This is a genomic window from Geovibrio ferrireducens, assembly GCF_026226615.1.
Lineage (GTDB): Bacteria > Chrysiogenota > Deferribacteres > Deferribacterales > Geovibrionaceae > Geovibrio > Geovibrio ferrireducens.
In genome coordinates, this window is record NZ_JAJAPB010000013.1 from 1 (window position 1) to 57,671 (window position 57,671).

Sequence of the window (57,671 nt, forward strand, 5' to 3'; positions counted from 1 at the left end):
TCCTGTCCCTTTTCTGTACACGCTCGCGCCGAACTCAGTTCGGCTTCGCTTCGCAGGCGCAACTCCGTCCATGGAATTGTATACGTCATCCCCAGGTGATCTTGCCGCCGTTAAACCCTATCACCGCCATAACAGGCAGATTAAGGAGCAGAAGACCGTTGTAGAGGTTGGAAACCCCTGTCCCGGCAGCCGAGATAGACGGATCGCTGAACCTCAGCCACATTTCCGCCATGCACATAAGAAACAGCAGGGCTGAGAAGGCTATCTTCGTAACAAAGACATTAGATGTCGCATAGTGATAGTTCACCCACCAGCTGAAAAAGCCGGAGGCTATTGTGGGGACGAGGGCAACACCGCCGGCCACCATGCAGTGAAAGGCTGTGGTCTCAAAGCTCGGCTCCCCGGTGAACAGGAACATAATCTGCATAAACACCGCAAAGCTGAGAAGACCCATGGGGAAATGTATGAACATAGGGTGCGGGTGGAGCTTTCGGTAAACATCCCTCAGCATCGCCTTAAGCTCATCGGATGAGGATGTCTGAATCTTCGCCACTGATTCCGTGAGCACATCAACGGGCTTTATTCTGGAAAAAACCTCATCAGTGTGCGGTGCTTTGTCCAGATCCTCAGTGAGATCCCGTCCGGCAAAGTGCCTCTTAACGTGCTGACCGTTTTTCCACAGTCTGCTCTCCGTAACATCATAAACGTGGCCTTTGTAGCCTATATACGCCCTGCGCCCTTCTTTACCGTCAAACTTGCTGAGTTCTTCCCTGTCCAAATCCGTACCTCCAAAAAAGCATATTCCGGGGCTTTACCTCAGATTTACCTTTTGGCAATTATCATTTAAACTATAAGAAAATATACCAGAATGCAGAATCAAGTTCCACCGCAATCGGTCTGCTTGACAAAAACATTCCGTACATCTACATTTTATTGAACACACAGCGGAGTCGCAATGAAAAAAATCAGTATTGACAATGCGGAAGGTCAGGTTCTCGCATACGACATCACAGAAGTTAGCCTGGAGAAGAAAATAAAGAACAGAGCATTCAAGCGCGGACATGTAATCTGTGCGGATGACATAGAGTATATGAAAAACCTCGGCCGCAGAAACATTTTTGTTATGGACGGCAATGACACGGATGTTCATGAGGATGACGCGGCAAAAATGGCCGCACCCCTCGCCGCAGGTGAAAATGTCACCTACGACAAAGAGACCAGCGAAGGAAAAGTTTCATTCTATGCGGAAATTGACGGAGTTTTCCATGTGGACAGGGAAAAACTGCTGGCAGTAAACAGCCTTGAGATCCCCTCCATGCCCACCCTGCATGACGGTTTTCCCGTGAAGAAAGGCGCTCAGGTGGCAGCTTTCAGGATAATCCCCCTTGTCTGCACTGAGGAGCTTATGAACTCTGTCAGAAGCATTCTCGACAAACCTATATTAAGCGTTAATCCATACAAAATAAAAACAGCCTGCATTCTGGTAACAGGGAACGAGGTTTACGAAGGGCGCATAAAGGAAGGCTTCATACCCAAGCTTTCCGCTAAGCTCAATGCAATGGGCGTTGAAGTTGTCGCAACCGCTGTCGCCCCCGATGACAGAGAGCACATAACCGGTGAGCTTAAAAAAATGCTTGAGCTCACCGACCTTGTGCTCACCACAGGCGGAACCAGCGTTGACCCTGATGATGTCACTACAGATGCCATAAAGGACGCAGGAGTGCAGATAATCTGCAAGGGCAACCCCATACAGCCGGGGAACAACTGCTCCATAGGCTACATAGGAGAAAAAACCGTGGTCTGTGTGCCTGCTGCGGCTCTGTTTTTCCATGCAACAGCGCTGGACATCTATCTGCCGAAAATACTGGCACAAGAAAAAATAACTAAAGAGTTCATAGCAAATTCCGGTCACGGCGGCCTGTGCCACTTCTGCGAGAAGTGCCATTATCCCGTCTGTCCGTTCGGGAGGGGCGGCTTATGATAAGCTGGCAGGAAGCAAAATCCATACTTAACAGCCTTGTAACAACGTACGGAACAGAAAAAGTTTCGGTAAGGGAAAGCTGGGGCAGAACTCTGGCGGAAGATATAACAGTGCCCAGAGACTACCCGGATGTACATAAATCCGCAGTGGACGGCTATGCCTTCAGGCACGGCCGTAAAACCTACAGGCTCACGGGGGAAGTAGCCGCCGGAGAAAAAAGCGGCCCGTCCGTAGAGGCTGATGAAACCATATTTGTTATGACCGGAGGAACTGTCCCCCACGGTGCGGACACTGTTGCCCGTGTTGAAGACTGTGAAGATAACGACGGAATTATCACCATCCCCGGAACTATCCCCGCGGGAGATTCCGTCAACCTCGCCGGAGAAGAGGCCAGAAAAGGCGAAGCCGTAATCAGAAAAGGCGCAGTCATTGACAAGGGGCTGTACCCTGCCCTGTTTTATCTGGGCAAGGCTGAGGTTGAGGTATATAAAAAACCCCGTGTGGCCGCATTTGTCACCGGTGATGAAATCCTTGAAGTGGAAGAAAAATTCACCGAGGGAATGGTTTTTGACACCAACAGGCGCATTCTGGAAAGCTGCCTGAACTCCGTAGGCATAACCCCTGACTTCTTCGGCCCCATCGGGGACACGGAAGCGGAAGTGGCAAACGCTTTCAAGGAAATGTGCAGGGATCACGACATAATCATATCCTCCGGCGGCGTTTCCATGGGGAAATATGACTTCGTGAAAAAAGTGTTCAAAGAGCATGACTTCGAACTTTTTATAGAGAGAACACGCATCAAACCCGGCAGCCCGCTCATGGTGGCCAAAAGAGATAACAAGCTCTTCCTCGGCATGCCCGGCTACCCGGCGGCGTTTCTCACAAACTTTGTTTTCTACGCTGTGCCTCTTTTCAGGAAGGCTCTCGGCGTGACTGACTTTGAAAACAAGATCCATAAGGCAATCCTGAAAACCGAGATGAAGGCAAGAAAGGGGCGCATGGATGTTGACAGGGCTGTCGTAACTGTTGAGAACGGACGCTACTGCGCCGCCGATCCCGGTTCGCAGCTCACCTCCCACTTCATCAACTTTGCGGCGGTAAACGCCCTTGTGCTTATTGATGAAGACAAAAATTCGCTCCCCGCAGGTTCGGAAGCGGACATGATACTTATTCCGTAAAAACAGTGCCGCCTCCCGAAAAGGCGGCATTTTTATTTCAATTATCATAGAACAACAGCGACTTATTGCTTTTTTTGCTGTAAAATCAGGTATGACCATTTATCCTAGAGGGGCGGGGCAGTATAATTATGGCGGCGTATGATTTTGTTCTGAATGGGGATTTGCGTATTCTGAATATATCCGGAAAAGCAGAATCTTTTCTCGGATACGACATTTCGGATCTAAGGGGAAAAGCTTTCATAGAGCTCATAAAACTGGACTATCAGGAAAGGACGGCTTCCGCCCTTGGGCATGGCGAACAGGACTTCTGTTTTATCCTTGATGCAGGCAGTCTGTGGCATTTCATTGAGTTCGAGCCTGTCCCCCTGCCCGACGGCACAACGGGAATCAGCATATCAAACCTTAACCCGCTCGCCTCTGACAGCGGCAAAACATTCAGCAGTTTTGCCGGCTTCATTGAAAATATGTTCGACATTTACTACACAGCAGATATTTACGGCAATATAACCGCTATCTCCCCTTCCGTTTTCATATATTCCGGCTTCACCCCGGAGGAGCTCGTAGGAAAAAACCTCGGCAACGAGCTGTATGTTAACCCCGCAATGAGGGAAACATTCAAAGAGCTGATAGGAATCAACGGAAAAGTCTCAGCTTTTGACGCTCCTCTGTTCAGGAAGGACGGCAGCGTTTGGTGGGTTTCCACTTACGCGCACTTTATCAAAAACAGCAAGGGGGAAGTCATAGGCGTTGAAGGGATAGCCAGAGACATCACCGACCATAAGGAAGGGCTGGAAAAGCTGTTGAGAGGGATAGAAACCAGATATAAAACCCTCTTTGAATCGGCAACAGATGCCATCTTCATTGTGGATCTGCGCACCAAGCGGATTGTGGATGCTAATGCCGCAGCACGGAACATGACGGGCTACAGCCTCGATGAGCTCCGCACACTCATCCCCGAACAGGTTCACCCGCGCTATGAGTTTGAAAAAGTCCATAACTACATAATACGCAAGCGGGAAGAGTTCGGTCTCAAGGAAACGGTGAGGCTCGACTTCCTCAATAAACACGGCGAAATAATCCCTACAGAGATAACGGCATCCGTCATTACGGAGGACGGCAGGAAGTTTTCCATTGATGTGGCAAGGGATATTTCCCAAAGGCTTGCCACAGAAAAAAAACAGCGCGAACAGGAGCAGATGCTTGTTCATCAGTCCAAGCTGGCGGCTATGGGGGAAATGATTTCAAATATAGCCCATCAGTGGCGCCAGCCGTTAAGCAAAATGACAGGCATACTCACCAACCTTGAAATGGGCATAAAACAGGGCAATCTGGATAAAAACGAGGCAGAAGACCTTATCCGCGAAGCTTTTTCCACCCTCAAGTTCATGTCGCACACGATTGATGATTTCAAAAACTTCTTCAGCCCGTCAAAACCTGTCGAGGAGTTTTGTATCAATGCCGCCCTCAATGAGGTGCTGTCCATAATTGAGCCTAATCTCAGGTTCCACGGCATAAGGGTGATAATAAAGGCGCAGGAAAATATTTTTCTGACAACCCACAGGAATGAATTCTGTCAGGTTCTGCTGAACATAATCCAGAACGCGAAGGACATTTTATCCATCAGAAAAACGCCTGAACCCAAAATAGAAATACGGATAACAGCCGGAAGGGGGAAAACTGTGATCCGTGTGGCAGACAACGGCGGCGGCATAGAGCACTCAGCAATGGGGCGGATATTTGAGCCCTACTTCACCACCAGACCGGACGGTCAGGGTATAGGGCTGTATATGTCTAAGATAATTATAGAGAAGAATATTAAAGGGACAATAACTGCCAGAAACACCTTTGAAGGGGCGGAGTTTACCATTGTATTGTAAAAACAGCCCTATCCTTAAGGTTTCAGAGCTTATTCAAAGGGTCTGAACAGAGACTGCCGCGTCGCTCCCGCTCCTCGCAGTGACGCCGGAAACAACAACGCTTCCGTGATAGGACTGCCAGGCTGATGACAAACACATTAGCATGCTCTGTTCATATATAAAATCCCCCTCCGGTTCCCCTTTGCAAAGGGGGAAGTCATTGCATATAAAAGCAAAACGACCCCATCAGCAATCTGGACAGCCCCACATTATGGGGCTGACTGCTAAACTACAGATCCGCTATTTTTAACACTATCTTGCCGAAATGTTTGTCCTCTTCCATAGTTCTGTGGGCTTCGGCGACTTCTTCTATGGGGAAAACCTTGTAGATTATGGGCACAATGCTTCCGTCAGCGAATTTGGGAAGAGCTCTTCCGGTGAACTCTCTGACTATCTCCCCTTTTTCGGAAACTGGTCTGGAACGGAGGACAGAGCCGATAATCTGCTGGCGCTTAACCATCATCAGGGCAAGGTTAAGTTCAGCCTTGATTCCGCTTGTGACGCCGATTATCACAAGTCTGCCTGCGTAAGCCAGTGAGTTCATGTTGGGAGAAAGATATTTTGCGCCGACATGGTCAAGAATAAGGTTAACGCCCTTCTTGTTGGTAAATTCCTTCACCATCTCGGAAAAGTCTGACACTTCACGGAAGTTCACTGTCATTGCCGCGCCGAGTTCCTTAACCTTCGCTTCCTTATCAGGCGCAACTGTCACTATATATTTTGATTTGGGAGTGAGTGCATTTGAAAGCTGTATGGCCGCAGTGTTGACACCGCCGCCGCCGCCGTGGAAGATCGCCGTTTCCCCATCCTGAAACCCGCCGATCATAAATACATTCAGAAATGCGGTAATATATGACTCGCACACGCATGCGGCCTGTTCAAAGCTCATGTTCGCAGGGACAGGCATAAGGTGCTCTGCATAGGCCACAGCATATTCAGCGTAACCGCCGCCGCCCACAAGGGTCATCACCCTGTCGCCCTTCTTCCAGCCTGTAACTTTTGAGCCGAGTTCTTCGATTACACCTGCAACCTCAAGTCCGAGAATTTCAGAATCTCCGGGAGGGGGCGGGTATTTGCCTTCTCTCTGCACAAGGTCAGGTCTGTTTATGGAAGTGGCAGCAACTTTTATCAATACTTCGTTCTCTTTCGGTAACGGCTTTTCCGCCTCTCCCACCTTAAGAACGTCAACTCCTCCGAATCCGCTCATTAATACGGCTTTCATGATAGTCTCCTCCGGCATTTATTTAAATTATCGTTTGATTTTTAGCATATGCAGGAAATTTTATAAACAGAAATCTGTTGAATCAAGGTACGATTTATTCTGATATGGTGAGCACAAGTCTTTTATTTGCCAGACTGTCATCACTGCCGACGGGGTCATTGCCGTCACGAACCCATACGCTTATATAGTACGAACCGCTGCTGCCTGCGGGCGGTGTTCCGGTTATGCTCACATTATCCCCCGCTGTCCATGAGGATTCACTTTCGTTAAAGCAGTCCGAGGACATTTTTACACTGCTGCCGAAAGCGGAAAATTCAAGAGCACCGGAGGCCTTAAGCGCCAGAGCATCCAGACACCACCTGTATCTGCCGCCGCTCTCCAGCGGAACCCCTCCGTCCGCGAAAAACTTCGCGCTGTAGCTCCGCCCTGTCCGTGCCTGAGGAAGCTCGTTATTCAGTATCCTGAGCCTTGAAGCACTGCATCCGCTGCGCGCCTGAAGCTCACCGAGGGTGACCCACTCACTTATATCGTCATAGCCTTCTGCCCGTGTTCCGTCAGCAGCCCAGTCGTCCGCAGCATCACCCTGAACATATATGCGGATGATCCCCGCCTCATCGGCTCCGGTCTGTATGTTGGCGTTTGCTCCGCCGCTCACCGTGACAAAGGCAATATTTTTTACCTGAGTGTATTCCGTGCAGCCGAAGTTTCGGCACTGGCGGATCTCAAGGCGGGCAGTCTTCTTCCGGCATACGGCATCACCCGATGTCAGTGCTTCATCATATATATAAACAACAGGCCTGCCGCCGAAATCCGATGAATAAGGAACGGCAGGTGCAAACCCCTCCTGCGCGGGAAGCACCCCGTTAAACCCGGAGTATGAAAAAAGTGAGTTTTTGGCCGAAACAAGGCGGGCGGAATCGGTCTCCGCAGTTTTCTTCTTAACGGCAAGGGCGAGGAGACTGCTCCCCGATGCAAGGGCAAAGCCTATTATAACCAATACTATAGCAAGCTCAATAAGAGTGAACCCCTTCGTTCCTGAACGCATTGGCAACTAGACTCCCGTAACGTTAATTGACTGATACTGTTTAATTTTATAATAATTCTTATCTCCTGTCATCCTGTATGAGGCTTTTATGCGTTCCCCTCTCTGCCCTGAAAAGGGCTTTTCGTTGATTGAGCTGGTTTTTGTCCTTGTCATAATCGGTTTTCTCGCCTCGTTCGGCTACGGAATGATGAAAAATGCCAGAAACTATTCTGCTAAAAGGACTACGGATGCGGCTCTCAGAGAGGTCCTTATGAAAGCATCGGCAGTGATCGCATCGTCAGGAAAAATCCCGCCGGCATCTTATTTTAACGGCTTAACGGACGGCTACGGCAGAAGCATTCTGACCGCTGCGGCAGACGAGGCTGATCTGTGTTCAGGCTTCGGCGGAATAAATATTTCCATATGCCTCAATGCGGACTGCTCCGAGAAAGAATCAGGCGGAACGGCTGCGGTTTTTGCCGCCAGTGCCGGAGAGGACGGCAGGTTTACCGCAAATACGGAGAACGGTTCAGTCACAATCTACCCCCGGTCAGTGCAGCATGATGATGTAATCCTTTGGACAGGCTTCGCTGAGGCTATGGCACAGGCCGGATGCGGAAACGGCTCACTTAAAATTGTCACTCCCGCGCTCCCTCCGGTGAACGGAGGTAGCCTTTACACAGCAGAAATACAGTCAGTGCCCCCTGCGGAAAAGTGGTGTGCGGAATCAGACGGTGAAACAGCCGCAATCCTGAATATTTCAGCAGGGTGTGCAGATAATGCAAGTTTCATCAGCGGCACATCCATGCTTATCTCAGCCAGTACCCCTTCATTCACCGATTCTTCCATCCGCAGAATAACAGTTTATGCCGAACGGGGCGGAACAGTGTCAACCGCCTCATATGCTGTGCCTTTTTATCCGGATGATACGGCAGGGGGGACAAAACCCGGCATAAGGCTGGATTCGGATGATATATACCGGAGGGATCAGGCTGGTGCGGAGACGGACGCAATAGAGCTGATAACAGATGAAAAGGGCGGCGTAGACGGCTTCGCCCTGGCAGGAGGCTCCTCATCCGGCTCTGTGTGCCTGTGGATCAATAAGGTATTCGATTATAAAACTACTTTCAGAATGTATTACGAAGCGGAAACACACTATAAAGACAATGATGTACAAAGCCTCGGCTCACCATTCGGCGGTTACGGTCTTGCGGTTTTCCCATCCGAGTATGAGACAAAGCAGTTGAAATGCGGCTTGCCCGGCACTACCGGGCTAGGTTACGGAGGGCTGAGCTTCGGAGGTGCGGGCTTCATTCTGGAAACAGACCTTTACCCTGACAGAAACTTCGACTTCAATCTTTACCCTTCCCCTAACCATCTCGCTTTTGTGCCGTGTATTTACCCCACCGGAGGCTCAAAAGTCTGCCTCGGCGCCCATCTGCACACTGCCCTTCCCTCATGCCCCTCCGGCGGCTGCGCTGAGCCTGCTTCCTCATCCCCGAACTGGTTTGAGGATGAAAAAAAGCACCCGATGCGCCTTGAGCTTCACTCCGGCTACTCCGACGGCACATGCTCGCAAAAATCCTCCGGCGGCGGCTACATACTTGCCAAGGCATGGACAGACTGCTCATCCTGCTCGGATCTCTCCTTCAATTACACAGGGAGCAGCCCCGATGCGGAGTACTGCCTAGAATCGGAAGATAAAATGAACAGCATCCACATAGGCTTCACCTTCGGCAGCACGGCAGGCTCGGAAATCACTTTCGATAAAATTCTCTTCTCTGCGGACTGAAAAAGCATAGTTTACTGCCTCTGTTTTCCGCTTTTTCCGGAAAAATTATTATTAATCCTCTTGCACAGCAAAAATGAGCAGTATATGATGAAATATTGCGCTGTTTTTTTGCGGAGGAACCATATGAAAAAAACGCTGCTCCTTGTTTTCCTGTTTTTTTCCGCCATTCAGATCCATGCCGGCATAACCGTGTCGGAAAAACTTACAGACGGCCAGTCTGTAAGCTATTTCCAGAACGGACTTATCGCATCCTTCTCTGACGGGAAACTGGACACGCTGATTGATATCAGGAAGAAGACGGTCTACACAGTGGACTACGAAAGTGAAATGATAATGCACGGAACCTTTGATGACATGAGGGAAATGCAGAAGCTGGCCGCTGCACAGATACAGGATGTCACCAAGGATGACTATTACAAAAAGCAGAATGAGGAAATCAAAAAGCTTAAGGTTAAAACCGAGCTCAAGGGCAAGGGCTCTTACGCGGGCTACCCCTGCGAGAGAGTGCTTTTATCTCTGCCGAACATGAACATTTCCACAGAGATATGTTACTCAAAACAGCTTCTTGACGAGATAGCCGGAGAGGTTGACATAGCCGCTTTTCTAAGCATTGTCAATAACACACCCCCATTCTACATGAGCCCGGAAGAGGTTGTGGAAAGTGAAATCACCGCTTATGCCTCAAAGGGTTTCAGCCTGTATGAGAAAACCCGCCTGCCTGATTTCAGCGGCGGCACTAAGGAAGATGTGACTGTAGTCACAGCAGTAACAAAGGGCAACATTCCGGCCGACAGATTTCAGCTTCCCAAAGGGCTTACCATGGTGAAGATGAAAGACCTGATGACCCAGATAATCAACCAGCAGTAGCTCAGACAAAAAAACGGGCAATTCCCTCACAGGAAGTGCCCGTTTCATGATTCTATGATGTTCCCCAAAGGAAGCTTCCGGACTAGCCGTTCTGTTTCCTTTTCAGAGTGATGCCATGAGAACCTAATTCATCCAGAAGGAGCTTCTCAACAACAGCAACCTTGTCCTGAAGTTCAGGGCTCAGCTCTAAGTTGCCTTCCAGAGATTTGGGGATTATGCCCAGAAGCTTCACACTTTCGGGCACTTTCCCGCGCACTTCGCTGATAAGCAGAACTTCCTGCAAACCTATCTGGTGAGGAGACATCTTGGCGGGAATCCTGTTCAGCCTGATGTCATCAAGGCCGTAGGTACGTATCTCCCCCGGTTCGCCGTCTGTATCGAGAGTGTCTATAATGATAATATGCTCGGCTTCTTCCAGCTTGTGAGTAGCGAAAATACCCATGGTTCCCCCATCATAGAGTTCCACGTTTTCGGATGCCTCGAAATTTTTCTCCATGTGCTGGATCATGTGCACTCCGAAGCCTTCGTCGCCAAGCAAAATGTTTCCTGCACCGAATACAAGTACGTTCATATGTGCTCCGTATAAATCATTGCGCAGCGAAGCGCAACAGAAAAAAAGGGGGCAGGTCTGCACCTTGCCCCGCTTTGTTTGTATTATCTTACTTTTACGCTTGTAAGCTCTTTTCCTTCGGGGTCGATTGAGTGCACAGCGCACGCAATGCAGGGGTCGAAGGAGTGTATTGTTCTGATAACTTCAAGGGGCTGGTGAGCGTCCGCAACGGGGTTGCCCACAAGGCTCGCCTCATAGGGTCCTGCCTGTCCTTTCTCATCTCTGGGGCCTGCGTTCCATGTAGAAGGAACAACCGCCTGATAGTTAGCGATTTTCTTGTCTTTAATGACTATCCAGTGTGAAAGTGTTCCTCTGGGTGCTTCGTGGAAGCCCACGCCTCTGTACTCGCCCATGGGCATTTCAACATGGTTAGCATATGCAGTTTCGCCTTTTGCAAGGTTGTCTATGAGCATATCAAGGTATTTGAGCGATTTGTCAGCCATTACAACTGAGCGGATTGCTCTTGTGACGTGTCTTCCCATAGTTGACTCAAGGTCGCCTACTGTTATGCCGAGAGTTTTAACTGTTGAGTTGACAAGATCAACAACCTCTTTGTCCTTGTTGTAGTAAGAAGCGAGGATCTGCGCAACGGGACCAACCTGAATGGGTTTGTCAACGAGTCTGGGCGCTTTTGACCATGAGTATTTGCCGTTCTCATCGAAGTCAGTGTACATGGGTTCGGTAACGCCCTCATAGGGGTGTTTGGGAGTTCCGTTCTGATACCATGCGTGAGCGACTGACTCTGTTACGTTGTCAATGAGGTATGCATCTTTATGGTCTTTAAGGACTCTCATTTTGTTAAATTCGCTGTTGAAAACTATACCGCCGTTCATGTCGAACTGAGTCATTTTTTCATCCACGGGGAATTCAGGTACAGCAAGGTAGTTGTTAACGCCTTTGCCGTATTTGAACCAGTCTTTGTACATAGAGCCGATAGCCACAACATCAGGGAAGAGAACTTTTTTCACGAAGTCTCTTGTTTCAGTCATGAGCGCGCGGAGCTGAGCGAATTTCTCCATGTTGAGTGTTGCCATGTTATCCACGTTAACCGCAGTTGCAACACCGCCGAGGCAGAGGTTCTGTATGTGGGGGTTTTTACCGCCGAGGATAGCCACAGCCTGAGCCGCTTTTCTCTGGTAGTCAAGGGCTTTAAGGTAGTGAGCAACAGCCAGAAGGTTTACTTCGGGGCTGAGTTTCATTGCGGGGTGTCCCCAGTAGCCTGAACCGAAGATACCGAGTTTTCCGGTAGCTACGAAGCTTTTGAGTTTTTCTTTAACAGCGGCAAATTCAGTTACGCTGTTGCCGGGCCAGTCAGAGAGGCTCTGAGCGATGGCAGCGGTTTTCTTGGGGTCTGCTGAAAGTGCGGAAACAATGTCAACCCAGTCAAGGGCTGAAAGGTGATAGAAATGCACTATGTGATCCTGTACGGAGTGCTGAGCTATCATCATGTTTCTGATAAGCTGGCCGTTAACGGGAACGTCAACGTTCATAGCCGCTTCAAGTGAGCGGATTGAGCTTATGGCGTGTACAGTGGTGCAGACACCGCAGAATCTCTGAGTGAAAACCCACGCATCTCTGGGGTCACGCCCCAGAAGGATTTTTTCGATACCTCTCCACATCTGTGCAGAGGACCATGCCTTAGTAACCTGGCCGCCGTCAACCTCTACGTCTATTCTGAGGTGTCCTTCTATACGGGTAATAGGGTCAATCGTTATTCTTTTTCCCATTATTTAATCTCCTGAAAATTTATGCGCTCTTCTTGTGCCCTTCAAGGTTGGGCATGATGGGGAACATCTTCACCAGCACCATGTAGCCGAGGATTTCAAAAGCCACGAGACCGAGGGTTATGAAAAACTCAGGCAGTGAGGGGAAGTATGACCATCCCTTATCTGGGTTGAAGCCGATAATATAAACACTGAACCTGTACCATGAACCGCCGACGCAGAGCATGACAGCGGAAACAAATACCCATCTGGGCGACATTCTGAAATGCTTCCATGTGAGCATGTACGCACCGCCCGCGATAAGCAGGGTTTCAGCGAGGAACATCTTCGAGTAGTAGTCCCCTGAGAAAGCCGTTGAAAGGTGTCCTCTGTAGTAAAGGTCAGCAAAGCGGATTATCAGCCATGCAGCAGTGAGGTAGGGAACAACTTTCGCGATTATCCTTACTTCCTTCTCAAAGGGTCTGCCGAACGCCACTGAAGACAGGGTGGATTCGAAAATGATCACTGAGTAGCCTATGTACATTGCGTTTATGAGGAAAAGAACAGGAAGGAAACCTGTCTGCCATATGGGGTTCAGCTTGGAACCGGCGATAATCATCATAGAGCCCAGTGAGGACTGGTGCATTGTAGGCAGCGTGATACCCAGAACGATGAAGAAGATAAGCACTTTATCAAGTTTCGGGTAAATTTTTCTGGCATATTCCTTGAGTTTCGGGAAACGGGGATTTGTGGAGTGCACAAACCTTTCCAGAATCGCAGGAAGAAGCTCAATGGCAAGAACCACGTTATATGCCATAACGCAGACAGCGACCTCAAACATTACCGAGTTTACCTGCCAGCGTGAAGGCATGAAGAAGCTGTAAGCGTTCCAGTACCTTCCAAGGTCCACCATAACGGAGAAGCCCGCAAGAGCGTAACCGAAGAGTGATGTAACGATCGCGGAACGGATAAGGGGGTGGTATTTCCAGCCGTTCATGATGTAAATCACGATAGCAAGGGCATAACCGCCGCAGGCAAGAGCCGTACCTGTTGCAACGTCATATGCAATCCAGATACCCCAGGGGAAACCGTCCGAAAGGTTACTCACCGCGCCGATACCCATTACATAACGGAGACCGATGCAGTAGAAGCCGATTACCGTGAAGGTAAGAAGCACCCAGAAAGACGGGGTGAGAATCTTCTCACGGTGTAGTGCCATATATTCATTACTTTTCGGAACCATGTTTATCCTCGTGTTTGGCATCGTGTCCGTGGCCGTGACCGTGGTGGTTTTTGCGGTTTTTAATCGCTACGAAAGCGAGGAAACCGTAAAGAGCCACAGGCGCTACGAAGCCTTTGTAAATAGTGTGCTGAATGTTCTCGGAGAAAGCCGCGTTCGAATCGAACTCAAGCTCTCTGAAGCCGAGGTTGCTGAAGCTTTCGCCGGCGATGTAGATAACGTTTGTTCCGCCGACTTCGAACTCTCCGTAAATCTCTTTCTGATATTTGCCGGGATTCTCAGCAAGTCTTTTTTTAGCTTCTGCGAGAAGGAAATCCCTTTTGCCGTAAATCACCGCTTTTGTGGGGCATACCTCGCAGCATGCGGGAATACCTTTATCCTTAAGGTTGGTGAACTTGCAGAGGTCGCACTTCACTATTTTCGGGAAAGCCTTGGGCCATTCAAACTTGGGAATGTTGAACGGGCAGGCAACCTGGCAGTAGCGGCAGCCGATGCATATATCTTTGTCGTAAAAAACGATTCCTCTGTCCTTTTCCTGCTGCATTGCTGCAACGGGGCAGGCGGAAACACATGAGGGCTTTATGCAGTGCATGCACTGATGCTTCACATAAGAGAAGTCGCCCTCACCGTCTTTATACAGTTTTATTATGTTTCTTGTCCTGTAGTCGAGGTCTTCGGGAGCGTCCCAAAGTCTGTCAGCGTCATTGGGTGCGGGAGCCGCGTCCATATCGTTGACATTTTTACAACTCGCTACGCATGCCTTACAGCCGACGCAGAGCGTGGCATCGTAAAGCATACCCACGGCTTCTTCATTTGCGGTGATGGGAGCAGAAGCTTCCGCCGCCAGCGGAGCGGCAGCAATGCCCGCGCCGCTGAGAGCCGCGAGTTTTATAAACTCACGCCTCGTCTTCTTCATCATTCTCCTCCTTGGGAAGGTTCGCAGCTACCATTGCGCTGGCACCTATCGCAGCGCCGCCTACAAGACCGACTATACCCGTAGTGAGCGGGTCAGCGCCTTTGCCCCTGCTTTCAGGGTTGGCATTGGGATAGAAATCGGGAGGAGTAGGGTTATGTACCTGAACTTTGTCGAAGATCGAAAGGTGGAACATAACATCGGGCTCGGTGCAGCCTATGCAGGGGTGACCGACTGAAACCGGCCATACGCCGACATCATTGAACCTCTGCACGGAGCAGTTAGCAAAAGTAGCGGGACCTTTGCAGCCGAGTTTGTAAAGGCAGTAGCCGAGTCTGTGACCTTCATCATCGAAGTTTTCTGCAAATCTGCCTGCATCGAAATGAGGTCTTCTTTCGCAGTGTTCATGTATTTTTCTGCCGTAGGCGAAAACAGGTCTTTTCTTATCGTCAAGCTCAGGAAGCTTGCCCAGTGTGAGGATGTAAAGAACAGTTGCAAGCAGGTTGTAGGGGCTGGGAGGACATCCGGGAACGTTTATTACCGGTTTGTCTTTAATAAGGCTGTCTGCGGAAACCGCCTGTGTGGGGTTGGGAGCCGCAGCCTGAACACCGCCGAAGGATGAACAGGTTCCGATATTGATGATTGCAGCAGCGCCTGCAGCAGCCTCAAGGAGAGAATCCTTAGCTGTTTTACCGGCGACTTTGCAGTAAATTCCGTTCTCAGCCAGGGGTACAGCGCCCTCTACGATGAGAATGTATTTACCTTTGTTCGCTTCCATTGAATCATGAAGCGATTTCTCCGCCTGATGTCCTGAACCCACCATGAGGGTTTCATGGTAGTCGAGTGAAATCATGTCGAGAATAAGCGCGGCAGGGGTCGGGTGGTCAGACCTTAAAAGAGACTCTGAACAACCTGTACACTCCTGAAAATGGAGCCAGATGACGGGCGGACGGTTATCGGACGTTGCCGCATCTGCTATTGCCGTATGCATTGAATAAGGAAGTCCCATCAAAGCCGTAACACCTACGCTGAATTTCAGCACGTCACGTCTTGAGACATTAGCCCCGAAAAGGCTGTTTCTGCTCATACTACACCTCTATTCTTTAAACCTAACCTAAAAAGTTAGCACTGTACAAATTACTAGTGCGTAACAAAATACCTAATAAAGAAATTAAAACGCGCTATACTTGCATACTAATTTTTTTGATGCAAGCCATAGACTAATCCTATAGCGCAACAAAATTGCGTTTTAATTTTTCAGGAATCACGGGGCGGCATAAGGCATTGTGAGTTATTTTGAGCATAAGATTTTTAGTTATGAGCAAAAAATATAAGGTATGATAAACTGAATGATCGTATAAAATCCTTTTCTCAAGGGGGAGCGGAGAGTTATTTTGAACTGACTGAACTAAAAATGATAATAGCAATTATCAACATATCTAAGTCATCTGACCATTTTTTATTTCATGAAAAACGATGTAAATTTCTTAAATAAAATTTATCAGCACCATTTCCTATAACGCGATTTCTTTAATATGAAACATTGGAAGGTAAAAAATAGGTCAACTAATTACCATTTCAATCATATTTTCCGCCCCCAAATGTAGCACAAAACTCCTGATATGTGCTACATTTAGGACATCGATCAATGGAATGACAACAAAGTTGACTTAAGGTTTAATGGAAGCCAGCGCCGCTTCCAGATACTTTACCTGAAGTGCGAGATACTCAAACAGGAAGGGGTATTCGCAGTCATGCCCGTTTTTGGCGCATTCGGAAATCTCCCTCGCTTTCTCTGCAATCCGCTTCAGGCGCAGGTTGCTGGCTGCTCCGTATACACTGTGGGCAACTGCCCCAATTCTGGCGTAATTCCGCTCAGTAAGCGCATGCTCAAGATTTTCGTACTGTTCTTTAAACTGCTCGATAAAATTGTCTAAAAGTATAATAACGTCTTCTTTTTTAAGCCTTAACCCGTCTATTACATCGGAAATAAGCTCAGAGCCCGCTCCCATTCCCGCAGTGGGATAGGCGCGTTTTTGTCTCATTGACTCAAGGCCGTCTGAGGATTCATCGAGATACTTATGCAAAAGCCCGTGGAGCTCCGAAAAATCCAGCGGTTTGGGAAGAAACTCGTCCATACCGTATTTACGGAAGTTCTCATCCACAAAAAGCCCTATATTCGCTGTGAAGGCTGCGATTGGGGTTCTCTCCATATTCTGTCTGGCCTCAAGCTTTCGTATCTCCGCAACGGCTTCACACCCGCTCATCACAGGCATGTTTTCATCTATCAGTATCAGGTCAAACTTGTCCGCAGTGAATGCCGTCACAGCCTCCTTACCGTTTTTCGCCCAGACATAATCCAGACCGTATGAACCCAGAATGAGCTCCACCAGCTTGGCTGTGGTCTCGTTATCATCAGCTATGAGGATTTTCCCCTTGAAAGCCCCCACAGGTCTTTGCTGCATTGAACTGAGCCTTGTGCCCCCGTAACCTTCGGGCAGAAGGAAATCATTTATATCAAGCGAGAAGAAGAAGCGGCTGCCCGCCCCCTGCTCACTCTCAAGCTCAAGCCTGCCACCCATCATATCAACAAGGCTGGAGGCTATGGCAAGCCCAAGCCCCGTGCCTCCGTGGGTTTTTGTTGATATATCCTTGCTGGTGTCAACATAAAAGCGGAAAATCCTCTTCTGGTTCTCCTTTGGGATGCCTATGCCGTTATCCGTCACCGTGAAGCAAACCTTTTTCTCATCCTCTCTGTAGTCAGCCCTGAGTTCAGCCCTTCCCCCCACAGGGGTAAATTTAAGTGCGTTGCTGATCAGATTGCAGAGTATCTGCTTAAGCCTCAGCGGATCTGAGACCATGTACACAGGCAAGGCATCATCCTTAACCAGCGTAAGCTCTATGTTTTTCTCCCTCGCCTTTGTCCTGAATGTGGAGATTACCGCCTTGAGCTCATATTCGAGTTTAAACGGCATATAACGTATCTCCATACGGCCGTTGTCAATTTTCGAATAGTCGAGAATATCGTTTATCACAGAAAGCAGTCCGGCGCCGTTCTCTCTTATCACTGCTATGAGCTCTTTCTTTTCCGGTGCGGTTTCCATCTGCCCCAGAATATCCAGAAAGCCGAGCATTCCGCCCAGCGGCGTTTTTATCTCATGGCTTATGTTCGCAAGGAAGTCAGACTTGGCTTTTTCCGCAAAAACAGCTGTGTTGACAGCGTTTTCCAGATCCGTTACATCATTGAGAGTGACCAGCATGTACGGCGGCTCCCCGAAGTTAAGCTTTGAGGCACGCACCTTGTAAACCCGCACTATTCCCTTCGGATCGCGCATTTTGCATTTCTCGTTTATTATAATATCCACACCGTCAAAGCAGCCATGTTCCAGATAGCCTTCCTGAGAGATGAAAAGCTCGCTGATACATCTGTGCTGCTTTTTAAAGCTGTTCAGATCATCAAAGCCGAAAAGATCAAAGAAGGTGCGGTTAATTTTCACTGCCCCCTCATTTTCTGAGCGCAGAATTACAATGCTCTCCTGATTGTCCAGAATTACCGATGTCAGTTCCTTCTCAAAATTAAGCTCCGCGGAGGTAGTGCGCACCAGAGTGGTAATAGCCTTGAGGGAGCGGTTCTCTATCCGCTTTTTCTCCATCTGCTTGCGCCTGAAAGCATCTTTGGATTCACTGAGGGTCATGAAGGTGGTGGTAACATTAAGCAGTTCGTTGCAGCGGTTCGCCTGAAAATATTCCCCATAAGTAAAAAAGCCCACGCTGCTCCCCATGGAAGCCAGCAGACGAAGCTCTATCTCCATTCCGTATTTGAGGAAAAACCTGCGCCCTGAGCATGTATAGACAAACACACCTTCAACCGGAACACCGCTCATGGCATCAAACTTCGCATATGCTCCGGTATCGGCGAAATCCAGATTGCCGAAACCGAAGCGCACAAGACTGCCTTTCTCGATATTTCCGGCAAAAAGCACTGAACCGTCATCATATTTCGCCACCGGGCTTCTGGCCACCTCTATCCCTCTGCGGAATGTGATGAGCGGAAACTCTATTCCGGCATCCGGCAGACCGTCCGTTACCTCATGCCCCAGATAGCGGCGGTATATATCAACAGCGGGTATGTCGTTTATGGTGTAAACCCTGCCCCCTTCGGAGGAGGTGACTGTCATCATCTCCCCCACAGGCTCCCAGCCGAAGAGATAATCTGTATGAAGTATGAGCTCCTCTCCGCTGAGAGCGGCGCATACCACACCTCTGGCGGCGAATTTATGATCAGTGAAAACAAAGGTTTCGGTGTATGAATAATCATCGGCGGCCTTTCCGCCTGCTATGAGAACATGAGGAGCAGTCTCAGCCAGACGGGCTATCAGTGCCTGACCGTCGCTGTGCAGACCGTCTGTGAAAATAATCAGCCCTTTTGTGCTGCTGTCTATTATATTTGCTTTTATCTCATCGGCAGCTTTGATCATGTCACTGCCTTCATAAAAGAAGGGTTTAACGTCCGAGAACTCGAAATCCGCCACAGAAACAACGACAGAACCTTCCAGTATTTCGCCTTCCAGCACCTCTCCGGCGCTTGTACAGCCGATTACACAGGAATTTTTTATTTTTCCTGCCTCAGCCGCTATAGCTGTTATCTGGCGCATGCTGCCGCTTCCGCCGAAAATCTGCACCAGCCTGCGTCCGTTCTCGTGCAGACTTATATCAGCAAGCTTTCTTTTAAGCTCTTCCGCGTTGCTGCAACTGAAATTAAAAACCTTCATGCACCATCCCCTCGTTAATCAGGCTTTTTGCCGCAGGCACAAGCACAAAAACATTGTAAAAGCTTGCTTCAAATGCAACAATATATAGATTATAATGTCTATTAATCATTAATACTAGGGATCTTGGATGGATTTTTTCTTTAACATTATTGCAGTAGATGACAACAAAATTAACCTCATGCTCATTGAGCACCTTGCGGGAGCCATCGGACACAGGGTCACAAGCTTTTCCAACCCGGAAGAGGCGCTGGCTTATGTTCAGACAAATGAAATAGATGTGGCGCTTGTGGATTATATGATGCCGAAGATGAACGGTATAGAACTGACTAAAATGATAAAAACAATCCAGCCTGATGTACCTATTATAATGATTACAGCCGTCAGTGACGACAATACAGTGAAGATCGGCGCTTTCGAGTCCGGGGCAACGGAATTCCTCACCAAACCCATAGACACCACAGAGTTTAAGGCGCGCCTTAACAACATCCTCACCATAAGAAAATACAGAAAAATGCTCAGCGAACGTGCGCTTCACCTCCAGTCCGAGGTGGAAAAGGCAACGGAAGTCATCCGCGCCAGAGAATTTGAAGCCCTCTCACTCCTCGGCCGCGTGGCGGAATACAGGGATGAGGAAACAGGGGAGCACATACTCCGCGTGGGGCATTATGCAAGAATCATAGCAGAGGGGATGGGATGCCCAGCGGAATTCTGCGAGCAGATACTGCACATTGCGCCCCTCCATGACATAGGCAAAATTGCCGTGAGCGACACTATACTGAACAAGCAGGGAAAACTTACGCCCGAAGAGTTTGAGACCATGAAAAAACATACAATCTTCGGGTGCGATATACTGAAAAATGCCGACTCTCCGTATATAAGAGGCGGTGCGGTCATAGCCAGATACCACCACGAAAAATATAACGGTTCAGGCTACCCGGACGGACTTGCGGGTGAGGAAATCCCCATCGAAGCGCGGGTTGTTGCCCTTGCTGATGTTTTTGATGCCCTCACATCGAAGCGTCCGTATAAACAGGCATGGCCTTTTGAGCAGGCCGTGGAATATATAATGAACGAAAGAGGCGCACACTTCGACCCCAAAGCTGTTGATGCCTTTCTGGAAGGGATCGACAGAGTTGTGGAGGTTTACAACAACCACAAGCATGTGTGAATGAGACTGCTTCACCCTGCGGGTTCGCAGTGACACTTATTGCGTTCAACATGGGTTGATACGGGTTAGGGGATATGAGTTCTGATGGTAAAAAAGGTTATGTATATATTGTCACAAATAAAACCTGCACAACACTCTATACCGGAGTCACAAGCAACTTTATTAAGATAATTTATGAACATAAAAACAAACTTCTAAACGGATTCAGCAAAAGATATAACCTCAGTATTCTTGTTTATTATGAATGTATTGAGACAATTGAAGCAGCCATCGCAAGAGAGAAACAAATAAAAGCCGGAAGCAGGCAAAAGAAAATCGATCTAATTCAAAGCATAAACCCTGACTGGAAAGATTTGTACGAGAGTATATGTGAATGAGACTACTTCACCCTGCGGGTTCTTACGCTATTGCGTCCGGCTTCTGAAACAGTCATTGCGAACCCTGAAAGGGTGAAGCAATCCACTCCTCAGCACTATTTTTTCATCAGTTCCGCTGTTACCCCAGCCCGGCCAGAACACCGCCCTTTGCAAAGAGAGAGTCCACCCTTTTCTCAACATCCTTATCCATAATAAGCGGCGGGGCATGGTGTGGTTTGATTCTCGCATCAATCACCAGTGAGCCGCGGCAGCCGAAGTGCTTGCTCACTGTTTCCGCCTCTATTCCGTAAACATCACTCGCCGGGTTTGACCTTGTAAAAGTAACCCAAAGCAGGTTCGCCATATTCCGTGCGGTAAAATCACTGTCATCCGCCACTATGATAAGCGGAAACCTGTTTATGGGGTGATCTGCACTGAAACTGCGCACAAAAGCATGCATCGCCTGATCTTCCATTCCCCTCGGAGCATCGGCTTTTCTCCCCTTTACAACCAGTACGCCCGGCATAGCGGCCTTTGGTTCGGAAAATCCGTCAGGGAGTCCGAGACCGCCTCTTATCTCGGCTGTCAGTTCCCTTATCTTCCCGCCGCATGCGGCTATTACGAGCTTGGAGCCCTCATTGAGGCCGCTGCCGGAATAGTCGAGGGTGTCAATAGTGGTCGATGTCTGAAAATGGAGATCCCGCCGCCAGTCAGCCCTTTCAAGCATATGCCTGAGAAATGCCTCAGTATCATGTATATCCAGTTCCTCGTTATCAAAGTAATTGGCGATAAACAGATATTTCGCCAGTGAAAGCTGCCCCTGCCCCAGCACCGCATTAGCCTGCGTGAGAAGCTCCTTCGGGCGGGGATTGTTTTCGTAAGGTGCGTAACGCTCACTCCCGATCGCAAAAAGCAGCGGATGTACGCCCGCCGCATCAACAGCATGCACTGCCTTTATTCCGGGCAATACCTCCGGTATCAGCCCGCCCGTGAGCTCATGGATAAATTCACCGAAGCTGGTGTCCTCCTGCGGGGGTCTGCCGACGGTGGTGAAGGGGTATATTGCGCCGTCACGGTGATACACCGCATCAACCTTCATAACCGGAAAATCGTGTTTCAGACTGTAATAACCTATATGATCGCCGAAGGGTCCCTCCGGCTTGGTTTCGTTTCCGTAAATATGCCCGGAGATGCAGAAGTCTGCCTCGGCCGGAACGGGAAGGCCGTTCGGAGTTCTGCCGTATGATATGCGTCTGCCGCCGAGAACCCCCGCAAAAGCAAGTTCCGGCATCCCCTCCGGCAAGGGCATTACGGCAGCCACGCTCAGAGCCGGAGCCCCGCCGATGAAAATATTCACAGGGAGAGGCTCGCCCCTCCGCAGAGCTTCCCTGTGATGCACACCTATTCCTCTGTGGATCTGATAATGCAGTCCGGCCTCGTTATCCTGATATTCGTTGCCGGAAATCTGCACCCTGTACATGCCCAAATTTGATGACCGGAACCCCCTTGCAGCGGGGTTTTCCGTATACACAAGCGGCAGAGTGACAAAAGCACCGCCGTCCATAGGCCATGAAACAAGCTGAGGAAGATCTTTAAGAGTGCATTTATTTTTAAGAACAGGAGAAAAACGCCTGCCTGCGGGAAGAAGCCTGTAAGCTCCGGCAAAGGCTTTCAGAAGAGAAGAAAAATCCATAACAGCCTCTTTGGGGCTGATTTTCATTCTGACCATAGCCTCTATAACTCTGAGGCTGTCACGGAAGATATACCTTGTTCTCTCTGTTGTGCCGAAGAGATTGCCGAGCATGGGAAAACGGCTCCCTCTCACATTTGTAAACAGAAGCGCAGGGCCGCCGGCCTCATACACCCGCCGCTGAACACAGCCTATTTCCAGATAAGGATCAAGCTCCGCATTCACCCTTACAAGCATCCCTTTTTTCTCAAGATCCGCCGCGCATTCAGAAAGATTTCTATATCCCATGCCATCACCGTGATTTTATTTCAGATATATATTTAACAACATTCAGCCTGTTTCAGTCAAAAAGTTTTTCCTCAGCAAAGCCGCAAAAGCATCCGCAGCGGCAGAAGGTTTTATGTCTCTGCGGTATATGTAGTTTGTTTCAACAAGGCTGAAGTCCTCCTCCATCTCCCTGAAAGGCACATTGTACCTGCGCATGATTTTCTCCGGCAGGCAGGTTATACCCAGCCCGGCGTTTACGCAGCCGAGTATGCCGTCCAGAGTGCTGAGCTCTATTATTTTTACATTCTGCTTGCCGGAGGAGAGAGCCCATTTTTCCGCCACATCCCTGTAGGAGCATCCTTTTTTGAACACAATCATCGCAGAGGGGGACTCTATCTCCTTCTTTGTCCCGCCGAGAACCGCCGGAATCTTGCATATATGCACTGATTCAATATTCTCGTTTCCGCCCACACTCCCGGTAAAAGCCCCGTCCAGCCTGTAACCGATAATATCATCCACCAGAGCGGAGGAGGCATCCGTTTTGATAGTCAGTTCCACCTGCGGATATTTTTTTTTGTAGGCAGCCATTGCAGTGGGGAGACACTCTGCAAATGTTGTGTCTGTCAGGCCTATGCGCACCTCCCCCTTCCACATAGGCTTTAGTTTAAACTCAGTGTTTATCTCCGCAGCAGCGGACATTATTTTTTTGGCGTACGGCAAAAGTCTTTTACCGTCAGATGTTATTTCCACCCCTCTGCTTTTGCGGTAAAACAGACTGACATTCAGCTCATCCTCAAGTTTCTTGAGCCTTGCGGTAACATTTGACTGCACCGTATTGAGTTTTTCCGCGGCAGATGAAATTGTACCTGTCCTGTAAACCTCCAAAAAGATTTTCAGTTCGTTTAAATCCATACATCACCATAAAATAAGCATATTTCGTGACATATGATATATCTATGGCGTAATATTTGTTATCACTTGTATTGATGTAAACCCATGATAATATCGTTAAAAATGAACTTTTAAATGAACCGCGCGGTATTTTTCACATATAAGAGAAGAGTGTCTGCGGGATGTAAAAAAACCGAAACAGTCAAAAACAGTTCAGCTAAATCAGTTGCCCGGACAGATAAACATTATGAAAGTTAGCAGAGCCCGTGCGGTATCACTGCGCAATCTAAGTTACCCCTGGGTTAAGTATATCCTCTTTATCCTGAAAATAAATTAAACATCCGATTTTTTTTATCCGGGAAGAAACCTGCTCATTTATTACAGACCGAAGGTAAAGAGAAGGCATAGCCGCCGGACCTGCGGACATCAAATATCCGTTAAGATCTCTTTAATGGTTGTGCTGCTGCAAACATATGATAATATCGGGAAATACGGAGGAAGGATGAAACATTACCAGGCGGTTCTTCTCGGAGGAGCGGCGGCTATGTTCACAGCCATGGGCATAGGAAGGTTCGCATACACTCCCGCAATCACTTTCATGCTGGAAGCAGGCATTCTCAACACCGCTCAGGCGGGGTTCATAGCCTCTGCCAATTTTGCCGGCTATCTCGGCGGAGCACTGTATTATACTCTGCGCACTCCGAAAAAGCATACATTCGAAATATCTCTCGTGCTCAGCGTCCTCACTACCGCAGCAATGCCCCTTTTCAGCGGCCTCGTCTGGTGGAGCGCAATCCGCCTGCTGTCCGGATTTTACAGTGCGGCGGTGTTCATCTGCGCTACGGAAAAGGTTTACACAGCCCTGTACAGCAATAATAAGCAGAATCTTGGCGGTCTTCTGTTCTCCGGTGTGGGAGCGGGGATTGCATTTTCATCATGGTCTGTCCCCTTTGCAGCCTCATTCGGCGGCTGGGAGGCATCATGGTATTTCATAGGCGCGGTGTGCGTTGCCGCTGCATTTCTTTCATACAGACTGGCGGGCGGAACATCCGCCGCACCCCGGAAGGTAAGCGAAATAGACAACACAGGCATATGGAGCCTGCCGATGTTTCTGCTCTCGTGCGCGTATCTTCTTGAAGGCGCGGGCTACATTATTGCGGGAACATTCCTTGTGGATATAATAAAATCATCATCCGGCTCAGCCTCCGCCGGGTTCACCGGATGGGCGCTTGCGGGGATAGCCGCAGTGTTCTCAAACCTTTTCTGGTCTAAAGCGGGGCACAGGTTCGGCGTTTTCAGAGTGCTTATGCTCCTCTTTATCCTTCAGGCGGCAGGAATGCTTCTGCCCGCTTTCAGCAGTTCTGTGTGGGCGGCGTACCTGTTCGCAGTAATCTTCGGCGGAACATTCCTCGGTGCTGTGGCTTTGGCCTTTGCCTGCGGCAGACTCATGCTGCCTAAAGGAAATACTGCGCCGTTTCTCACTGTTTTTTACGGTGTGGGGCAAATAATCAGCCCGTGGATAGGCGGCCTGATGGCTTACAGATCCGGCAGCTTTGCTGCGCCCATGATTTTCTCATCAGCCAATGTAGCGGCGGGGGCACTGCTCACCGCACTCGCCGGAGCAGCATATATAAGGAGGAACAAATGCCGTTCGTAAATATCAGAATCACCAGAGAAGGCGCAACCAAGGAACAGAAGGAAAAACTCATCAAAGGCGTTACGGATCTGCTTGTGGACGTTCTGGGCAAAAACCCTAAAACAACTTTCGTTATCATAGACGAGGTTGAAACAGACAACTGGGGAGTGGGCGGGGAATCCGTCACGGAACTGCGCAAAAAGCAGTAAGCACACTGAGACGGGGCATCCTCTGCCCCGCCGTACCCAAGGCTGACTTGCAACTGAGATTGCTTCACTTAAGTTCGCAATGACCGCTATAAGAGTCACTGTTAGGAGCAAAGCGACATTCTTCGCTCCGTTAAAACCTGTTCAGGCGTATCTTGTTTTTCTGGAGATAATTATCGGGGTGAGGCTCAGGTGCTTCCGCAGGATGACCTATTGCCACCATGGCAAGCACAAGGTAGCTGTCCGGAATACCCAGCAGCCTGCGCACGTAGTCCTCTGACTTTGTTCTGTCGTCCTTTTCCCTCTCCCTGAGCTGAATCCAGCAGCTTCCGAGACCGAGTGAGGCCGCAGTGTAGTGCAGGGTGGCTGCGGCTATGGAGCAGTCCTCCACACACATATCGCTCACGTCCCTGTCGCCGATGATAACATAAACAATGGCAGCGCCCCTGGCGAAGGATGAGCCGTGCTTTTTAGCTTCGGAAAGCTTCGCAACCGTCTCCCTGTCATCAACAAGAATAAATTCCCACGGATTTTTTCCCCTCGAACTGGGGGAGCGCAGAAGGGCTTCCGAAAGTATTGCTCTCTTCTCGTTTTCCACTGGTTTATCAGTATATTTCCTTACGCTTCTTCTTTTTCTCAGCAGTTCGATCATTGCACGGCCTCCGTAATCATATATGATGATTATCACGGTATTAAGTTCCGATGCAATAAAATAAAGTCCGGCATTTCCCGGAACAGCGGTTTTATTTAATTTCAGATTAAACCCGCTTCAAAAAATCTGCTCCTTTCCAATCCGCGGCATTTCAGGGACAATTCATAGCTATTCAATAGTTAATTATTAATACCAATAGACAAATGAACAATCGGCCAAAAAAAGGAAGAAAGCTGTAATAAAAACATAGCAGAGAAATAAGTTATTAAAATATCACATATAAGCATATTAATGAAGCAGAGGCAGCCGGAACCCGGCCGCCTCATGAATATCAGTTAGAAAACTTGTAGCCGGAAGGCTTTATCTCACCGATGTATGTCTGAACGCCATACCCGGCTTCAAGCCAGCCCACTATCCCGCCTTTCATATTTACTGCGTTTTTGTAGCCCAGTTCATTCAGAAGCTGAGTCGCAAAAGCGCCTCTTGCGCCTGTTTTGCAGTAGACCACAATTTTGTCATCAGCATCAAGCTGACCGGCTGCTACCCACTCAAGAAGCCCTCTGGGAATTTTTTTGAGTGTTCCAGCATCGATAACCATTCCCTGTTCATCGGCCTCTCTTATGTCCAGCATGATAAACCGCCCTTCTTTTGAGGCCATTTCAGCCACCTCAGCAGGGGAAACTTCCTTGATTGCTTTTCTGGCTTCCGCCAGTTTCGCATCACGGATTTTGGCAAGATTTTCCGGCGCAGCGGCATTCGCGCTGAAGCTCAGAAGCATTGCTGTGAGAGCTCCTGCGATAATCAGAACCTTTTTCATGATACACCTCCAAATAAACATACGTCAGTATACCGAACATACCGGAAAAGCGTCAAGGCGATGTGTGATTTATTTGTCACTCATTTTCGTATTAAACTGATACAACAGATAAAATAAAGCGAAGACAAAAGAGTAAATTCAGATAGGTTTTTTTTGATTATTTGTATCGGAAAACGCATATTGAAGCTGGATTAGGCTGATAAGCAGAGGTGATAATGATTCCGGGTATTCTTTCACTACATGAATAGCGGCTGCGCTATAAGAAAAACAAATGCCTGAAACAGCAAAATACCTAAATAATCACTAAGCCCTTGAGTTTTCAATCAGCTTGTCGTGCTCGATGCACCCAAGCAAACTGCTCTTGATGTAACCGGTCTGAAGAACGAAAAGTGTTTTTCTTCCTTCCTTGTAGGCTTTCAGCAAGCCGGCATCCTTCATCAGATTAACGTGCTTTGTAATGTTGGTTCTTTCGCAGTCGAAGGCTTCTTCGATCTCATAGCCGTAGCGGGGTCTTTCGCAGACCATCTTTGCAATGCGCAGACGCACAGGGTTTGCAAGCGCCTTGAACAGCCCCAGTACTTCGTCTAATTCTTTTTCGTTAAGGTCTCGTAATGCCATGTAATCTCTATATATTATATATATTAGAGAGTCAATCACTTTGTTATAAATAGAAATATAGGAATAACTGATTGAGACATTCAATTTTACTTATCAAACGGGATAATAGTGATTTATTTGTCACTTTTTATTGACACTTTTTACTCACGGAACTAATCTACCTTTAATGTTTATTTACAGTTCAAATATGCGCTAATCCGCATATAAACTTCAAAACGAGGGAATCCATGACAAAATGCAGAATCTCCCGGAGACGTTTTATTCAGGGAACGGCCTCAGTGGGCGCAGCATTGGCGTCCATGTCATCTTTCCGTCTGCTTACCGGCAGCTCATCAGCCGTTGCAGAACCCCAGCAGGGAGTGACATATGCCCAGAACTGGTGCGAAATGTGCTTCTGGAAGTGCGGTCTCACCGCAAAAGTGGTCAACGGAAAAGTGAGAAAACTTGAAGGACAGCCGGACTGCCCCAGCAACTTCGGCAAACTTTGTGCAAAAGGGAACGCAGGCGTGTTCCAGCTTTATGACCCCGACAGGCTGAAAACACCTCTTATAAGAGACGGTGAAAGAGGCTCAGGCAAATTCAGAAAGGCAACATGGGAAGAAGCAATCACATATGTTGCGCAGAAAACCAACGAGCTTAAGGAGAAATACGGCCCCGAAACTTTCAGCCTTTTCTGCCACGGCTCAGGACAGGACCCGTTCATCCAGATGATGGAAATAATGGGTTCACCCAACATATGCGTACCCTCATACTCACAGTGTACCGGAAGCCGTGACATCGGCTGGGCTCTCTCCTTCGGAAAGCCTGTGGGCGGCAAGGAACCTGTGGACTCCCAGAACTCAAAATGCATCATGCTTCTGGGCAGGAACATTGCCGAGGCTCTCCACGTGGGCGAAATGCAGGACTTCGTGGAAGGCGTGGCAAAGGGCGCACACGTTATCTATGTTGACCCCCGCTTCACAAAAACAGCGGCGAAGGCCAACCAGTACATGATGATAAAACCCGGAACAGACTCCGCTCTGCTCCTCGGCATGATTAACTACATAATAGAAAAAGAGATCTACAGTAAAGACTTTGTGGAAAACTACACCTACGGCTTTGACCAGTTCAAGGAGCACGTGGCTGGCTACACTGTTGAGTGGGCTTCAGAGATAACTGAAATCCCGCAGGAAGAGATCATAAAGGCTGCGGAAAAGCTCTGCAAGGCAGCTCCGCGCTGTTACGTGCATCCGGGCAGAAGGCTCACCAGATACGGCAACGACACTCAGTTCACCAGAATTGTGGCATGTCTTAACATGCTTCTGGGCAACTGGGAGGTCAGAGGCGGTCTGTACCGTACAATAGGCTTCAAGTACGATGCGCCGGCAATGATCGAGTATGACAAATCCCATGCGGAAAGGGCAGACGGCTCAGGCAGTGAGGAATTTCCCCTTGGGCCCAAGAACCTCGGCTTTTCCAACGGAACAATCAAGGCTATAGCCGAACAGTCGTCCCCGCTCAAAGGGATGTTTATATACGGCTGCAACCCGCTGCACCACCACGGGAATACAGACACTGTCAGAAAAGCTATAGAAAACACTGAACTGATAGTAACATGCGAAATCTACATGACGGACACCGCATGGTACTCCGACGTTATTCTTCCCGAATCCACCTACCTTGAGCGCACTGAGCCTGTGATCACCACAGGACGCAGAGCAGGTTTTGTGCAGTACAGGGAAAAAGCCGTTGATCCAGTTTTTGAAACTCTCGGAAGCTGGGATATGGTAAACAGACTCCTTGAGGCCATGGGCTATGAAAACAGGTTCATGGACATAAGCGAGTACAACAGGCTGGCATTCGAATCCCTCGGCGTTGACGAGGAATATATGAAGAAAAACGGCGTATTCATAGGCAACGAAAGCTCCCCCTACCCTGTGGAGGATTACGAAGAGGAACCCTCTTTCAGAACCCCCTCAGGCAAGGCCGAGTTTTACAGCAACCTTGCCGAGCATTTTTCATATCCTCCCATGCCCTCATACGAGGAAAACCCCGTTCCGGCGGAAGGCGAGTTCAGGCTGCTTTTCGGCAGAATAAGCTTCCACACCCACGCACGCACGCAGAACAACGCATGGCTCCTTGCCCTGCACAAGTCCGAAGTGCCCCTGTGGATTCACACCGAAAGGGCTAAGGCGCTTGGAATAAAAGACGGAATGCAGGTACGCCTTGTTAAGGAAGGATTCAAAAGCAACCCCTGTACAGCGAGGGTTGTGGACTACATCCATCCTCAGGCGGTATTCCTCCCCTACGGCTTCGGTCATGAATCAAAAGGGCTCACAAGGATAGTCGGCAAGGGAGCCAGAACATCGGACTTCACCTCCGACCTCACAGACCCCATAAGCGGCGCCGCAGGCTTTCACAACGGCTTCGTGAAAATTGAGATCGCTTAGGGAGGAATCTGAGATGAGCACAGCAGATAAAACAAAAAAATTCGCAATGGCATACATAGTGGACAGATGCGTGGACTGCAAAGCATGCATGGTGGCATGCAAGGCGGAATGGCAGGTTCCGGAAAACGATTTCCGCACGCATATAGACACAGGCATAGCCCCGGCAGTGACAGAAAGGCTCAGCATGCACTTTCTTCCCCATCAGTGCAACCACTGCGACCATGCCCCCTGTGTGACGGTCTGCCCCACAAAGGCAAGCCACAAAAGAGAGGACGGAGTTGTGGATATTGACAACCGCAAGTGCGTCGGCTGCCGCTACTGCATCCCCTCCTGCCCCTACAACGCAAGGTTCTTCAATAACGAACTTGGCGTTGCGGACAAGTGCACCTTCTGTCTGCCGAGAATATACGACGGCCTCATGCCCGCATGCGTAACAACATGCCCCGGCAGGGCAAGGGTTTTCGGCGATGTGAACGATCCCGAAAGCGAGATCTCAAAGGCGCTTAAAAACGCCGCAGACAACAGGTACAGAGTCTGGACCCTCCGCAAGGATCTGGGCACTGAGCCTAACATTTATTACATCCAGAAGTAGGAGGACAAAATGGAATTTCAGACAGGCTTCCATTGGTACATAGCGGTTTATCTGTTCCTCGCGGGTGTGGGTGCGGGCTCCATAGTTGTCGCCTCCCTCGCGGATATGTACGACAGACAGAAATATATATCATTCATAAAAGCGGCAAGCGTGATAGGCATGCCCCTTGTTTCCATAGGTATATTCTTCCTTTACATCGACCTCGGTCAGGGAATGTACAAGCCGTGGCTCCTTGCGCTGCTGTTTGTAAACCCAACATCTGCGATCATGTGGGGTACGCTTATACTTACTATCTTCACAATACTTTCGCTGATCTACGGTGCTTATAACCTCGGCATACTCGACTGGTTCATCAAAAAAGCGGGATTCCTGAAAATATTCAGATCCCTCGCCGCAAGCGGCTTCATGAACTGGGCGCTGATCATCACAGGCATACTCACCGCGGGCTACACGGCGGTTCTCCTCGGCGTGCTTAAGGCAATCCCCTTCTGGCACCAGACAGCCCTGCCCATACTCTTCATCATATCCGCCTCATCCACGGGAATTTCAGGTGCGATGGTGGTGAAGGAGCTCTTCTTCAAGGAGGAGGCTCATCTGGCGAAAATAGAAACCACTCACTTCTACCTGATAATGCTTGAAATCCTGCTGCTCATAGGCATGATGCTCATAGCTCTTCAGGGTGTGCCTGAAATGAGGTTTTCAGCCCTTGCGCTCCTCACCGGAGAATTCGCGGTTGAGTTCTGGGTGTTCCTTGTGCTTCTTGGGCTTGTGGTTCCGGCTTTTGTCTTTGCCTTTGTTGAGGCGGGCAAACTCCACATCAGCGGCGGCAAGCTTGTTTTCTTTGAGCTGCTTGTACTCGCCGGCGGTTACTTTCTGCGTCATCTCATACTCCACGCAGGTGTTTACACACAGAAATTTACCGACTATATTATGATTCATTACTGAAACCTTAAAAGCCGCGGGCGGTTAACCCCCGCCTGCGGCATCGTTTTATTCGGGATAACTTGAATGACAGAGCAAAAAAGCATCTCCAGAAGAGGATTTCTGGGCAGGCTTGCGGCACTGGCCGCTTCCGCCTTTTCCCTCTGGTTTATTTACAGATTCCTCACCCCTGCGAGTTCAGGCGGCGAAATACTGGTTCAGGCTCAGGAAGCCGACATACCCGAAGGGGGAGCGGTTATCTTTCCCGATAAAAATATAGCCGTGATGCGGATGGACGGCGCTGTGAGCGCAATGTCACTGGTATGCACCCATCTGGGCTGCACAATAGCCCTCGACGGCGACAGGTTCGCCTGCCCATGCCACGGAAGCATATTCGCCCTTGACGGAACAGTGATAAAAGGCCCGGCTGAACGCAGACTTGACACATACAGAACAGAAACCGCAGACGGCATGATAACCGTATTCAGACAGGTGAACGCGTGATAAAGCGCTATCTTGTTCATCTATATCCCAAAACATTCAGCAAAGCGGCAGTAAACGGAACTCTCTTTATGGGCGGGCTGATAACCGCTCTCTTTCTCAGCCTGTGCGTAACGGGAATTCTTCTTCTCTTCTATTACTCACCGGAAAGCTCCGCCGCATATTTATCAATCATCCACCTTGAGGAGAAGGTCTTCGGCGGGCGCTTCATCCGCGCAATGCATCTGTGGAGCTCACACATACTGCTCATTGCCCTTGCCCTGCACATGGTGCGCACCATATTCACCGGAACTTACGCTGTCAGGCCTTCCAACTGGAAGCTGGGCTATATCCTCTTCGGTCTTCTGGTTTTTGAGGCCTACACAGGGGTTCTTCTCCCTATGGATCAGCTTTCATACTGGGCCACCAAAACAGGGATGGAGCTTGTAAACGTCCTCCCCTTCGGTGATTTCATCCGCAGACTGCTCACGCCGGACGATGTAGGCGGCAGGCTCTCACTTATAAGGTTTTTCGCCATGCACATAGCCCTCATCCCGCTTCTGTGCGTGTTTCTCATATCCGCCCATCTTTACAATGTCCGCAGGGACGGCGGCCTGCACCCGAAGGATGACAGAACAAAAACAAAGAGCGAGCCCTATCTCTTTAACCTCACATGGGTTATTGCGGCTGCGGCAGTGGCGCTCCCCGCTGTGCTGGCAGTTGTTTCCGGCGCTCCCCTTGAGGAACCGGCAGATCCAGCGCTCCCCCCGAACCCTGCAAAAAGCGCATGGTTCCTGCTGTGGATTCAGGAGATAGTAAGCTGGAAGGCATGGCTGTTCAACCCTTTTGCGGTGCTGTTTATCCTGTATTTCTTTCTGCCTGATTTCCGCAGGAAATATCAGCCGGAAACAGCCGTCTGGTTTGCGAAAAAAGATGCTCCCGTCTGGGGGATCACGCTGTTTCTGTGTTCGGCTGTTCTTGTGCTCACGGCAGTTGCAATGTTTTTCAGAGGTGAGAATTGGTCGCTCGTGCCCTTTTACTTCTGATTTTTCTCAGCCTTCCTGCTTTTCCCGCCTTTGCGTCCATGTGCGTGAAATGCCACAAGCCCCATTATGAGAAAACAGGCTCATGCACTGTCTGCCACAGGGGAAACAGTGAAACAAGCCGGAAAAACATAGCCCACAGCGGGCTGATAACAAAGAAATACGCTGACTTCATCATAAACCGTCAGGCTGTCTCCGGCGGCGGAAAAACCATAGAAAACGCCCATTGCAGAAGGTGTCACGTCACAGGGGGCAAGGGTAATGACATAGCCCCTGACCTTGATACCGAAAGCAGACGCAAAACCGCAGAAACACTGAAAGACAAGCTGATGAAACCAACGGACTACATGCCTGATTTCCGTATGAATGACAAGACTGCCGAAGATTCCGTCAGGTATATCCTTAATGCGGGGGGAAGCGCAAAAAAGGTTTCGGGAACAGCCCCTTATGTTGTCTTCATAACTCAGGGCAAAAAGAGCGCTTTTGATGGAAAATGCGGCGGATGCCACAGGCTGCTTACCCGCAAAAAAGGCGGAACAGGGCATGGGAACACCGCACCGAACCTTTCCGGACTGTTCAGCGAATATTACCCCGCTGATACCGTAAAGATGGAAGGCGGAAGATGGAACAGGGAAATACTGATTAAATGGATTAAAAATCCCAGAAAAATAAAGCCGGATTCACTCATGCCGCCGATCCTCCTCACTCCTGAGGAGGAAAAAAGAATAACAGCCGAATTTGAAAGCTGATTAAACCTTTCAGGACAGACGTTTTCTTAAGAAAATCCAGTTTATCATCACAAACACCGCAACAGAGGCAAACAGCAGGTTAAACACCGCAAGCCTGTGGGCATGTGTGCCTGAAACTATGAACATGCACAATGCGCCGAACATAAGCTGTGTGAAAACCATGAATGACGAGGCGGAACCTATATCCGTGTTCACCTGCTCGACTATGAGATTGTTGCTCAGGGGTCTGTTCATGCAGATGAAGAATGTGGTAAGGAACGTGAAGCAGGTGAAGAAGTACCACGCGGAAAAGCTCAGCATCCACAGCCCGCCTGCGGCAAATACAGCACCGCCGAGGCAGAAAGTGATGAGCGTATTCGGCTTAAAGTATTTCAGCATCCTTGAGCACACAAACGCGCCGAACATAGCCCCGAATGCGTTAAACGCGAAGAGGAAGCTGAACTTTGATTCTGAAAAGCCGTTTATGCCTATGTAGTATATGGGTGAAAAGGCAATGAACGCATAAAGCGGCCCCGCCGAAATACCTAAAGTAAGGTTGGTGCGCATAAACTTCCAGTTGGAGAAAACATTGCGGTATCTGAAAAACACCCTGTACCACTCTCCGCTTAACCGCTCCTGAATAGTTTCCTGAAACAGGAACGAAACAGCAAATGTGCATGCCACCATTGAGGCCTGTGTGAGAAAAATATATCTCCACGAACCCAGACTGAGAAGAAAAGCCCCGATCATAGGCGCCACCATAGGCGCGACAGCCAGAACAGTGCCGAGATATGCAAACGCCTTCCGGCGCTCCTCCCCCTCGTATTTATCCCTGCATATTGCCATAACCATGGCAGAAGGAGCGGCTGCGCCTGCACCCTGTAAAATGCGGAAAAGTATAAGCTGCCATACATTTGCGCTTAATGTGCATAATACGGAGGAGAGAACGAACATAAACAAACCGCCGAGAAGCACAGGCCGTCTGCCGAATTTATCCGAAAGCGGGCCGTAAAAAAGGAGCGACGAACTGAAACTGGCAAACCACAGCACAAGGGAAAGGTTCACCAGATGCTCCCCCACGTTCCACTCTCTGGCTATGATGGGAATCGCCGCCAGATACATATCAGTGGCAAGGGGCGGGGTGGCTCCTATCATCGCCAGAAAAATTATGTAAAGTCCTTTATGTCTGTTAATATCAATCATTACTCTCATTCAATCACCTATGCGAATTTATAACTATGCACATATGTTTCCATATTTTCAATGCCTATTACATTTTTTTACACTCGATATAAGAAAGGCAAATCAAAAGCATTGACTTAACCCTTCACTCGCTATATACATTCCTACATAACGATTTCAAAGAGGTAAAATTTATGAGAATACTCCTTATCGCATTATGCCTGCTTATCAGTGTTTCAGCCTTCGCCAAAGATGTCACTGTCTTCGGCGCGGCTTCCGTAACAAACGCGATGGATGAAATTATCGCCGCTTACAAAAAGGAAAAGGGCGTTAATGTCATAGCTTCCTACGCATCCTCCGGCCCCCTTGCAAAACAGATAGAAAACGGCGCTCCCGCAGATATTTTCATATCAGCTAACATGAGCTGGATGGATTATCTGCTTGAAAAGGACAAAATTGAGGCAGGAACAAATGTGCCCTACCTCGCTAACAAGCTCGCTTTTATCGCCCCTGTCTCCTCCAAAACAGAGAAAATATCAGGCCTTGACGGAGCCACAGTGAAAAAACTCATCGGCAGCGGCAAGTTCGCTATGGGCGACCCTGAGCACGTTCCCGCCGGGAAATACACTCAGAAGGCAATGGAAGGCTGGGGAATCTGGAAGGATCTTGAATCTCAGGCAGTCAGAATGCAGGACGTAAGATCGACTCTCGCCATGGTCGAACGCGCCGTCCCTTACGGCTTTGTTTACTTCTCTGATGCCGCAGTCAGCAACAAGGTAAAGGTTATTTCTCTTGTGGATGATTCTCTCACAGGGAAAATAATATATCCCATGGGCATAGTAAAAGGAAAACGCACTCCCGAAACGGAAGCATTTTACAATTTCCTTAAAACAGACTATGCTTCTGGAGTTTTTCTGAAATACGGATTTATTGTGGTGAAGTAAGCATGTTTAACCTCTCGCCGATAGAGATTGAGGCGATTTATCTCAGTATGAAAACTTCTCTCTGGGCGGTGCTTGCCGGGCTGATCCCCGGCATTGCCGCCGCTTATGTTCTGGCGCGCAAGAACTTTCCGGGCAAGCTGCTTCTGGACGGACTGCTCCATGTGCCCCTCGTTATCCCTCCCGTTGTTACGGGCTACCTGCTCCTCATAACCTTTAATGACAATGCCCCCATGGGCAAGCTGCTCAACAGCATCTTCGGTGTGGGCATAGCCTTCTCATGGAGGGGTGCGGTAGTTGCCTCAGTTGTGATGTCCATGCCTCTTCTGGTGCGCAGCGTCCGGCTTTCCATAGAGGGCATAGACAGAGGGCTTGAGGAGGCGGCAAAAACACTCGGCGCAAAAAGATGGCGGGTATTCTTCACAGTCACCCTTCCCCTTTCAGTTCCGGGTATTATAACGGGAACAGTCCTCGCATTCGCCAGAAGTTTAGGTGAGTTCGGAGCCACGATAACCTTCGTTTCCAATATCCCCGGCGAGACAAGAACCCTCCCCGTGGCACTGTATAACCTTACCCAGACTCCGGGTACTGAGGCTGCGGCGCTCCGGCTCTGTATAATATCAATAGGGCTTTCCGTAGCCGCTATAGCCGCGTCCGAATACCTTTCCAGAAGAGCCGCGCTTAAACTCAGGGGAGCAGCCAATGCTTGAGTTCAGGGCATTAAAGCACTATCCGGCTTTCACTCTGGATGTTTCATTCAAAACAACAGAAGGAATGGTGACAGGGCTCTTCGGGCGCTCAGGCTCCGGCAAAACCAGCATAATCAACATTGCTGCGGGGCTTGTTAAACCTGATGAGGGATATGTATCCGTCGGCGGCAAAGTTCTTTATGACAGCAGAAATAAAATCAACCTCCCTGCGCCCTCCCGCAGTTCCGGCTACATCTTTCAGGACGGCAGACTTTTCCCTCATATGACAGTGGAGGCCAACCTCCGCTACGGAATGAAGAGAAGCACAGAGAACGGACACAAGGCGAAGTTTGATGATGTTGTGGAGCTTCTTGGGATAGGCGAACTGCTGAAACGCAGACCGCACAGGCTCTCCGGCGGTGAAAAGCAAAGGGTGGCTATCGGGCGCGCCCTGCTCTCCTCGCCCGACTTTCTCCTTATGGACGAACCGCTTTCCGCCCTTGATTCCAACAGGAAGGAGGAGCTTATCCCCTTCATCGGCAAAATGGTGCAGACCTTCAAGCTTCCTGTGCTTTATGTAACTCACTCTATAGATGAGCTTTTCAGCCTGTGCGATAATGTGGTGCTGATGAATAACGGAAAATGCACTGATTCGGGCTCTGTGGAGGATGTTGTGTCACGTCCGGCAAACAGGGAGATACTCAGCCTCAGCGGACGGGTAAGTGTTCTGCGGGCTTATGCCGTTTCGGAAAGCGAGCCCTCAATCATTACATTCGAAAACGGAAAGCTTGGCATCCCCACTTCAAAACACGCAACAGGAACTGAGCTTCGTGTCGCTGTGCATTCCGATGATGTGACCCTTGCACTGAATAAGCCAACAGGGTTAAGCGCCAGAAACATAATGAAAGGCACTGTAACAGCCATGGACAGGAGTGATGATGGTGCGGTTGCCGTCACTGTGGATGTCGGACTTCCGGTCTACGCCACAATAACACGCTCTGCCGCTTCGGAACTCGGCATAAGGGCAGGGATGGAGATTTATGTAATAATGAAAACCATCGCCCTTTCAAGACTCAGCGTTCCTTTTATACATTAATGGTAAGTAAAGGCGGCAGACGAAGCCGCCTCTGTTTACTTCGCCTTCCTCACCACATCCCGCATCTGGAGCAGAACAGAGAGAATAATGATACCCAGACCAGCGAAGAATGATGCGTTGACCTCGCTCATCTCCCTGAAAATCACTGCCGCCAGAATAATCGTATAGATAGGCTCAAGGTTATATGACAGATTCACGGTGAAAGCCGAGATCCTCTTGAGGGCATAAATTTGCAGAAGCTGCAGCCCTATTGTGCAGAAAACCGCAAGGATGATAATAAAAAACAGGTTCCGTGCATCGGGAATCACTGCTCCTGCGCCGAAGAAATAGAGATACACAGGGGCAAGGGCGGAAAGGAAAATAAGCCCTCCTGCTATCTCATAAAAAGTGAGCAGCGGAATATACGAAAACTTTGGGATGACAAGCTTGTTCATGGTAATCGCCAGCGCACACGCAAGGGAGGAGACTATGCCGAGCCCTATGCCAAGCCTGTAGCGGCTGTCAAAATGGAATATAAGCAGTATGCCCGCCACGGAAAAGAAGCCGTAGAAAAGCTCTTTGAAGTTGAAACGGATTCGGAGCATAAGCGGCTCCAGAAGGGCGGTGAAGAATCCTGTCAGAGAAAAGCAGACCACACCGACACTAACGTTTGATGCCTTTATGCTTCCGTAAAACAAAATCCAGTGCAGACACAGCACAGCGCCAACGCCGGCTGCCTGTATAATCTCCTCTGCACTGTAGAGGCGGAATTTCCCGCTGAATTTCAGTATAAGCCAGAAGCAAAGTGCGGCAACAAACACACGCCACCACACCAGCGCACCCGCATCCAGAGTGATGAGACGGCCGAAAAGTCCCGTGAAACCCGCTATGAATATGGAAAGATGGAGTGCTATGAATGCCTGTTTCATACTTTTAAGGAAATTTCGCCGGAAGGCAGAATGAGACTGATTTTGTAAGTTTTCATATCCGCTTATATCACTGCCGCGTTGCGCTTGCAAATCATTTCATATTCTCTGAAAATTATTTAATTTTGTGATGATTTTTTCTGAAATAAGGTATAAAGAACAATAACACATGCGGGCGTAGCTCATCAGGTAGAGCGACAGCTTCCCAAGCTGTAGGTGGCGGGTTCGAGCCCCGTCGCCCGCTTTATTTTTATATTTATTATGAATAACCTATTTACCTTTTATTCTTTTCTGAGCCATTTTATAAACGGCTGAATCATCCCTGACAGAAATAATAACAATCCTCATCACACCTTCTTTTCTTTCTATACTGTAAACAACTCTAAGTCCCAGAGCTGAGAGCTTTATCTTCATATATCCCGCAAGCTTGCCAGACACCTTATTGCCCAAAGGTTTACCGTAACCGCCTTCGGTAATGAGCAAAGGATTTGCCGAAACCTTCTTCACTGCTTTAAGAACATGTATTTGCTGAGTTTTATCAAGATTTTTTAAATCCTGTGCTGCTTCCCCTGTGTATTCAACTACCCACGCCATCAGTCAATCTCAACCTCAATATCATCAAGGTCAGCTTCACTTATACCCAGATTGGCAAGAACATCGCCAGAGGACATAAATCCGCTCTGAGAAGCATTTTTCATCCTTTTTTCAGCCTCAAAATATAAAGCGTAGTCCTCCAGAGCCTCCATCATTGCTTCATAGCGCTCAGGCTGAACCAGAACACAAGCGGGAGTATTATTTTTGAGAACAACCTTGAACCCGCTCTCATTAACTTCATCAAATATTTTGCCTGCTTCACCACGGTTAAAGCGTGTGATAGGTACTATTGAGCCAATAATATCTTTTACGGAAAAGTTATCTTTCTTCATTATCGCTCCTTTATGATAGAAGTATAGGCTTAACGATAAAAAAGACAATAAAAAAGTTGATTAATATATCGACATACCTCACTCTCCCGCAATTTGTTTGACTTTAAATAGCGTTTTTAAAATCTTTTACATCAAGTTTGTCAGCTTCCTTTTCTGCCTTCCAGAGATCATACATCATCTGCTGTTTGAGCCAGCTTTCAGGAGTTCCGCCGAATGCTCTGGAAAGTCTTATCGCCATAAGCGGTGAAATCCCTGATTTTCCATTTATAAGTTCAGAGAAAGCTTTTCTGGTTACTCCAAGCCCTTCTGCGGCTTTTGTTACGGACAACCCCAGCGGTTCTAAACATAGCTCTTTAATTGTTTCTCCCGGATGAGGAGGATTAAACATTGCCATTTTACACCTCTCAGTGATAATCCAAGTAATCAACATCAAGGACGTTGCCTTCTTCCAGCCTGAAAATGACTCGCCAATTACCGAAAACAGATACAGACATAAACCCGTCAAGGCTACCTGACAGCTTATGTAAAGCAAGACCCGGCAGGTTCATATCTTCTGCCGATGCTGCAACATCCAGTCTGGCCAGAATAGCTCTCAGCCTTTTTTCATACTGAGGAACAATTCCGGACTTGCTGCCTGTGCTGTAATATTTTTCTAATCCTTTATGCCTGAAGCTGACTATCATATATAAACGCATATTGCAACGTGTCGGGTGTCAATAGTTTTGATTTAACCCTGCGTTCAGCTTCCTGCTTGCAGGTAATATTTTCGATTGGTGTGCTTGTTGTGTTTAAATAAGCCTCTGTCTGATTGCACAATGGTTAATGATGGAGTTGCTTTTTTATTTTTCAAAATGAAAATTGATGTTAAACTATAGAAAAATTATCAAAATCAGGGGGGGAGTACCTTGAATCAAAATATTGCAAGCCGCTTAGTAACAGATACACCATTGATTAAAGATCTCATTAGTGAGATAAAAAAGGGAGAAATTAAAGTTCCACAATTTCAGCGCCCTTTTGTTTGGAAAGAGGAACAGGCTATACGTTTACTTGATAGTATTTCAAGCAGCTATCCAGTAGGGAGTTTGTTACTTTGGAGAACAAAATCAAAACTTGCAACTGAGAGAAATATTGGAGACTTTAAACTACCGGACGCAGATGATATGAGCCCGACTAACTATGTACTTGATGGACAACAACGTTTAACTGTAATTTATGCGTGTTTTGGAGCACCTGACGAAGAAGACGGTTTTAATGTTGTTTTTGATTTAAATAAACAGGAATTTTCAAAAAAAACAGATATAAAAGAAAATTATTTATTTCCATTAAGATGGATTTTTATCACAACAAAATTATTAAATTTTAGGACAGCTTTATCAGAACATCCTGAAGCAACTGTCTTTCAGGAGCGACTTGACAAATTGATTGATATAATAACTAATTATCGAATACCTGTAGTCATTCTCAAAGAGTTAACCGTTGAAGAAGTTTGCCCAATTTTCGAAAGAATTAATAGTTCGGGAACAAGATTGTCAACATACGATTTGATGGTTGCGGCGACATGGACGCAAACTTTCAACTTGAATGATGAGGTTAAAGCTATTTCCGAAGCATTAGAAGCAAAAAGATACGAAGAAATAAGCGGAGATACTATTCTCAAATGCTTATCAGCTATAAAATATACTAGTACAAAAAAAGATACAATACTATCATTAAGAAAGTTGTCACGAGCAGAAATGAATAGCTTAGTCGATACCACAAAAGAAGCATTATTAAAAACGGTAGATTTATTAACAACTGAATTTAAGATCTATAGCTGGGCTTTTTTACCTTATGAAGCAATTTTGGTAATAATTTGCTTTATTTATGCCAGAAAGAATACGCTTGATCAAGAGGCACATATTCGCCTTAAGAGATGGTTTTGGAGTAGTGCTTTCGCTGAACGTTATAGAGGTGCAGCTGATTCCTTGATAACATCTGACTTAACACGTATTGAAGAGTATATAGTAAACTGTAAAGATGTCCCTGGCTTACTTGCTAATATTCCTTCCAAAGATGAGCTAGCTTCTGTCTTATTTCGGAGTAACGTTTCTCGCACCAGAGCATTTATACTGTTACTCGCATCATTAAACCCCCAAAACATTACCAATGGTGCCAAAATTGATGTAACTAATGCACTCTCTGTCTTTAATCAGAAGCAATTTCATCATATATACCCGAAAGCTTACCTTAAAAATCTTAGTATAGATGATCGTCAAATGAATCTTATTTCTAATATATGTATGCTTTCAGCATCAGAAAATAATCTTATCCGCGATAACGATCCAAATAAATATATACCTAATTTAATAGAACAACTAGATGATCGGTATGAAGATATTTTTAAAACAAACTTACTACCAATACTCAAAGCCAATGATTACAGGAAATTAGCATACGATGAATTCCTTGAATTAAGAATCGAGCTCATACATGAACGTATGTCGTTAATGTGCAACGGAAAAATATAATCGACAAATTATAGGACGCTTGATATTTCACATCACATTAAAAAAGGGCACCCTCCCTTCAGGGTGCCCTTTCTTAATAGAGGTCAAAACCGGATGAATAAGCTTCCGGCGTTGCGCACTTAATTATTTACCGGTAATAACTTTTGCCCACTCAGGAACAATGCCGAACTCCACGCCGAAGGCGGGAACAACTATCAGGTAAGTTACCGCGACAGTGATAACTATGCCGAGCACATTAAGCCCGAAGCCGCTTCTTACCATCTGCGGAATGGTGACATAGCCCGACCCGAAAACTATGGCGTTCGGGGGTGTAGCCACTGGCAGCATGAAAGCGCACGAAGCCGCAATAGCCGCGGGAACGGTGAGCAGAAGCGGGTTCTGCCCCAAGCCTACCGCAACAGCCGCGAGAATGGGCATAACCATTGCCGCTGTAGCGGTGTTTGATGTGAGTTCTGTAAGAAAGATAATAAGTGTTGTGACCGCAATTATCAATACAAATATCGGTGCGTGTTCAAGAAGTCCGACCTGCATACCTATCCAGTCTGCAAGCTTTGTGGTCTTAAAACCATCGGAAAGCGCAAGACCGCCGCCGAAGAGTATGAGAACTCCCCATGGCATTTTAGCAGCCCAGTGCCAGTCCATGACAAATTCGTTTTTCTTCATATTTATAGGGATAAGGAAGAGAACAAGCCCTCCTACCATTGCAATGGCAGCATCTGTAACCATTTTGGGATCGGGGAAAAGGAAAGCGAGTTTTGCCCTGAATATCCATGCGAATGCTGTAAGGCCGAAAACAAGCGCAGTCCAGCGTTCCCCGGCACTCATGCTGCCCATTCTTTTAAGTTCCGCTTCGATAAGCTCTTTACCGCCGGGAACCTTTTTGAGCTTCATGGGGTTTGCCACCTTGATAAGCCACAGCCAGCAAAGGGGAAGTGTCACTATAACAAGAGGCACGCCTACAGCAAGCCATTTTGCGAAAGTTATTTCATAACCGAATGTTTTTGACATATATCCGGCAAGAACAGTATTGGGCGGAGTTCCTATAAGAGTCGCGATACCGCCGATTGACGCGGCGTAAGCGATACCCAGCATGAGGTTAAGGCCGAAGGCGAACTTTTCGGGCGAGAAATCTATGACCTTGTCGAGACCTTCTTTTTTTCCTTCCTCAACAACGTGATAAATTATGGCAAGGCCGATGGGCATCATCATAACTGCGGTTGCTGTGTTGGAAACGAAAGCGGAAAGAACGGCAGTGGCCGCCATGAAGCCGAAAATAAGTCTGCTGGGCGAGAAGCCGACAACTTTTACAATATTCATGGCTATTCTGCGGTGAAGGTTCCACCTCTGCATAGCAAGCGCTATTATGAAACCGCCCATGAAGAGATAGATCAGGTCATTGGCATAGGGTGCAGCCGCTTTGCCGGTGGGCATGAGACCGAGTACCGGAAAAAGGGGTATAGGAAGAAGACTTGTGGCCGGAATCGGGATAGACTCACACATCCACCAGCATGCCATAAGGAAAGCAACCGCTGCCATTTTCTGTGCGGCGGGCTCCATACCTGCGGGTGCGGGGACAACAAGCATAAGTACAAAAAGAACAGGGCCGAGAATCAGACCGATGAACTGGCGTCTGGTGTATTCGCGGGGCTCATCCTCTTTCACGCCGTCAGGGCCTGTCTGGAGTCTGCGCACATGCTCAGCGGGCGCCTGCTCCATCTCGTCTGCGAGGTCGATGCTTTTTTCCTCTCTCTCATCAGCGGATGAGAAGTGTTGGTTGTGGAATTTCCTGAGTAATGCTTTGGGACTATAAAGCACGAGTGCCTTTGTCTCGTCGTGCCAGTCCCAAAGCCTGCTCCAAATAGCTGTCATCATAAACCACTCCTGAAACAAAACTTAATGAACTGGCGCTTTAAAAGCAACAAGCGTACCATATTCCTTGATAATCTTATTAATTTTTATCCGCAATAACCCTAAACACCTTATAAAAAAGAGATAGAAAAATTTAAATTTATAACAGACTATAATCTCGTTATAATTTTTGACAATATTGAAAAGCAGATTTGCGGCGGAAATTCGCCAGATAAAATTAATTGTAGACATTTAAATATTGATAATAAAGGAATATTTACCGAATAAGCAAAATGGCGGAAATTCGCCAGATAATACAAATAGAACAGAGCCATATCGATTCTGCATAAAATATTAACTTAAAAAGCAACAAATGAATATGTAATTAAGGCTTTGACCATTAAAACACGTCTTTTGTTCTATTTTAACCCTCGGTATTTTATAACGAGGTGTCTTTTACGTCTCATTTTTGTCTGTTATTTTACGCATGTGCAGATTTCCGCCACCTGAAACAAGGTTCCCGGAGCCCTGCACGGCTCCGGGATAGGTGATGCGGCATATTATTGCCGTTGATGCCTTATTTTGTTACTGCTTCTGTGAGAACCGCCCAGTCGGGAAGAACACCTATCTCAACACCGAATAACGGGATGATAAGCGCGTAAGTTATTGCCACTGTGATAACTATGCAGAGAATATTCAGCCCGAAGCCGCTTTTTGCCATCTGAGGAATCGTCACATAGCCTGAACCGAAAACAATTGCGTTAGGCGGTGTGGCAACAGGGAGCATGAAGGCGCATGAGGCTGCTATGGCAGCGGGAACAACCAGCAGAAGCGGGTTCTGACCGAGACCGATCGCAACAGCCGAAAGAATGGGCATAACCATAGCCGCAGTTGCTGTGTTTGACGTAAGCTCCGTAAGGAATATTATGAGCGTTGTTACGGCTATAATAAGCACAAGGATGGGCGCATGCTCAAGAAGACCGACCTGAAGACCTATCCAGTCCGCAAGCTGCGTTGTTTTAAAACCGTCAGAAAGACAGAGGCCGCCGCCGAAGAGTATAAGAACACCCCAGGGCATTTTAGCCGCCCAGTGCCAGTCCATTACAAATTCGTTTCTTTTAAGATTAATGGGTATAAGGAAGAGTATGCATCCGCCTACCATGCCGATTGCGGCATCCGTAACCATTTTGGGGTCGGGGAAAAGGAAGCTTAGCTGCGCTCTGAATATCCATGCAAGGGCTGTGAGCGAGAAGACAAGAAGAGTCCAGCGTTCACCAACGCTCATCCTGCCCATTTTTTTAAGCTCAGCCTCTATAAGGTCTTTGCCGCCGGGAACCTTCTTAAGTTTCATAGGGTTAGCAACTTTTATAAGCCACAGCCAGCAGAGAGGAAGAGTTACCAAAACAAGAGGTACGCCAACAGCAAGCCATTTGGCGAAGGTTATTTCATAACCGAATGATTTTGAGAGATAGCCCGCAAGAACAGTGTTGGGAGGCGTGCCTATCAGGGTTGCTATACCGCCTATTGATGCAGCGTAGGCAATACCGAGCATGAGGTTGAGACCGAAGGCGAATTTCTCCGGAGAGAAATCTATTATTTTATCAAGCCCTTCCCTTTTTCCTTCCTCAACAACGTGAGCAATGATGGCAAGGCCAATGGGCATCATCATAACTGCGGTTGCGGTGTTTGAAACGAAAGCGGAAATAATACCTGTCGCAACCATGAAGCCGAGTATCAGTCTGCTGGGCGAGAAACCCACGACCTTAACTATATTCATCGCGATTCTGCGGTGGAGGTTCCACTTCTGCATGGAGAGCGCGATTATGAAGCCGCCCATGAAAAGATATATAAGGTCATTTGCATACGGCGCTGTGGCCTTGCCCGTGGACATAAGCCCCATTATGGGGAAAAGAGGTATGGGCAGAAGGCTTGTTACAGGGATGGGAAGAGATTCGCACATCCACCATGTAGCCATAAGGAAAGTGATTGCCGCCATTTTCTGAGCTTCGGGGCTCATTCCGGCGGGTGTGGGTATAATAAGCATAAGGAAAAACAGTGCGGGTCCGAGAAACAGGCCGATTTTCTGTCTTAATGAGTATTCCCTCGGCTCCCCCTCTTCGATTCCGCCGGGGCCCGACTTGAGCCTGCGCGCGTGCTCCGCGGGGGCATCGGACATTTCGTCCGCGAGATCAACACTTTTTTCTTCCTTCTCGGTTGCAGACGAGAAGTGCGTGTTGACGAATTTTTTGAGCATTGCTTTGGGGCTGTACAGCACGAGAGCCTTGGTGTCATCGTGCATGTCCCAGAGTCTGTTCCAGAATGCTGCCATCATAAAAGCCACTCCTAAAATGAAAGTTATAAAACCTGTCATATTAAAAGCAACTCACATACCAGCTTCTGTATTTTTTCTGACAAAAAATATGAACACCCGCTAAAACCCCTTTGATTACAGGGTTCAATGAATTTTAAAGATACAGCGGGTTATAATTTCGTTATAGAATACGGACATATTATGGACGTAATAAAAGGCGGAAAACTGCCATCGGCTACAGCATCATATGTCATATATATATATATCAGCAAAAAGGATTCGGTTTTTTTGCACCCCCGTGGCAAATTTCCGCCTTTTAGGGGCAATAGAACACCCGCAGGAGAGTGTTGTAAAATCTGACACATATATATAGGTATAGCCTCACCATGAATATACATATAAATAACTATTTAATGGTCATTATGCTCAATTTTATATTTATCCAGTTTATAACGCAGTGTTCCCCTCGCAGTTCCAAGAAGCTTTGAGGCCTGCGCCACGTTGCCGTCGGTCATAGTCAGCGCCTTTCTTATTATGCTTTCCTCATACCGGGAAACAGCATCGTCCAGCACAAGCCCCTCCGCCGGAACCTCCACACCCGAAGGCGCTTCACGCCGCACCTTGCTCCCTCTGATCTCCTGCGGGAGAACATCCTCGGTTATCACCTCGGCATCTGTCATTATGCAGATCCGCTCCACAACGTTCTTAAGCTCACGCACGTTGCCCGGCCAGGGATACTCCATAAACAGGTTCAGGGCGGGGCGGGCTATGTCCTTAACCTTCTTTTTAAAATCCGTGCTGAATTTCTTTATGAAAAAGTCCAGAAGGTTCGGAATATCCTCCTTACGCTCCCTCAGGGCGGGCAGGCGGATAGGGAAGACATTCAGCCTGTAGTAGAGGTCTTCCCTGAACTGCTTTTCATCTATGGCTCTTTTAAGGTCTCTGTTGGTGGCTGCGATTATGCGCACATCTATATCTATGTTTCTGGTGTTGCCCAGTCTGCGGAATTTTCTGTCCTCAATCACACGGAGAAGCTTAACCTGAAGGCTCATGTCCATCTCACCTATCTCATCCAGAAAAAGGGTTCCGCCGGAAGCCTCTTCCAGAAGGCCTATCTTGCGTGTTTTCGCATCGGTGAAGGCTCCCTTCTCGTAGCCGAAAAGCTCTGACTCAAGCAGGTTGTATGGGAGAGAACCGCAGTTTATTTCCACAAACGGCTTTGCGCTGCGGGGAGAAAGGTTGTGAATGGCCTTTGCCACAAGCTCCTTGCCTGTGCCCGATTCCCCGGTGATGAGAACCGTGGCGGCCTCATGCTTTGCCACTTCCTGAATCTGGGAGTAGATCCGCTTCATCTCCTCGCTTGCGCCCACAATCTGCATGGCAGAGGCAAGAGCCTCACTCCCTCTTTTAAGATGGCGCACCTCTCTCCTCAGCTCCTGAGTTTCGAGGGCAAGACGGACAATAAGATGTATAGCATCCGCCTTGAAAGGTTTCTTTATATAGTCATAAGCGCCCATTTTGAGGGATTCCACGGCGCTTTCCACTGTTCCGTATCCGGTTATGATAATTACAAGAAGCTCAGGGTCTATGTCTTTCAGAGCCTTAAGAACGTCCAGCCCGCTTGTGGAGCCGAGGTTGAGATCAAGCAGAACAAGATCTATCTCCTCCTCAACGACTATATCAAGGGCATCCTCGCCGCTGTGCGTGATGAATACGGTGTACCCGTCAGCACTCAGAACTCTCTGGAGGTTTTCGCAGATGAAAACCTCGTCATCCACAATCAGTATCTTTTCCATATATCCATGCCTCTCCCGCCGCCTGCCGGGGCTGCGAAGTGCAGTTATATACAGCAGAGCGGGAAATTACGCCATATATATATTCTTTTACTTAAGATTTCCCTCAAAAGGAAAAAACAGTATGAATCTGCTCCCCGTACCCTGCCTGCTCTCCGCCTCAATCTTGCCGCCGTGCTCTGAGACTATGTTGTGAGTAATAGCAAGTCCCAGACCAGTACCCTCCGCCTTTGTGGTGTAGAAGGGTTCAAAGATATTGGGCAGATCTTCCGGGCTTATACCCATGCCGGTATCGCTGAATATAAGCTCTATGCCGCCTTCGGCGCGCTTGGCGGATATGCGCAGACTGCCGCCGTTCTTTATGGCATCCAGAGCATTTGTAAGTAGGTTCAGGAATGCCTGCTTAATTTTGTCAGGGTCAAGGCTTATCATGGGCAGTTCAGGCTCCACATCTGTTTCCAGAACAATCCTCTGTCTCTCACACTGCTTTTTAACAAAGAAGAGCGTGTCCGAAAGTATGTCTGCTATGTTTGCCATGCGCAGCTTGGGCGGAACAGCGGATGCAAAATTAAGAAGCCCGTCCACAAGCCCCTCAAGCCTTTCTATCTCTTTCAGTGAACGCTGTATAAGCTGTCTGTCAGCATCGTTTTTCAGGAGCCTGTCATGCAGGTCATCCAGCATGAGGCTTATCCCGGTGAGCGGGTTGCGTATCTCATGCGCCAGCCCGGCGGAGAGCCTGCCCATTGAGGCGAACCTGTCCATTCTGGCCATCTGTTTGCGCAGCCCCACTCTTTCGGTAAGATCCTCCACGGTGATTATGTTTCCGTCCGCATGCTCCATCACCATGGGCAGACCGGCTATCCTCAGGTGCATGTTCCGTCCGCCGTCCTCTGAGTCAATATAGCGGCTCCAGCGTTTTGTGCGCCCCTCTGACTGAAATTCCTTTATTACACTTATTACCTCCGGCTTATGCTCCAGCGCATCTTCCAGAAGTCCCCCCTCTGCCGTCTTTGCCAGCCGGAGAATCGTCATGGCGGGTTTGTTTATGAATGTTATGCGGTTGTCCTTATCAAGAGTGAGGATGCCTGTTTCTATATTTTCAAACACAGTGGTTTTGAAGTTCTGTTCAAGGATGACAGCCTCTCTGGATGCCTCAAGCTTCTGCATGGACTCCATAAGACTCACCCGCCTGTTCTCAAGCTCACGCGCCATGTCGTTGAATGATCTGGTGAGCTGAGCCACCTCATCGCCGCCGGAAACATCCACATTAGGCACTGCGCCGTCTCTGGTGACGCTTTTTATAGCCAGATTCAGCCTCTCTATGGGGTTGGTTATGCTCCATGAAAGCCTGTAAGCCACGGCCAGAACCGCCACCGCCATAATGGAAATAAATATGGCCATGCTGCTGACAAACTTATCAAGCTCGCCCCTGATCACATCGGAAATCTTCACAGCGGGCATATGAAACCGGCTTATCTCAGCGCCTATAGTCACCCCGCCGAACACTCCGTGCGCCGAGTACACCCCGGAGGAATAGCGTATGGGGGCGTAGGCCATAATCTTCCTTGAGCCGCCCACGTTGGTTACGTCCACCACCCCTTTGCCCCCTTTCAGTACATCCGCTGCGGCAGCAGGGTAGTTTTCATGTATGAAGCCGGTCTTAAACAGATTAAAAGGAATATCCCCTGCCTGAAGCCTCGCAGCGTTATACTCACCCCTTGTTCCCGTCAGCGTGCCGTCAGTATTGTAGCCGCGTATGTCCCACTGCTTAGGGTGAGTTATTATCCACCCTTCATCATCAAACATGAAAGAGTAGTCGGCACTTTCATAGGATGCCTTCCTGCTGCTGTCCTTTCCGTCCGGGGAGATGTGACGTGTAAACTCCATAAGGTGCATGTGATCCAAAGAAATAACAGCCACTCCCTTTAAGCTGCCGCTTTCATCATAAACTGCTCTGGCAAAACGGATAACTCCCTCATACGCGGTATCGGCCCCGTTTTTTTCAACTTCGTTTTTATGGATAAACCAGCCGCTTACCCTCGAAACGTAAACCTCTCCGTCCGGAAGCTCAAGGGTACGGGCAAAATAGTCTTCGGATTTGTACGTGGTTCCTCCGGGTGCGGCAACATTTCTGCGGTCATACGCGGGAACGCCGTCTATAAGCCTGATCATCTCCGTGCCGTCCGGGCTTATGAATGCAAGCTCGCTGTAAAGAGGAAGATCATGCAGCTTTTCACTGCCGTTGTCCCAGATACGGACCGTGCCTCTGTGCCTGTCGTAGAAGTCCCTGTACTCGGCTTCTTTCGGTTCCAGCAGCACAAAGCTGTTCAGGTCGTTCTCCACGCTTCTTAAAAAGATTGATACTGTGTCTGCGACTGTCTGCGCGCTGAGAACAAGGGAGCGTGTTGCCTGCGCCTCCAGTGCGGAGGAAGCGCTTTTGCGCAGATACTGCTCAACTGCGCTGAGGTTCCGTGCGGCATAAAAGCCCAGAACCCCCAGAGGAAACAGAGACAGTGCCAGAAAGGCTATAAGAACTTTTTTGTGAAGGCTGTAAAATTTCATGGATAACAGAATATAACTTACAAAAGGGAAAATAAACCCCAAAGAATTTTATTACTATATAAGGTACAAATGAAATGAACATAACTTTATGCCGATAGAATCTCCACTGACCTTAGTTTATAATACCGCATTTTCCAGGATAAATAAGGATAATACGGCAAATATCAGATAATAAAGATATTTATTTTTTGTAATAATTCTTACAATTTTCCCGATTTCATGTATAATGAATCATTCAGGAAATTTATTGATTGTTTTCCTAAAAACAAATGTAACGGCTACAGGAGTATTTTAATGACCAGAGTTATGCATGAGAAAATTGAATCAATCTACAAGCAGGTTATTGCGAGAAACCCCGGAGAGTCAGAGTTTCATCAGGCTGTGAAAGAGGTTCTGGACACACTGGGACCTGTGCTTGTGAAACACCCCGAATACGCAGAACAGAAAATCATCGAAAGAATATGCGAACCCGAACGCCAGATTATCTTCCGCGTTCCGTGGGTTGACGACAAAAACGAAGTGCAGATCAACCGCGGCTTCCGTGTTCAGTTCAACAGCGCCCTCGGACCCTACAAAGGCGGACTCAGGTTCCATGAATCAGTCTATCTCGGAATCATAAAATTCCTCGGCTTTGAGCAGATATTCAAAAATGCGCTCACAGGCCTGCCCATCGGCGGCGGCAAAGGCGGCTCCGACTTCGACCCCAAAGGCAAGTCAGATCACGAAATAATGCGCTTCTGCCAGAGCTTCATGACTGAGCTTCACCGTCACATCGGCGAATACACTGACGTACCCGCAGGGGATATAGGCGTGGGCGGCCGTGAGATAGGTTATCTCTTCGGTCAGTATAAAAGGCTCACCAACCGCTATGAATCAGGCGTTCTCACCGGAAAAGGGCTCTGCTACGGCGGCTCCAAGGTGCGCACTGAGGCCACAGGCTACGGCGCTGTCTTCTTTGTGGATGAAATGCTGAAAACCAAGAAAGAAAGCTTCGAAGGCAAAACCTGTGTCGTTTCCGGCTCAGGCAATGTTGCCATATACACAGTTGAAAAAATACACGAACTCGGCGGAAAGGTGGTTGCCCTTTCTGATTCCGGCGGCGTGATTTACCATGAAAAAGGCGTGGATCTTGAGCTTGTTCAGCAGCTTAAAGAAGTTGAAAGAAGAAGAATCAAAGACTACTGCACATACCACAAGGATGCGGTTTACCGTGAGAAAGGCAATATATGGGAGATACCCTGCCAGGTTGCCATGCCTTCGGCCACTCAGAATGAGCTCAACGGCAAGGATGCGCAGATACTGGTGAAAAACGGGCTTCTCGCCGTTGGCGAAGGGGCTAACATGCCCACCACTCCGGAAGGTGTCAAAGTGTTCATAGACGCAGGCATCCTCTACGGCCCCGGCAAAGCTGCCAACGCAGGCGGAGTTGCCACATCAGCCCTTGAAATGCAGCAGAACGCAAGCCGCGATTCATGGAATTTTGAGTATACGGAAGAGCGTCTCCGCAATATAATGAAGAATATCCACACGGATGTTATGACCGCTGCGGATGAATACGGCTCACCCGGAAACTATGTTACAGGCGCAAACATTGCGGGCTTCAAAAAAGTCGCAAACGCAATGCTCGCAATGGGTATCATATAACACAACAATCTGCGGGGAGGCCTTCTACGGGCTTCCCCGAACCTTTTAAAGGGAGCGGATGAACGCAAAGCAGGAAAGGGTTAAGACCGGCCTGAGCGGGCTGGATTCCGTTATAGACTGCCTCCGCATGGGGGACAATGTGGTGTGGAATGTTCCGTCCTTTGCGGAGTATGCGGCATTCGTGCGCCCTTTTGCACGTCAGGCCGTTGCAGACGGCAGAAAGCTCTGCTATATCCGCTTTGCAGACCACCCTCCACTGGTTGAGGATGATGAGGCGGAGGTTTTCAGCCTTGAGGCGGACACAGGCTTCGGCCAGTTCGCGGAGCATGCCCACCGCATAGTAAAGGATCAGGGCAAGGGTGTTTTTTACATCTTTGACTGCCTGTCATACCTGCTGTCATCATGGGCTTCTGACAACTCTGTCGCAAACTTCTTCCGCATAATCTGCCCTTTTCTTTACAAGCTTGACACCGTGGCATTCTTTGCTGTCTATAAAAACCATCATTCATCGGAAACCATCAACCGCATACGTGAAACCACGCAGGTTATGATGGAGATCTACAATGACGGAGCAAACCTTTATGCCCACCCGCAGAAGGTGTTTGAGCGCACCAGCCCCACTATGTTCCTGCCGCACAGGTTTGAGAGTGCGGAGAACTTCACCCCGGTAAAAAACAGCCTTGAGGCCACCAGCCTTTTCCGCACACTATGCACCGCCCCCGGAGCGGGAATAAGGCGTGCGATGGATGCATGGGACAGAGTGTTCATAAGGGCTGAGGCAATTCTGGGCACAAACAAGGAAACAGAGAAAAACGCAATGAAGGAGAAGCTGGTCAGTATGCTTATGGGCAGGGATCAGCGGATAATATACCTCGTAAACCGCCATTTCAGCCTCGCTGACATGCTGGAAATAAAAAACCGCATGATAGGCACAGGATTCATAGGGGGCAAGGCGGCAGGCTTCCTGCTGGCCCGCAGGATTCTGGAAAGAAAGCGCGGCAGACCCTTTGAAAAGTATATGGAACCGCATGATTCGTTCTTCATCGGCTCTGATGTCTTCCATTCATTCATAGTGCACAACGGCTGGTGGGATCTCTTCATGGAGCAGAAAACTCCCGAAGGCTATTTCAGAGCCGGAAGAAGGCTCGAAAAGCTTTTCCCTCAGGGGAAACTGCCGCCTGAAATCAAATCAAGAATCAGGGAAATGCTGGACTACTTCGGGCAGTACCCCATTGTTGTCCGTTCAAGCAGCCTTCTTGAGGACGGCTACGGCAACGCCTTTGCAGGCAAATACGAAAGCTTCTTCTGCTCCGTCATGGGTTCGCCGGAGGAAAGGTATGAGGACTTTTTCCGCTGCATGAAGCTGATATACGCCAGCGCCATGAGCAGGGACGCTCTGGAATACAGGCGCAACAGAGGTCTTGAGGATGCGGATGAGCAGATGTCGCTCCTTGTGCAGAGAGTTTCCGGCAGCTATCAGGATCACTATTACTATCCGCATGCGGCGGGCGTGGGTCTCTCCTACAACACCTATGTGTGGAACAGAAACATAGATCCCGAAGCGGGTATGCTCCGTATAGTCATGGGGCTGGGAACAAGGGCTGTGAACCGGGTGGAGGGCGATTACCCCAGAATAGTTTCCCTCTCCGACCCGGAGATGATCCCCCTCTCGGACATACATAACAAAATGCGCTACTCACAGAGGGATCTGGACGTTCTGGATGTTCAGAAGGACGGCAAACACTGTGTGTCGCTTATGCAGATAACAAAGGGGGAGCTCAACTTCGACCTGAATGAGTTTGCCCTCCGTGATTTCGAGACGGAACGCAGGCTTGAGGAGCGGGGCAGGCTTAAGCAGCACATATGGATTCTCACCTTCCAGAAGCTTCTGCGCGGCTCATTCCCGGAAGTGATGAAAAAAATGATGAACAGCCTTGAAGCGGAATATAAGAATCCGGTGGAGATAGAATTTACCCTAAACTTCACAGAAAACTCGGAATACGTGATAAACCTTCTCCAGTGCCGCCCTGTTCAGAAAAGCACCCGGAGCGGGGCGGTGCACAAGCTCGGCGATACTCAGCACAACAGGATTCTCCTTGAATCAAACGGTCACTTCATGGGCGGAAACGTTCATATATCCGTCCACTGGCTGGTGTTTGTGGATGCTGAGAAATACTCAGCCCTCAGCCTGACCGAAAAATACGATACTGCAAAGGCCATATCGATGATAAACAAAAGCGTCCGCGCTCTGGGCAAAAACGCTGTCCTCTTCGGTCCCGGCAGATGGGGGACAAGCACACCCTCCCTCGGCGTACCCATTGTTTTTGCGGATATAAACAGCTTCGCCGCAATATGCGAAATGGAGTATGATGCCGGCGGGCTTTACCCTGAGCTCTCCTTCGGCTCGCACTTTTTTCAGGATCTCGTGGAAAACGGCACATTTTACATGGCACTTTTCACGGAAAAAAAAGAGAGCATGATAAATTTTGTTGAGATAGAACGCTTTAAGGAAATATCCGGCACAATTGTCGAGGCTGAACCACATATCGCTGATGTTATTAAAATTTACGATACTGATGGAAGAGCCTTCCTCAACTCTGACATAGAAACCCAGAAAGCGGTCATTCTCGCCTGAACCGTTACCATCCGCTCACTTTGCACTTCTTAACAATCGCCCATAAAGAAATGTGCCATATTATTGTTTAGCAAGCAAAGGGAAGGTGGAACTTATGGAGCGCAAACTGTTTCTGCATCTGTTTTTGAACATTTCAAAACTTCTGGAAGACCGGATTCGTGAAGACCTTGATCCCATGGGCATATTCCACGGGCAGGGTAAAGTCCTCGCCGAGTTATACAAAAATGACGGCATGACCCAGATAAGTATAGCCAAAACCCTCGGCATATCACCTGCGACCGTCACTAATATGGTGAAAAGAATGGAAGCGGGCGGTCTGGTAAAACGCTACAGTGACAAACACGACGACAGAGTTATCCGCGTTCACCTCACCAAAGAGGGGAACAGGTCTGCGGAGAAAGTTATTGAAGTCTGGGAAAATATAGACGGCTACATCAGAACTCTGATGCCTGAAACAGACCTTGAGTCACTTCACAAGGTGCTGGATAAATTAAGATTCGGTCTCGGCGGAACAGACGAAGGGTGTGAATCAGACTGTAGGGAATCTGTTTTACAGTCCTGATTTAACAGCAAAAATCCGCGTGTCGGATTGATGCACACGCTCGCGGGCGGATGAACCGCCCTTCGCTGCGCACGGCGCAGTGTCTTTTCTTAATAATTCAAAATTTACCATCCATGGAAATTTTGAATACACGCTCGCGGGCGGGATAAACCCGCCCTTCGCTGCGCACGGCGCAGTTCCATCCATGGAACTGTTTTACCATGGAACTGTTTTGCGTCATTGCGAACCCTGCAAGGGTGAAGCAATCTCTCAGTATATTAGAGACTGCCGCGTCAGGCTGTGCCTTCCTCGAAGTGACCCAATACGCCGCATAAGCGGGGTAATGCGGAAGAAACCCATAAATATCATATTTATACAAGCTTCGATAACCATAGAAATATGTGATACCTGCCCACACAGGTACAGCGGCACAGTGATGTCTGCAAAATTATTCCGCATTTAAACATTTGTCATAAAAGCACTTTCCCACACCAACCCTTTTATGGGTTCCGTTCTCAAGATTGTCCTCCCTACTTTACCCCGGCTTTTTCCACGCTTTGTTACTTGTTGCCTGAAAGCAACAAGTGTGGTACTGTGCAGTATACATATAAATAGTGATGCATACTCACTATAAACATGTATATTGATGCATAAAACAAACAATAAAGGCTGATGCCTTAAATTTGAGAAGGGGTAAAATGTTTATTAAAGCTGACCTGAGCAGAGTATTTGACGGAGTTCCGGTTGCTGTTCATTCAATTAATCCCGAAGGTGTGTTTGAATACGCAAATACCAGTTGGCTGAACCTTTTCGGTTATCCTGAATCTGAAGTTCTGGGAAAACACCTGACCGATTTTATTCACCCGGACTACAGGACAAAGGCGGAAAACAAATTCCGCGAATTTACCGAAAAAGGCGAGCTTGAAATGCTGCACATGAAATTCATAAGGAAAGACGGAAGTGAGATCAAAACTTCCATACACTCCTTCGCTGTGTACGGAAGCAGCGGCACATTCATGCGCTCGTACGCTTTTGTCGAGCCTTACAATGTCCAGCCTGAGCACACAAACTCCTGCCCTATGCCCACCCAGGCGGATGTGAAAAATGAGTTTGTAAACGAGCTTCTGGCAGCAATATCCCACCACTGGCGTCAGCCGCTCAACGCACTTGGGCTGAATATACAGAACCTTTCAGAGTCCTTCACCTCCTCAGAGCACGAGGAAATGTTCAAAGAGTTTGAAAACATCAGCATGTCCATTATTCTGGAAATGTCAGAAACAATAGACACATTTAAAGATTTCTTCCGTGTGCAGGAGGACGGCTGGTTCAGCATATCAAAAGCTGTGGGGCAGACTCTGAGCATGTATGACTCGCTCCTGAAAGAATCCGGTGTTGCGGTATGCGTAACCTGCAACTGCGAAGAAGGGCAGACAGTTTTCACACCGGAGCACAGGCCTGTCTGCTCCGGTTTATGCAAGCTGGCATCAGGCAGCGAGATAAACTTCAAACAGGTGATGATGCATCTGCTGAGCAATGCTGTAAACGCTATAAAACGCTCAGGACAGATTCACGGAAAAATACACATCAATATCACAAACTTTAAAGGCGGGAAAACAGTCGAGGTCGTAAACAACGGCGGAGGCATAAGCAAGGAGATAATGGAGCGGATCTTCGAGCCTTATTTCACCACCTCTGAGGTGGGGCAGAACAAGGGGCTGGGGCTTTACCTCGCCAAGACCCTTGTGGAAAAATCCCTCGGCGGAACACTGAAATGCACTGCCGAAAAAAGCACAACGACCTTCACAGTCGCAATAAAATAGCTACTCCAGCCGCCGCCTGAAAAGCACTCCTGCCAGTGTCAGGTTCAGGGCGGCTATATACACAAGGGGCAGAGCGTTTGCAAAAACATTTGCCGCGCTCATATCTTTCAGATAAACCCCTTTAAGCACAATAAGAAAATGCTTAAGGGGATTTATCTGCATTACAGCCTGAAGCCATGAGGGCATGTTTTCAAAAGGAGCGGCAAAGCCTGAGAGAGCCACAGCGGGAACCATGAACACAAATGCGCCGAGTATCGCCTGCTGCTGGGTCTTTGCCAGTGATGATATAAAAAGACCTATCCCCGTAACCGAAAGCGCAAATACAAACAGCGCAGCATAAAGCATCAGCACAGAGCCTCTGAAAGGAACGCCGAAAACAAAATACGAAAACAGAAGAATAACGCTCCCCTGAGTCATCCCCACAGCCATGGGGGGAACTGTTTTGCCGGCAAGGATCTCCCATGGCATAAGCGGAGAGACCAGAAGCTGATCAAATGTCCCCTGTTCCCTCTCTCTGGCAACTGAAAGAGATGTCAGCACGATCGTTCCCACCATGGTG

Annotated in this window: 48 protein-coding genes and 1 tRNA gene (1 of these 49 running past the window's edge); 24 read left to right on the forward strand and 25 right to left on the reverse strand. The window is 48.4% G+C overall.

From position 1 onward, the window contains the following. Window positions 1–85: 85 nt before the first annotated feature. On the reverse strand, window positions 86–778 hold the full coding sequence (locus OSQ85_RS11640; RefSeq protein ID WP_265823287.1) for a DUF2231 domain-containing protein: 693 nt from the start codon (window positions 776–778) through the stop codon (window positions 86–88). 177 nt (window positions 779–955) lie between these two features. On the opposite strand from OSQ85_RS11640, the gene OSQ85_RS11645 reads away from it, so the two are divergent. The 3 genes from OSQ85_RS11645 to OSQ85_RS11655 all read left to right on the forward strand — a co-directional run bounded on the left by OSQ85_RS11645 (window position 956) and on the right by OSQ85_RS11655 (window position 5,036). Next, window positions 956–1,981: a molybdopterin-binding protein gene (locus OSQ85_RS11645; RefSeq protein ID WP_265823289.1), complete on the forward strand. Its 1,026-nt coding sequence runs from the start codon at window positions 956–958 to the stop codon at window positions 1,979–1,981. Continuing rightward, a complete protein-coding gene (locus OSQ85_RS11650; protein WP_265823291.1) occupies window positions 1,978–3,159 on the forward strand; it encodes a molybdopterin molybdotransferase MoeA in 1,182 nt (393 codons plus the stop codon). The genes OSQ85_RS11645 and OSQ85_RS11650 overlap by 4 nt, the downstream gene beginning before the upstream one ends. A gap of 128 nt (window positions 3,160–3,287) precedes the next feature. After that, entirely contained in the window at window positions 3,288–5,036 is a 1,749-nt protein-coding gene (locus OSQ85_RS11655) for a PAS domain S-box protein (protein ID WP_265823292.1), read from the forward strand. A 268-nt stretch (window positions 5,037–5,304) separates the two neighbouring features. Here OSQ85_RS11655 and OSQ85_RS11660 read toward each other — a convergent pair whose 3' ends face one another. Both OSQ85_RS11660 and OSQ85_RS11665 read right to left on the reverse strand, forming a co-directional pair. Beyond that, entirely contained in the window at window positions 5,305–6,297 is a 993-nt protein-coding gene (locus OSQ85_RS11660) for an NAD(P)H-quinone oxidoreductase (RefSeq protein WP_265823293.1), read from the reverse strand. 94 nt (window positions 6,298–6,391) lie between these two features. After that, entirely contained in the window at window positions 6,392–7,342 is a 951-nt protein-coding gene (locus OSQ85_RS11665) for a type II secretion system protein (RefSeq protein ID WP_265823295.1), read from the reverse strand. Window positions 7,343–7,430: 88 nt separating this feature from the next. Here OSQ85_RS11665 and OSQ85_RS11670 point away from each other — a divergent pair, with 88 nt between their 5' ends. Next, window positions 7,431–9,113: a type II secretion system protein gene (locus tag OSQ85_RS11670; protein WP_265823296.1), complete on the forward strand. Its 1,683-nt coding sequence runs from the start codon at window positions 7,431–7,433 to the stop codon at window positions 9,111–9,113. A gap of 123 nt (window positions 9,114–9,236) precedes the next feature. Next, the gene (locus OSQ85_RS11675; RefSeq protein WP_265823298.1) at window positions 9,237–9,980 is read left to right on the forward strand and encodes a hypothetical protein; all 744 of its coding nucleotides are present in this window, start codon (window positions 9,237–9,239) and stop codon (window positions 9,978–9,980) included. An 82-nt stretch (window positions 9,981–10,062) separates the two neighbouring features. On the opposite strand, the gene OSQ85_RS11680 is transcribed toward OSQ85_RS11675, so the two are convergent. The 6 genes from OSQ85_RS11680 to OSQ85_RS11705 form a co-directional block, all read right to left on the reverse strand. Further along, window positions 10,063–10,551 carry a HyaD/HybD family hydrogenase maturation endopeptidase gene (locus OSQ85_RS11680; protein ID WP_265823299.1) on the reverse strand — a complete coding sequence of 163 codons (489 nt, stop codon included), beginning with the start codon at window positions 10,549–10,551 and terminating at the stop codon, window positions 10,063–10,065. An 83-nt stretch (window positions 10,552–10,634) separates the two neighbouring features. Continuing rightward, window positions 10,635–12,317 carry a nickel-dependent hydrogenase large subunit gene (locus tag OSQ85_RS11685; protein WP_265823301.1) on the reverse strand — a complete coding sequence of 561 codons (1,683 nt, stop codon included), beginning with the start codon at window positions 12,315–12,317 and terminating at the stop codon, window positions 10,635–10,637. Between the two features lie 19 nt (window positions 12,318–12,336). Further along, on the reverse strand, window positions 12,337–13,512 hold the full coding sequence (gene hybB, locus OSQ85_RS11690) for a Ni/Fe-hydrogenase cytochrome b subunit (RefSeq protein ID WP_265823302.1): 1,176 nt from the start codon (window positions 13,510–13,512) through the stop codon (window positions 12,337–12,339). A 7-nt stretch (window positions 13,513–13,519) separates the two neighbouring features. Continuing rightward, entirely contained in the window at window positions 13,520–14,452 is a 933-nt protein-coding gene (gene hybA, locus OSQ85_RS11695) for a hydrogenase 2 operon protein HybA (protein ID WP_265823304.1), read from the reverse strand. Continuing rightward, window positions 14,430–15,533, reverse strand: a complete 1,104-nt coding sequence (locus tag OSQ85_RS11700) for a hydrogenase small subunit (RefSeq protein ID WP_265823306.1) — start codon at window positions 15,531–15,533, stop codon at window positions 14,430–14,432. The genes hybA and OSQ85_RS11700 overlap by 23 nt, the downstream gene beginning before the upstream one ends. 583 nt (window positions 15,534–16,116) lie before the next feature. Then, window positions 16,117–19,218 carry an FIST N-terminal domain-containing protein gene (locus OSQ85_RS11705; protein WP_265823307.1) on the reverse strand — a complete coding sequence of 1,034 codons (3,102 nt, stop codon included), beginning with the start codon at window positions 19,216–19,218 and terminating at the stop codon, window positions 16,117–16,119. 127 nt (window positions 19,219–19,345) lie between these two features. On the opposite strand from OSQ85_RS11705, the gene OSQ85_RS11710 reads away from it, so the two are divergent. Both OSQ85_RS11710 and OSQ85_RS11715 read left to right on the forward strand, forming a co-directional pair. After that, window positions 19,346–20,386, forward strand: a complete 1,041-nt coding sequence (locus OSQ85_RS11710) for an HD domain-containing phosphohydrolase (protein WP_265823309.1) — start codon at window positions 19,346–19,348, stop codon at window positions 20,384–20,386. A gap of 74 nt (window positions 20,387–20,460) precedes the next feature. Beyond that, window positions 20,461–20,763, forward strand: a complete 303-nt coding sequence (locus OSQ85_RS11715) for a GIY-YIG nuclease family protein (RefSeq protein WP_265823311.1) — start codon at window positions 20,461–20,463, stop codon at window positions 20,761–20,763. A 118-nt stretch (window positions 20,764–20,881) separates the two neighbouring features. Here OSQ85_RS11715 and OSQ85_RS11720 read toward each other — a convergent pair whose 3' ends face one another. Continuing rightward, entirely contained in the window at window positions 20,882–22,720 is a 1,839-nt protein-coding gene (locus tag OSQ85_RS11720) for a UbiD family decarboxylase (protein WP_265823313.1), read from the reverse strand. A 42-nt stretch (window positions 22,721–22,762) separates the two neighbouring features. Continuing rightward, window positions 22,763–23,611: a LysR family transcriptional regulator gene (locus OSQ85_RS11725; protein WP_265823314.1), complete on the reverse strand. Its 849-nt coding sequence runs from the start codon at window positions 23,609–23,611 to the stop codon at window positions 22,763–22,765. A 481-nt stretch (window positions 23,612–24,092) separates the two neighbouring features. Here OSQ85_RS11725 and OSQ85_RS11730 point away from each other — a divergent pair, with 481 nt between their 5' ends. Both OSQ85_RS11730 and OSQ85_RS11735 read left to right on the forward strand, forming a co-directional pair. Further along, the gene (locus OSQ85_RS11730) at window positions 24,093–25,247 is read left to right on the forward strand and encodes a YbfB/YjiJ family MFS transporter (RefSeq protein WP_265823315.1); all 1,155 of its coding nucleotides are present in this window, start codon (window positions 24,093–24,095) and stop codon (window positions 25,245–25,247) included. Further along, the gene (locus OSQ85_RS11735; RefSeq protein WP_265823317.1) at window positions 25,235–25,435 is read left to right on the forward strand and encodes a 4-oxalocrotonate tautomerase family protein; all 201 of its coding nucleotides are present in this window, start codon (window positions 25,235–25,237) and stop codon (window positions 25,433–25,435) included. The genes OSQ85_RS11730 and OSQ85_RS11735 overlap by 13 nt, the downstream gene beginning before the upstream one ends. A 130-nt stretch (window positions 25,436–25,565) precedes the next feature. On the opposite strand, the gene OSQ85_RS11740 is transcribed toward OSQ85_RS11735, so the two are convergent. From OSQ85_RS11740 to OSQ85_RS11750, 3 genes are all read right to left on the reverse strand, one after another. Further along, the gene (locus OSQ85_RS11740) at window positions 25,566–26,084 is read right to left on the reverse strand and encodes a nitroreductase family protein (RefSeq protein WP_265823318.1); all 519 of its coding nucleotides are present in this window, start codon (window positions 26,082–26,084) and stop codon (window positions 25,566–25,568) included. Between the two features lie 331 nt (window positions 26,085–26,415). Next, window positions 26,416–26,901 carry a rhodanese-like domain-containing protein gene (locus OSQ85_RS11745; protein WP_265823319.1) on the reverse strand — a complete coding sequence of 162 codons (486 nt, stop codon included), beginning with the start codon at window positions 26,899–26,901 and terminating at the stop codon, window positions 26,416–26,418. Between the two features lie 303 nt (window positions 26,902–27,204). Then, on the reverse strand, window positions 27,205–27,519 hold the full coding sequence (locus OSQ85_RS11750) for an ArsR/SmtB family transcription factor (protein ID WP_265823321.1): 315 nt from the start codon (window positions 27,517–27,519) through the stop codon (window positions 27,205–27,207). A gap of 227 nt (window positions 27,520–27,746) precedes the next feature. Here OSQ85_RS11750 and OSQ85_RS11755 point away from each other — a divergent pair, with 227 nt between their 5' ends. The 6 genes from OSQ85_RS11755 (at window position 27,747) to extS (ending at window position 33,733) form a co-directional block, all read left to right on the forward strand. Next, the gene (locus tag OSQ85_RS11755; RefSeq protein ID WP_265823323.1) at window positions 27,747–29,948 is read left to right on the forward strand and encodes a molybdopterin-containing oxidoreductase family protein; all 2,202 of its coding nucleotides are present in this window, start codon (window positions 27,747–27,749) and stop codon (window positions 29,946–29,948) included. A 13-nt stretch (window positions 29,949–29,961) separates the two neighbouring features. Next, complete coding sequence (locus tag OSQ85_RS11760) at window positions 29,962–30,540, forward strand: 4Fe-4S dicluster domain-containing protein (RefSeq protein WP_265823325.1); 579 nt, start codon at window positions 29,962–29,964, stop codon at window positions 30,538–30,540. 9 nt (window positions 30,541–30,549) lie between these two features. Beyond that, the gene (nrfD, locus tag OSQ85_RS11765) at window positions 30,550–31,485 is read left to right on the forward strand and encodes an NrfD/PsrC family molybdoenzyme membrane anchor subunit (protein WP_265823327.1); all 936 of its coding nucleotides are present in this window, start codon (window positions 30,550–30,552) and stop codon (window positions 31,483–31,485) included. Window positions 31,486–31,548: 63 nt separating this feature from the next. Then, window positions 31,549–31,965: a QcrA and Rieske domain-containing protein gene (locus tag OSQ85_RS11770; protein WP_265823329.1), complete on the forward strand. Its 417-nt coding sequence runs from the start codon at window positions 31,549–31,551 to the stop codon at window positions 31,963–31,965. Then, window positions 31,962–32,987: a cytochrome b N-terminal domain-containing protein gene (locus tag OSQ85_RS11775; RefSeq protein ID WP_265823331.1), complete on the forward strand. Its 1,026-nt coding sequence runs from the start codon at window positions 31,962–31,964 to the stop codon at window positions 32,985–32,987. Before OSQ85_RS11770 ends, OSQ85_RS11775 begins: the two co-directional genes overlap by 4 nt. Beyond that, a complete protein-coding gene (gene extS / locus OSQ85_RS11780; RefSeq protein ID WP_265823332.1) occupies window positions 32,960–33,733 on the forward strand; it encodes a selenite/tellurite reduction operon c-type cytochrome lipoprotein ExtS in 774 nt (257 codons plus the stop codon). Before OSQ85_RS11775 ends, extS begins: the two co-directional genes overlap by 28 nt. A gap of 9 nt (window positions 33,734–33,742) precedes the next feature. On the opposite strand, the gene OSQ85_RS11785 is transcribed toward extS, so the two are convergent. Next, entirely contained in the window at window positions 33,743–34,924 is a 1,182-nt protein-coding gene (locus OSQ85_RS11785) for a multidrug effflux MFS transporter (protein ID WP_265823333.1), read from the reverse strand. A 164-nt stretch (window positions 34,925–35,088) separates the two neighbouring features. On the opposite strand from OSQ85_RS11785, the gene modA reads away from it, so the two are divergent. From modA to modC, 3 genes are read left to right on the forward strand one after another with little or no spacing between them, the layout of a single operon-like run. Then, on the forward strand, window positions 35,089–35,838 hold the full coding sequence (gene modA, locus OSQ85_RS11790) for a molybdate ABC transporter substrate-binding protein (protein ID WP_265823334.1): 750 nt from the start codon (window positions 35,089–35,091) through the stop codon (window positions 35,836–35,838). A 2-nt stretch (window positions 35,839–35,840) separates the two neighbouring features. After that, the gene (gene modB, locus OSQ85_RS11795; RefSeq protein WP_265823336.1) at window positions 35,841–36,545 is read left to right on the forward strand and encodes a molybdate ABC transporter permease subunit; all 705 of its coding nucleotides are present in this window, start codon (window positions 35,841–35,843) and stop codon (window positions 36,543–36,545) included. Then, entirely contained in the window at window positions 36,538–37,620 is a 1,083-nt protein-coding gene (gene modC, locus OSQ85_RS11800; protein ID WP_265823338.1) for a molybdenum ABC transporter ATP-binding protein, read from the forward strand. The genes modB and modC overlap by 8 nt, the downstream gene beginning before the upstream one ends. A 35-nt stretch (window positions 37,621–37,655) precedes the next feature. Here the strand turns inward: modC and OSQ85_RS11805 are convergent, their stop codons facing one another. Further along, a complete protein-coding gene (locus OSQ85_RS11805) occupies window positions 37,656–38,528 on the reverse strand; it encodes a DMT family transporter (RefSeq protein WP_265823340.1) in 873 nt (290 codons plus the stop codon). A 168-nt stretch (window positions 38,529–38,696) separates the two neighbouring features. On the opposite strand from OSQ85_RS11805, the gene OSQ85_RS11810 reads away from it, so the two are divergent. Further along, window positions 38,697–38,769, forward strand: a tRNA-Gly gene (locus OSQ85_RS11810). A 26-nt stretch (window positions 38,770–38,795) separates the two neighbouring features. On the opposite strand, the gene OSQ85_RS11815 is transcribed toward OSQ85_RS11810, so the two are convergent. From OSQ85_RS11815 to OSQ85_RS11830, 4 genes are all read right to left on the reverse strand, one after another. After that, the gene (locus tag OSQ85_RS11815; protein WP_265823342.1) at window positions 38,796–39,119 is read right to left on the reverse strand and encodes a type II toxin-antitoxin system RelE family toxin; all 324 of its coding nucleotides are present in this window, start codon (window positions 39,117–39,119) and stop codon (window positions 38,796–38,798) included. Beyond that, window positions 39,119–39,451, reverse strand: coding sequence for a hypothetical protein (locus OSQ85_RS11820; protein ID WP_265823343.1), 333 nt, complete (start codon window positions 39,449–39,451; stop codon window positions 39,119–39,121). Before OSQ85_RS11820 ends, OSQ85_RS11815 begins: the two co-directional genes overlap by 1 nt. Window positions 39,452–39,554: 103 nt before the next feature. Beyond that, entirely contained in the window at window positions 39,555–39,845 is a 291-nt protein-coding gene (locus OSQ85_RS11825) for a HigA family addiction module antitoxin (protein ID WP_265823345.1), read from the reverse strand. A 10-nt stretch (window positions 39,846–39,855) separates the two neighbouring features. After that, window positions 39,856–40,134 (reverse strand): type II toxin-antitoxin system RelE/ParE family toxin, encoded by a 279-nt coding sequence (locus tag OSQ85_RS11830; protein WP_265823346.1) that lies wholly within the window; start codon window positions 40,132–40,134, stop codon window positions 39,856–39,858. Window positions 40,135–40,356: 222 nt separating this feature from the next. Between OSQ85_RS11830 and OSQ85_RS11835 the strand changes: the two genes are divergently transcribed. Next, window positions 40,357–41,958 (forward strand): GmrSD restriction endonuclease domain-containing protein, encoded by a 1,602-nt coding sequence (locus tag OSQ85_RS11835; protein WP_265823348.1) that lies wholly within the window; start codon window positions 40,357–40,359, stop codon window positions 41,956–41,958. Between the two features lie 123 nt (window positions 41,959–42,081). On the opposite strand, the gene OSQ85_RS11840 is transcribed toward OSQ85_RS11835, so the two are convergent. The 4 genes from OSQ85_RS11840 to OSQ85_RS11855 all read right to left on the reverse strand — a co-directional run bounded on the left by OSQ85_RS11840 (window position 42,082) and on the right by OSQ85_RS11855 (window position 50,472). Then, window positions 42,082–43,830: an SLC13 family permease gene (locus OSQ85_RS11840; protein ID WP_265823350.1), complete on the reverse strand. Its 1,749-nt coding sequence runs from the start codon at window positions 43,828–43,830 to the stop codon at window positions 42,082–42,084. Window positions 43,831–44,383: 553 nt separating this feature from the next. Then, complete coding sequence (locus OSQ85_RS11845) at window positions 44,384–46,138, reverse strand: SLC13 family permease (protein WP_265823352.1); 1,755 nt, start codon at window positions 46,136–46,138, stop codon at window positions 44,384–44,386. A 389-nt stretch (window positions 46,139–46,527) separates the two neighbouring features. Further along, the gene (locus OSQ85_RS11850) at window positions 46,528–47,913 is read right to left on the reverse strand and encodes a sigma-54-dependent transcriptional regulator (RefSeq protein WP_265823353.1); all 1,386 of its coding nucleotides are present in this window, start codon (window positions 47,911–47,913) and stop codon (window positions 46,528–46,530) included. Between the two features lie 87 nt (window positions 47,914–48,000). Continuing rightward, window positions 48,001–50,472 carry an ATP-binding protein gene (locus tag OSQ85_RS11855; protein ID WP_265823355.1) on the reverse strand — a complete coding sequence of 824 codons (2,472 nt, stop codon included), beginning with the start codon at window positions 50,470–50,472 and terminating at the stop codon, window positions 48,001–48,003. Window positions 50,473–50,766: 294 nt separating this feature from the next. On the opposite strand from OSQ85_RS11855, the gene gdhA reads away from it, so the two are divergent. From gdhA to OSQ85_RS11875, 4 genes are all read left to right on the forward strand, one after another. Further along, window positions 50,767–52,116, forward strand: a complete 1,350-nt coding sequence (gdhA, locus tag OSQ85_RS11860) for an NADP-specific glutamate dehydrogenase (protein WP_265823356.1) — start codon at window positions 50,767–50,769, stop codon at window positions 52,114–52,116. A 58-nt stretch (window positions 52,117–52,174) separates the two neighbouring features. Further along, the gene (locus OSQ85_RS11865; RefSeq protein ID WP_265823357.1) at window positions 52,175–54,751 is read left to right on the forward strand and encodes a PEP/pyruvate-binding domain-containing protein; all 2,577 of its coding nucleotides are present in this window, start codon (window positions 52,175–52,177) and stop codon (window positions 54,749–54,751) included. A 94-nt stretch (window positions 54,752–54,845) separates the two neighbouring features. Next, a complete protein-coding gene (locus OSQ85_RS11870; RefSeq protein WP_265823359.1) occupies window positions 54,846–55,313 on the forward strand; it encodes a MarR family winged helix-turn-helix transcriptional regulator in 468 nt (155 codons plus the stop codon). 677 nt (window positions 55,314–55,990) lie between these two features. Continuing rightward, entirely contained in the window at window positions 55,991–57,112 is a 1,122-nt protein-coding gene (locus OSQ85_RS11875; protein WP_265823361.1) for a PAS domain-containing sensor histidine kinase, read from the forward strand. On the opposite strand, the gene OSQ85_RS11880 is transcribed toward OSQ85_RS11875, so the two are convergent. Continuing rightward, window positions 57,113–57,671: the 3' portion of an ABC transporter permease gene (locus OSQ85_RS11880; protein WP_265823363.1), read on the reverse strand. Its footprint extends 557 nt past the window's final position; the window shows 559 of its 1,116 coding nt (coding positions 558–1,116); its start codon lies off the right edge, out of view — the gene reads right to left on this strand; its stop codon occupies window positions 57,113–57,115. It abuts the gene before it with no gap.

Excerpts from the sequence above, each read along its gene's own strand:
- OSQ85_RS11655 (WP_265823292.1), top strand. The coding sequence starts at position 3,288 with ATGGCGGCGTATGATTTTGTTCTGAATGGGGATTTGCGTATTCTGAAT.
- OSQ85_RS11730 (WP_265823315.1), top strand. The coding sequence starts at position 24,093 with ATGAAACATTACCAGGCGGTTCTTCTCGGAGGAGCGGCGGCTATGTTC.
- OSQ85_RS11650 (WP_265823291.1), top strand. The coding sequence starts at position 1,978 with ATGATAAGCTGGCAGGAAGCAAAATCCATACTTAACAGCCTTGTAACA.
- gdhA (WP_265823356.1), top strand. The coding sequence starts at position 50,767 with ATGACCAGAGTTATGCATGAGAAAATTGAATCAATCTACAAGCAGGTT.
- OSQ85_RS11875 (WP_265823361.1), top strand. The coding sequence starts at position 55,991 with ATGTTTATTAAAGCTGACCTGAGCAGAGTATTTGACGGAGTTCCGGTT.
- OSQ85_RS11660 (WP_265823293.1), bottom strand. The coding sequence starts at position 6,297 with ATGAAAGCCGTATTAATGAGCGGATTCGGAGGAGTTGACGTTCTTAAG.
- modA (WP_265823334.1), top strand. The coding sequence starts at position 35,089 with ATGAGAATACTCCTTATCGCATTATGCCTGCTTATCAGTGTTTCAGCC.
- OSQ85_RS11830 (WP_265823346.1), bottom strand. The coding sequence starts at position 40,134 with ATGATAGTCAGCTTCAGGCATAAAGGATTAGAAAAATATTACAGCACA.
- hybB (WP_265823302.1), bottom strand. The coding sequence starts at position 13,512 with ATGGCACTACACCGTGAGAAGATTCTCACCCCGTCTTTCTGGGTGCTT.
- OSQ85_RS11740 (WP_265823318.1), bottom strand. The coding sequence starts at position 26,084 with ATGATCGAACTGCTGAGAAAAAGAAGAAGCGTAAGGAAATATACTGAT.
- OSQ85_RS11720 (WP_265823313.1), bottom strand. The coding sequence starts at position 22,720 with ATGGGATATAGAAATCTTTCTGAATGCGCGGCGGATCTTGAGAAAAAA.
- OSQ85_RS11760 (WP_265823325.1), top strand. The coding sequence starts at position 29,962 with ATGAGCACAGCAGATAAAACAAAAAAATTCGCAATGGCATACATAGTG.
- OSQ85_RS11755 (WP_265823323.1), top strand. The coding sequence starts at position 27,747 with ATGACAAAATGCAGAATCTCCCGGAGACGTTTTATTCAGGGAACGGCC.
- OSQ85_RS11680 (WP_265823299.1), bottom strand. The coding sequence starts at position 10,551 with ATGAACGTACTTGTATTCGGTGCAGGAAACATTTTGCTTGGCGACGAA.
- OSQ85_RS11805 (WP_265823340.1), bottom strand. The coding sequence starts at position 38,528 with ATGAAACAGGCATTCATAGCACTCCATCTTTCCATATTCATAGCGGGT.
- modB (WP_265823336.1), top strand. The coding sequence starts at position 35,841 with ATGTTTAACCTCTCGCCGATAGAGATTGAGGCGATTTATCTCAGTATG.
- OSQ85_RS11700 (WP_265823306.1), bottom strand. The coding sequence starts at position 15,533 with ATGAGCAGAAACAGCCTTTTCGGGGCTAATGTCTCAAGACGTGACGTG.
- OSQ85_RS11685 (WP_265823301.1), bottom strand. The coding sequence starts at position 12,317 with ATGGGAAAAAGAATAACGATTGACCCTATTACCCGTATAGAAGGACAC.
- OSQ85_RS11670 (WP_265823296.1), top strand. The coding sequence starts at position 7,431 with ATGCGTTCCCCTCTCTGCCCTGAAAAGGGCTTTTCGTTGATTGAGCTG.
- OSQ85_RS11710 (WP_265823309.1), top strand. The coding sequence starts at position 19,346 with ATGGATTTTTTCTTTAACATTATTGCAGTAGATGACAACAAAATTAAC.
- OSQ85_RS11725 (WP_265823314.1), bottom strand. The coding sequence starts at position 23,611 with ATGGATTTAAACGAACTGAAAATCTTTTTGGAGGTTTACAGGACAGGT.
- OSQ85_RS11715 (WP_265823311.1), top strand. The coding sequence starts at position 20,461 with ATGAGTTCTGATGGTAAAAAAGGTTATGTATATATTGTCACAAATAAA.
- OSQ85_RS11840 (WP_265823350.1), bottom strand. The coding sequence starts at position 43,830 with ATGATGACAGCTATTTGGAGCAGGCTTTGGGACTGGCACGACGAGACA.
- OSQ85_RS11785 (WP_265823333.1), bottom strand. The coding sequence starts at position 34,924 with ATGAGAGTAATGATTGATATTAACAGACATAAAGGACTTTACATAATT.
- OSQ85_RS11845 (WP_265823352.1), bottom strand. The coding sequence starts at position 46,138 with ATGATGGCAGCATTCTGGAACAGACTCTGGGACATGCACGATGACACC.
- OSQ85_RS11705 (WP_265823307.1), bottom strand. The coding sequence starts at position 19,218 with ATGAAGGTTTTTAATTTCAGTTGCAGCAACGCGGAAGAGCTTAAAAGA.
- hybA (WP_265823304.1), bottom strand. The coding sequence starts at position 14,452 with ATGATGAAGAAGACGAGGCGTGAGTTTATAAAACTCGCGGCTCTCAGC.
- OSQ85_RS11735 (WP_265823317.1), top strand. The coding sequence starts at position 25,235 with ATGCCGTTCGTAAATATCAGAATCACCAGAGAAGGCGCAACCAAGGAA.
- OSQ85_RS11850 (WP_265823353.1), bottom strand. The coding sequence starts at position 47,913 with ATGGAAAAGATACTGATTGTGGATGACGAGGTTTTCATCTGCGAAAAC.
- nrfD (WP_265823327.1), top strand. The coding sequence starts at position 30,550 with ATGGAATTTCAGACAGGCTTCCATTGGTACATAGCGGTTTATCTGTTC.
- modC (WP_265823338.1), top strand. The coding sequence starts at position 36,538 with ATGCTTGAGTTCAGGGCATTAAAGCACTATCCGGCTTTCACTCTGGAT.
- OSQ85_RS11825 (WP_265823345.1), bottom strand. The coding sequence starts at position 39,845 with ATGGCAATGTTTAATCCTCCTCATCCGGGAGAAACAATTAAAGAGCTA.
- OSQ85_RS11750 (WP_265823321.1), bottom strand. The coding sequence starts at position 27,519 with ATGGCATTACGAGACCTTAACGAAAAAGAATTAGACGAAGTACTGGGG.
- OSQ85_RS11815 (WP_265823342.1), bottom strand. The coding sequence starts at position 39,119 with ATGGCGTGGGTAGTTGAATACACAGGGGAAGCAGCACAGGATTTAAAA.
- OSQ85_RS11870 (WP_265823359.1), top strand. The coding sequence starts at position 54,846 with ATGGAGCGCAAACTGTTTCTGCATCTGTTTTTGAACATTTCAAAACTT.
- OSQ85_RS11855 (WP_265823355.1), bottom strand. The coding sequence starts at position 50,472 with ATGAAATTTTACAGCCTTCACAAAAAAGTTCTTATAGCCTTTCTGGCA.
- OSQ85_RS11665 (WP_265823295.1), bottom strand. The coding sequence starts at position 7,342 with ATGCGTTCAGGAACGAAGGGGTTCACTCTTATTGAGCTTGCTATAGTA.
- OSQ85_RS11745 (WP_265823319.1), bottom strand. The coding sequence starts at position 26,901 with ATGAAAAAGGTTCTGATTATCGCAGGAGCTCTCACAGCAATGCTTCTG.
- OSQ85_RS11820 (WP_265823343.1), bottom strand. The coding sequence starts at position 39,451 with ATGAAGAAAGATAACTTTTCCGTAAAAGATATTATTGGCTCAATAGTA.
- OSQ85_RS11865 (WP_265823357.1), top strand. The coding sequence starts at position 52,175 with ATGAACGCAAAGCAGGAAAGGGTTAAGACCGGCCTGAGCGGGCTGGAT.
- OSQ85_RS11675 (WP_265823298.1), top strand. The coding sequence starts at position 9,237 with ATGAAAAAAACGCTGCTCCTTGTTTTCCTGTTTTTTTCCGCCATTCAG.
- OSQ85_RS11770 (WP_265823329.1), top strand. The coding sequence starts at position 31,549 with ATGACAGAGCAAAAAAGCATCTCCAGAAGAGGATTTCTGGGCAGGCTT.
- OSQ85_RS11645 (WP_265823289.1), top strand. The coding sequence starts at position 956 with ATGAAAAAAATCAGTATTGACAATGCGGAAGGTCAGGTTCTCGCATAC.